Raw genomic sequence first — 56,423 nt, 5'->3', positions numbered from 1 at the left:
AGCTGCCCCAGTGATGCAGCCGCTTCGTTAAGGCCCGCTGAGCCACTCGCCTGTTCGCTGATGCCAGTCAGATTAGTCTGGATTTCTGACAGACCGTCCTGCACATCAGTCAGTCCGGTCCGCGCTTCAGTCAGTCCTTCGGCGACTCTGCCGGCTTGAGTTGTCACATAGAGGTCTTCCAGCGGTTCGCCGGTCGGCCGGGTGATAGTCCGGACTGAATCGACGCCTTCCAAAGCGTTGATTTCCTCAGCCACAGATTCAACATAAGGGATCAGTTCCTCTGTCGCGATCAGATCTTCCGAATTGATGATTACTTGGACCGGAAGCGAATCGCCTTTCCCGAATGCCTCCTCGATTGCCCGGAGCCCTTGGACCGACTCATAATCGGGTCCAATTTCATCCACTGTGTTGAAAGACAGTTCATTGCCGTAGGTGAATAAAAGCGGAACGGTGATGATTGCCACTGTCAGCATGGAAACGAGCGGCCGGTTCACAGAGAGTTTGCTCAGCCAGATCCACAGCTTGCTGTCATGGTGGGCAGCTGATTTTTTCGATGGCCAGAATAGCCGCTCTTTGAGCAGTGCCATGAAAAAGGGGACGATAGTATACAGCACAAGCAGCAGCAGCGCGATGCCCACTGCGACAGCGACTGCGGATTTAAAGATCGGGAAATCCGCGAAACCGATGGCTGAAAACCCGATGAATACGGCGAGTCCGCTGATCAGCAAGGTCCGGCCGGCAGTTCTGTACGTGTTCACGATGGATTCTTCCACTGCATGCCCGGCGGACAGTTCCTCCTTGTAGCGGCTTAGCAGCAAAATGCAGTAATCGGTTCCGATGCCGAATAAAATCGCTACGAGAAAAATTTGCGTGTAGTTCGAAACCGGGAAGCCAAACCAGTCGATAAAGAATGCGACAACCGACTGGCTAAGCAAGTATGTGATTCCCACTGCGAGCAGCGGGATGAACGGTGTCACGATCGAGCGGAACACCGCCAGGAGCAAAGCGAAAATCAGGACGACCGTAATGATTTCCGTCCGCTTGAGCCCTTCCTGGGCGCTTGCATTTACGTCACTTCTGATGATGGCCTGCCCAGTGATGTACGCTGTCAGCTCCTGCGGCACAAGCGTCCGGATTTCATCCGCCAGGGCATTCACTTCTTCATCGGTTCCATCGGCTGTTATAGGAATGAGAACCGTCCGACCGTCTTCCGACACCAGCTGGCCTTCAAGTTCTTCACTGGCTGCAGGATTGAGCACGTCTGCCGGCGGACCGCCGAGCGACTCGATGTCGGACACAAGCTGATCGACTGTTTTCCTCGTCTCTTCACTGAACGGTTCTTCGAGTTCAAGTACGAGGGAAATCGTCTGCCCGTCGGCGCCCGCTGCCTCGAGTATTTCAGCAGCCCGCTGCGAATCCGCACTTTCAGCCAGCTGAAACGTGCCAGCTTCTTCCGCCTGCTCGGTCAGGTTCGGCGCCAGCATGAACAGGACAGCTGTCAGCACCACGATGGCGGCAGCTGTGATCCACTTGTATTTCAACAACGTTTTCATTCATCCACTTCCTCTGTCTTAATGATCGCTTTCAGTTTCCGGAATATCCGCAAAAACTGGTCGATCTCTTCATCATTTACGTGGTCCACCAGCTGTTCCTGGACGTATCGGTGTGTCAGTTCCCTCGCCTTTCCGATGACACGTTCCCCTTCCGCGGTAAGCTCATAGAGTTTCGAGCGCCGGTCGGGTGTTTCGACGACACGGATGAGCTCCTTTGCCAGGAGCTTTTTCGTCCGTCCGGAAATCGCGCTTTTGTGGACGCCCTGCAATGCGGCGAGCCGTCCGGCCGTCAGTCGCTCCTCTTTCTTCAATAGCTTCAGCAAGTGCAGCTGCTCAGGCGAATATTGGTTCCAGAACTGCTCGTCCATGCTGCGGAGTACCTGCTCTGTCCCGTAGATCATGACGTCCTCGAACAGGGAAATCGCTTCTTTAATTCGTGTATCCAAAAAAGTTCACCCCCTAAACCAATAAAAATAGTTTAGGGGATGAACTTTATGCTGTCAACTTATTATGTGGAAACATAAAAAAACCTGTGAACATTCATTCACAGGTCCAATAGCCTTTACGGTTCCCCGTCCACATCCCGGGCCGCTGTTTCGGAAATCTCCTGGCGCCTTGAATAGATGTTGCGGACGATGTCTTTGAGCACGCCATACGCGGGCACCGCGACAATGATGCCCAAGAACCCGAAAAGGCTTCCCGCCGCCAGAATGATGGCGATGACGGTCAGCGGATGGATATCAAGCGCATTCCCCATGACGTTCGGAGTGATCACCGCGCCCTCGATCTGCTGGGCGACGAACATGATGATGGCCACCCAGACGACCATGATCGGATCCTGGATGGCAGCGATCGCGATGGCCGGCGCCACTGCCAAATATGGACCGAGAAACGGGATGACATTGAACAGCATGCCGATCAGCGCAAGCAGCAGGGAATAATTGAGACCGATGATCAAATAACCGATCAACAGCAGCAGACCCACCAGGAAACTGACCAGCAGCTGCCCTTGAATATACGCCTTCAGTGTCTCATCGATATCGTGGAGCGTCTTCCGGATCCAGATGCGCCGCTCGCCCGAGAAAAAACTGGCGACGAATGGAGCGAACTTCTCGTGGTCCTTCAGCATGTAGACGAGGAAGAACGGGGCAAGCACGACATAGAAGATCCCCTGCACCAGATTAACTGTGAAACTCCATAGCCAAGAGCCGATATCCCCGCCCCAGGAACTGATGTTGTTCACGAAATCATTCAAGTACCGTTCGACCTGCCCAGGAAGCCGCTCCCGCTGCGCCAGCAAATAGTCGATGAAGCTCTGGACCCGGTCTACGATCATCGGCATGGCATTCGCCAGATTGGTGATCTGGTCCGCCACAATCGGACCCACCACGGTAACCAGAATAACGAGAGCTGCGATAATGAGGATGATCACAGACAAAATCGATGCCCATCTCGGAAAACGCCAGCGGTTTTCCAATAGCCGCTGGACAGGGTGCGTCAGGTAAAAAAGGACGCCTCCAAGCAGCAGAGGGATGAAAATGGCCTGTATGATGACAATGATCGGCTCAAAGATCATTTTTACTTGAATCGCTAAAAAAACGACCAGAAAGGCGAGAACGAGGCCTACACCTGTCTGGAACCAAAGTCTGCTCGTCAAGAACTTCACTTCCTTTTCTGTCAGCATGTTCAGCATAACTGTTATTTCTTCGTATTATACCCTATTTCCTTCCCGGCACCTGTTAAACCATCAGAAAAATAATAAGACGGACCCGCCCTCAGCGAATCCGTCTCTGCGCTTCAATCATCAAAGAAATTTGCGGTAAAGAAAGGCTGTTTTTCCTTATTGAATGCCACCCCTACACCAAGGTGCCTGAACGCCGGCTTTAAAATATTCTCCCGGTGGCCCTTTGAATTCATCAGCCCTTCGTGGGCGAACACACTGCTGTATTGACCGTATGCCAGATTCTCACCGGCCACGTAGAAAGAGATTCCGCCGGCTTCCATGCGGTCGAACGGTGATCGCCCCGCCATATTCGTGTGGCTGAAGTAACTGTTTTCAGCCATTTCCTCACTGTGGAGCCTCGCAACTGCCTGGGCATCCGGATTCCACTCAAGAAGCGGCAGCCCGAACTCTGCGCGGGTGGAATTGGTGAGTTCGAACAGCAGCAGCTCATAGCCTTCCTTGAGCGCATCTCCGGGTTCGGCATAAATGGACGGCCGTTCATTCTCCAAGTCATCAGCGATCACTTGGACAGCTGTGACATTATTGTTTTCATGGAGATCATAAAAAACCGTGATGTAGGCGCTGTCCAGACGGAACACATCATACTGCTCCTTTGAATCGAACAGGTACTGGATGTTCCCTTTCTGCAAATATGAAAGCGGGGCGCCCAGTATGGAACGCACTTCCTCGCGGGTTGAATCGCCAGTGATCCCTTTTCCGGATGTAAAGATATCCTGATTCGTGAACATGCCATTCACCCGGCCGCCGCTATCGAAGGACAGCAGCATGTAGCCGCTGTAATCGTCGTGATAGCTGTGCCACTGTGTGCCGTACTCATTCTCCATCAGCCGGAGAGGGAGACCGATATCCTGCTGGACTTCGTCTTTTTCCATGCCGAGGGTCACATTCCGGATTGCGAACAGCGCTTCTGTCGGCTCGAGTGCAGGAGCGGGAGCCGGCAGCACTTCCGCTTCTCCGGCGACACGTTCTGTCAGTTCCTTCGCACTTTCCGCCGCATCAAAGAATGGAGCGAGGACTTCGAGTGAAGCCAGCTGTTCCGCTTCGTCCTCCCATACCGGCTTCGTCAGTACCGCTGCCGTCAGAAGCAGCACCGCCAGAAACAGTTTTCTCATGCGCACGCCTTCTCTCTTTATGGATTGGACTTCAGCCTTGCAGCGAACCGGTCATCCGAGCACTTTCTTCGCTTCTTCGATGAGGCGGCGCACAATGGCGGCTGCCTCCGCTTCTTCCGTCATCATTCCTGCGGACTGGCCTGCCCAGAGGGACATCAGCTCCGGTTCCCCCTGCTTACCGGCAGCTGCCCTCAGCTCCTTCGTCACCGTGTTCTGGGAAGGAAAAGGGAGCGGAGCGGTCCCTGACTTTTCAAATTCATTGATGAATCGGTTCCGGATGCCGCGGGCCGGCCGGCCGGAGAAACTTTTCGTGACGACAGTATCCGTCCCGTCCGCTTCGAATACCGCTTTTTTGTAAAGAGGGTGGATGCCTGCTTCCTTAGCCGTCAAAAACAAGGTGCCGATCTGAACTCCGGCGGCGCCAAGCGCCAAAGATGCAGCGATCCCCCTGCCATCCGCAATCCCTCCTGCCGCAATGACCGGAACCCGAAGAGTATCCGCCATCTGCGGCACAAGCGACATAAGTCCGATCAGCGCACCGTCCGGGTGCCGGTCGAGCGAGAACGTCCCCCGGTGTCCGCCGGCTTCGGCGCCTTGGGCTGTCACTGCATCCGCCCCCGCCTCTTGCGCTTCCAGCCCTTCCTCCACGGTCGTCGCCATCGCGATGAGCTTGATCCCTTTTTCTTTTATTTTCCGGGTCTGCTGCCGGTCCAGACAGCCGAATGCCGTGCTGATCACCGGAACAGACTGTTCCAGGCAAACTTCAAGGAGCGCTTCACGCCTGTCGGGGGATTCATATGTATCAGGCGGGGCTGGCAGATTCAACTCTTCCCTGAACGGCTTCAGAGCTCGCTGCACTTCTTCGAGCCGGCTGAAATCATCAGGCGGTTGTACGGCAAACACGTTGACAGCGAACGGTTCGTGCGTGAGTATTCGGATTTTGCGGACCGCTTCGCGCAATGCTTCGGGTTCCATGTAGGCGGCACCGATCGTCCCGAGTCCGCCGGCCTGGCTGACGGCCGCCGCCAATTCAGGCGTAGTCGCCCCGCCGGCCATTCCAGCCTGGACGATCGGATAACGGATACCCAGCAAGCTGCAAAGTTCCGTATCGGTCTTAAGCATTCCCCATTCCCCTTTCGGGCTGGAACCTTCAAAAGAATTCCAGCGTCATTATGGTCGTACGATCACATCAACCGATTTTCAAGCAAAGGCGGAATTTGTATGAAAGCACTGGCTGTACTTGCATCCGCGATTTTGGCTGCAGTTCTCCTGTCCGCTGCACTGCCGGCAATCGCTGCCCTTTCGCCGGAAAACATGCAGGATGAGAGACGGCTGGAGTCGTTTATGTCCATTAAGGAAAGCCTCCTCCACCCGCCTTCCTCCAATACCGGCAGCGCCCTTTTATCCTGCCGCCGGCAATGAGCGGTCAGTTTTCCTGAATCTGCATGATCCGCTCCAGTCCTGCCTGTACCGTGGCGAACGTTTTCGCATCCACACCCGAGGAGGCGAACGAGACAGCCAGCTCGGCACTGATTCCCGTCAAGTAACAGTGAGCACCGATCAGCCGAAGTGCATCAGCCAGTTTTTGGATACAGTGGCGGAGCGTTTCATCGGAGTGCCGCATCCCGCTCAGATCGACCAGCACGTATTCATGGCGCTGGCTGACACATTCGGTCAGTACTGTCGTGACAAGGCCGTCAAAACGGTTTGCGTCGAATTCACCGATCAGTGGCAGCGCGATGGTCCGGTTCCATACGTTGACGATCGGTGTTGAAAGTTCCCGGATCAGCTCTTCTTTCCTGACTTCCTCTTCCGCTTGTACCGTCACGTCGAGCAGCATCACAATATACCCGTCGGCCTCTTCCCGTTCCCTGTTCCGGATCGGCGTGATGACAATATCGGTGACGAATTTGTTTTTTATGACGATCCTGTTCCTGTGGGGTTTCTTCAGCGTTTCCATCAGTCTTCGCTGATGTCTTTCATTCTCATGAAAAAATCCATCGCGGCCGATCATGTCTTCGCACCCTGAGAGGCCGTACAGCGGCGCTATCTCTTCAAGCAGCCGGCAAGCTTCCGTATTGATCCAGCGGATGATGTAATCATTGTCCGCTACAATAATGGTTTCCCCAATGCTGTCGAGCGCATCCAGCAGGGAAATATGTTCCGGGACAGTTCCTATCGCCTTCATGTCATCACCTTACTATTTATCAGAATATAACCGCATTATACACCGATACCCGTTTTGAAGACGAATCAGTCCTTCACTCCTGTTTTTTCCCTGCCGGCACTCCGTTTTCGGCGCGCTTCCGTGTAAGATCCCTCAAACCGCTCAAGCGTTTCGTCTTCCAGCCAGTACGTCACATTGAACAGCTTGTCCAGGAAATATCGGTCATGCGACACCGCGACGATCGTTCCCGGATACTCCGCCAAGGCTTCTTCCATCACTTCTTTCGCTTCGAGGTCCAAGTGATTGGTCGGCTCATCCAGTATGAGGAGATTATGGTTCTGATGCATCAGCTGAGCCAGCCGAAGACGCATCCGCTCTCCTCCGCTGAGTGTCCGGACAGGCTGAAAGACCATGCTGCCGAAAAAAAGGAACTTGGCCAGCAGGTGCCGGGCATCGGATTCGGCCACCGGCACGGCTTCACGGAATTCTTCAATGATCGAACGGCCGCTGTCCATTTCGAAGGCATGCTGTGACAAATACCCGATCGACAGCCGGCTGCCCAGCCGGATCTCCCCTTCATCAGCCATTTCCCTGCCGAGCAGCAGGCCGAGCAGCGTCGATTTTCCGGCTCCGTTCGGACCGACGACGGCCACCCGTTCCCCCCACCGGACCTGCATGGAAACTTCGGAAAATAAAACCTTGTCTCCGAACAGTTTCCAGACGCCCTGCAGCCGGATCACATCCGTCCCGCTTCTGTCCCCCGCCTCAAAACCGAGCACCATCTGTTTTTTCTTCAACACGGGCCGCTCCATCACTTCTATTCTGGAAAGCGCTTTTTCCATGCTTTTAGCGCGGCGGTGCATGCCGGCATTCGGCGGATTTGCCCGGTTCGCCCACTCTTTCAGCCGGCTGATCGTTTCCCGCATTTTCCTGATTTTCTTCTGCTGGTCCTGATACTGCTGAAACTCATTGAGGAGCCGCTTCTCCCGCTCTTTGACGAAAGCGGAGTAGTTCCCTTTATAAGTGACGAGCTCTCCCTGGTCCAACTCCCAAACCTCTTTTACTGTCTCATCCAGGAAGTACCGGTCATGGGAAACAATCAATACCGCCCCTTTGTAATGATTGATGAATCCGGCGAGCCACTCGATCGATGCCAGATCCAAATGGTTCGTCGGTTCGTCGAGCAGCAGCAGATCCGGTTCCTGGAGAAGCAGTTTGGCCAGCCCGACTTTTGTCCGTTCTCCTCCGCTGAGCATCCCCCACTCCTTCTGTTTCAGACTGCTTATTTTCAAGCCGTTCAGTACTTGGTCGATGCGTGCTTCGATTTCATAACCGCCCTCCCGCATGAATTCTTCCTGGAGCGAACCGTATTTACCGAGCAGACTCTCCAAATCATCCGGGGAAGCTGCTGCCATCCGCGCTTCCAGTTTCTCCAGCGCTTCCTGCTTATCCGCCAGTTTCTTGAATACGCTGCGCAGCAATTCATGCGTCACGGCATGCGCCGGTTCTTCCGGCGATTGGGCCAGCCGTCCCACTGTGCTCCCCCTCTTCCAAGTGACTGCGCCTTCCGTCGGCTTGAGCTCGCCTGACAAGACAGCCAGGAGCGTCGTTTTCCCTTCGCCGTTCCGGCCGACGAGTCCGAGCCGCTGGCCTTCCGCCACTTCCCCTTTAATGCTATTGAATAATTTCTGTGCCGCGAAATGACAGGTGATCTGCTGAAATTGTGTGATGATCATGGTTCTCTCCCTTTCCTTCCGAAGAGACGCCGACCGCAACGTAAAACACAAAAAAGGCATGCGCAGACGCATGCCTTTTGCTGAAATCCGTTTGCAGGCAAGATGTCTCTCACTGGGTTTGTTCACAGTGTTCAATTGAGTAAAAAAGGACAGACGGGTCCCGTTGCTCAATTTTTGTGAACGTCACGGCATGCAGAACATACAGAAATTGCTGGCATTCCGACATGCGCGTCCCAGTGTGATTCATCTTCCCCACCTCCATTCATCCATTTCCTTTACTATAGCGGAGGACCGCCCATCCGTCAATCGATTCAGAAAATTTAAGCGGACAGGCGAGGCGTAACAGCAGAAAATCCGGGTATAATACACCAATCCCCTTAACAGGAAATGGAGAGATCCTGATGAGAATCATGGCGGCATCTTTTATCATACTGCTCCTCACCGGATGTTCAGCCGGAGAGAATGCTGTAATCGAACAGGAGACCGAAGCTGAACAAACCAATACCGATTTGACCGGCCTTCCGGAATATGCAGCTTTATCCGAAGAAATCGACCTCAACCTTTACTCGGCCGAAATCGAGAGCGATGATGATAAAAACCGCATCATCTTTTTTTCTGATGAAACAGGCGACCGTGTGTATAAAAGCAATTACACAAAAAGCAGTCAGCAGCTGGATATCACCGAACTGGCTGACGGCGATCGGATCTTCAGTAAAGTTCTGGACCCCTGATATCCTCCCTTTCCGTCATTAGCAGAGCTTTGGATTCCAATGCAGCTACAAATTTTTCTTTGCCTGAAATGTAGCTGCCGATATCATAAGGGAATTTTGACGCCAGATCTGTCTTCAGCCGGCCATAAGCTTCTGCTTCATCGGGGTGCGTCCGCAAATAATCCCGGAAAACGAGATGCCGGCGGATTTCAGGACTGCCGGCTTCATATATATGCACATGATGGGTCCGGTCGTCTCCCCCTTTTTGAAAATACCGGCGGCCCGGGAGACCATTCTCTCCTTTCGCTTTGTAACCGATCGATTCGAACGCTCCGATCAGCCGATCGACTTCCTCCAAGTCCCGGACTACAGGCAGGAGATCGATGATCGGCTTTGCTGCAAGGTCCGGAACGGCTGTGCTCCCTATGTGGTGAATGGCGATGCAATTTTCACCCAGAAGACGTCTGAGGACAGCCGCTTCACTCTCAAAGCGGTGTATCCAGACGGGATCAAAAGGCAGGACTTCCACTTTTCTCATACGATTTCCACACTCCCCCGTCCTCTTCAGTTTACTTTTTCCTTCAAAAAAGAAAACCTGTACGGATGACAGGCTTTCCTTCATTTCACATATATTTGCTGACAATCGGCTTCAGCCTGTAACCGAATATCCCTGCCGCTACGGTAAGGATCAAATCTTTCGGAAACGGCACAGCCATCCACGCCCAAGCCATTTCATAGGTGAAGCCTTCCGGTGCTGCAAACCAGAACCGGTAAGCGGCATACATCCAGTTAGTGCCAAAACCGTAGTTGATGATAAGACCGACGAGCGCCGCGGCCACAAAGCCGATGACAGTCGGAAACCGTTCTGCGATTTTACCGGTCGCATAAGCAAGGATGATGAACGACACGATAAAGCCGAATGTCGGACTGATCAGCGTATCAAGACCGCCCGAAAACTGAGCAAATACGGGAAGACCCGCCAGTCCGATGAACGCATAGAAGGCCATCGCTGCCGCTCCCGTCCGGCTTCCCAGCAGCAGCCCGGCCAGTATGGCGAAGAACGTCTGCAGGGTGATCGGCACGCCTCCGATGACGAGGTATGAAGAAATGTTCGCTCCGATCATCATAAGCGCTGAAAACATAGCGATATGTACAAGTTTTAATGTCTGACTATGTCTTTCCGTTTTTACTGTGGTCGTCATGGTCTTCCTCCTGTTCATGATCCGTTCTTTCTACAGGATAGCTGAATAGGATTTTTAAGTCAACTTAATATTTATTTTAGTTAACTTTTAGTTTCTTTCCGGGCCGCAGTAATTAAAAAACATCCAGCGGGTTCCGCTGGATGTTTTTCGTTCACTTATTTGATTAGTCGAGAATCTTGATCGTCACATTCTTGCGGCCCCAAGCAAGTGCATCATTGTAGTTCGGGATGAATACATCGATCCGGTTCCCGTCGATTGCACCGCCGGTGTCGCCAGCAATCGCTGTTCCGTAACCTTCAACCCATACAGTCGAACCGAGCGGGATGACGTCCGGATCCACAGCGATCACTTTCTGGTTCGGATTCGAGCGGAGGTCGATTCCTGTCGCTGTGATACCCGAGCAGCCTGGGCAGTATGCTGTGTAAGCAGTCGCTTCCACGACCATTTCACGCGCTGACGAAGTGACTGGAGCCGCTTCTTTTACAGGCGCTGTCCGTGTAGTCGTCTGTGGTGCAGTCGAAGATACGCCTTTAACCGCAGTGCCTGAGACAGACAGCACATCCCCTGGATAGATCCAGTGGCTCGTCAGGCCGTTCCAGCTCATCAGGCTGTCGAGCGAAATTCCGTGATTCAGCGCGATGCGGTACAGTGTATCCCCGGATTTCACTGTATATGTGGATGCAGCTGATGCCTCTTTCGCTGCTGGCTGTGCCGCTGTTGCCGTCTGACCATCCACTTCGAGCTTCTGGTTCGGGAAGATCAGATCGGATGACAGGTTGTTCCATTCCATCAGCTGGCCGACCGTCACATCATTCGCCCGGGAAATGCCCCAGAGTGTGTCTCCCCGTTCGACTGTGTACGTGGCTGCTGAAGCCTGGCTTGCAACTCCGGCACTGATTGCGGCAGCAGCAGTTAAGGCGATCAATTGCTTTTTCATAAATTAAATTCCTCCCCTTTGTGTAAGTACAGGTTCTTCTCACTAAGGGAAATGATAGCACGCTAACATTTCAGGAAAATGACAGGACATCGGATGAGAGATAACAATTCCGTTACGCTGAAAGGGCTTTTGTTACAGTTTGTAACAAAACCGGCTTTCCGTGTAATAAAACATGAATATTTTTCCCTATACCGTCCATTTTTTTCCTTGAAATAAAAAAGCTCCCGCGAAAAAAGCGGGAGTATCTATCCATTATTTGAATACATTCGTGCTGTGGAGCGGCTGGACACGGGATTTCGGATCCAAGTATTTCTTGGCGTTGTTGACTGCAATCGGCGCTTCCCCGAGACCGACAGCGATCAATTTTACTTTTCCATCATAAGAACAAATATCACCAGCGGCATAAATGCCCTCAATGTTCGTTTCCATCTGTGTATTGACGAGGATGGAATTCTTCTCCATCTCCAGTCCCCATTCTTTGATCGGTCCAAGGGAAGTCACATTGCCATAGTTCACAATCACATGATCCGCTTCAATGCGTTCCTCGTTCCCTTCCTTATCGATCAGGATGACGGCTTCCACTTTTCCGTTCCCGCCGACCAATTCCTTCACGCCATATGGTACTTTCATTTCCACGCTCGATTCACGCATCTGCTGTACGTTCGCCTCATGAGCGGTGAATTTTTCACGGCGGTGGCTCAATGTAACATGGGAGGCGACCCCTTCCAGCATCATCGCCCAGTCCACTGCCGAATCTCCGCCGCCGAGTACCACCACTTTTTTGTCGTGGAACACCGTCAGGTCTTTCACGCCGTAATGGAGGGTTTTCCCTTCGAACGCCGCTGCATTCTCTGCCTGCAGTTTGCGGGGCTGGAATGAGCCGACACCTCCGGTAATCAGAATGGATCGGGAATAATGCTCGCCTTTATTGGTCGTCAGCGTAAAGTGATCGCCGGTGCGTTCCACAGCAGTCACCGTCTCTTCCAGTCCGATCGCCGGTTCGCTGTACTCCGCCTGCGAAACGAGGTTATCGACAAGGTCTTTCGCGAGGATTTTCGGAAATCCGCCGACATCGTAAATGTATTTATCGGGATACAGCTCGACCAGCTGACCGCCGAGCTGCGGCAGGCTGTCAAGAATCTTCACCGACATCTTCCGCATGCCGCCATAGAAAGAAGCGAACAGGCCGGTCGGTCCGCCGCCGATAATCGTTATATCGAAAATTTCCCTTTCTTCCACTTTCAACACTCCCTGTATTTTTTGCTCCCGTTTAATCCTACCATAAATCACGCCTGACGCCCCATGATTTGACCGGTTGCCATCCGCCTTTTGACAAACTACACTTAACTTTAAAGCGGAAAACAGACTGAAAGGGGAATAAACGATGGAATTGAACTTGAAAGGGAAAACCGCTGTGGTAATGGCTTCCAGCAAAGGGCTCGGCAAAGCGGTGGCGGAAGAACTGGCCCATGAAGGCGCGACGGTCGTCATCTCGAGCCGGACACGCGGTCATGCGGAGCAGGCGGGTGAAGAGATCCGGAAAACGAGCGGAAATCCGAATGTCCATGCGTACGAATGCAATATGGCCGATGCGGATGATATCCGGAAACTGTTCAAGGAAGTGGGCAGCCGCTTCGGCGGTGTCGACATCCTAATCAACAACACCGGCGGACCGAAAGCAGGGGGCTTCCATGCGACAGCGGACGGCGACTGGCAAATGGCTTTCGAAACCAACCTGCTCAGCTACATCCGGACTTCCCGGGAAGCCCTTTTCTTTATGGAGAAACAGCAGTATGGGCGCATCGTCAATATCACTTCTTCTTCTGTCAAAGAAGTAATCGACAACTTGATCCTCTCCAACACGTTCCGGGCCGGCCTCGTCGGCTTCACAAAAACTCTGGCACGGGAAGCGGCTTCCCATGGCGTTCTTGTGAATGCAGTGGGACCTGGAAAAATCGCAACTGACCGGGTGGCCGAGCTGGACGGGAAAGCGGCTGAACGGGAAAATCTGTCTGTCAGCGAAATCACCAGCCGCAGCCAGCGGGCGATACCGATCGGCCGCTACGGACAGCCGGCGGAATTCGCCAAAGTCGTCGTTTTCCTCGCTTCCGGCGCAAACAACTACTTGACCGGCCAGTCGCTCGTCGTCGACGGCGGTATGCTGAAAGCGCTCTGACCCTGTTCGGAGGGCGGCTCCGGATTCTTTGGCATAGCTGTTCAAAAACATTAAAGCCCGGTTCCTCTTTCGGAACCGGGCTTTTCAGCTCTATAGGATTTTACTCAGGAATGCCTGCGTCCGCTCTTCCTTCGGATGGTCGAACAGCTCTTTCGGAACATTCTCTTCGACAATGTACCCGCCGTCCATGAAAATCACGCGATCGCCCATTTCGCGGGCGAATCCCATTTCATGGGTGACGACGACCATCGTCATCCCTTCCTTCGCAAGCTGCTTCATGACTTCCAGCACGTCTCCGACCATCTCGGGGTCCAGTGCGGATGTCGGTTCATCGAACAGCATGATTTTCGGATCCATCGCCAGTGCCCGCGCGATGGCCACCCGCTGTTTCTGGCCGCCTGACAGTTCTCCCGGATACGCGCCAGCTTTTTCGCCCAATCCGACTTTATCCAGCAGCTGCCGCGCTTTTTCATCCGCTGCCGCCTTGTCGCCCTTCTTCAGTTTCAAAGGCGCCAGTGTGACGTTCTGGAGGACCGTCATGTGAGGGAATAAGTTGAACTGCTGGAATACCATTCCCACTTCCTGACGGATTTTATTGATATTCAGTTTCGGATCCGTGATATCCTGCCCTTCAATGTAAACGTGCCCGCCTGTGATGCTTTCCAGCCGGTTCAGGCAGCGGAGGAATGTGCTTTTACCGGAACCCGAAGGTCCGATGACGCACACCACTTCCTGTTCTTCGATCACAGCGTTAATGTCTTTCAGGACTTCCAGGTCGCCGAACGATTTCTTGAGGTTTTCCACTCGGATCATGGTCATCGCAGCACAAACTTCCTTTCTGTAAAGTCCGCCAAGAGCGAGAGCAGGTAAATCACGATAAAGTAAATGACGCCCACGGCGAACCAGATGCTGAAGTAGTCGAATGTCGTACTGGAGGCGATTTGACCCTGCTGCGTCAGTTCGGCGATTCCGATGACCGACAGCAGCGACGTATCTTTCAAGGAAATGATCGCCTGGTTCGTGAATGCCGGCAGCATCCGGCGGAATGCCTGTGGCAAGATGATATAGCGCATGTTCTGAGTCGCATTCAGACCGAGTGAACGCGCGGCTTCCGTCTGCCCTTTATCGATCGACTGGATTCCGGCCCGGATGATTTCCGCGTAATAAGCGCCCGCGTTGATCGCCACGGTCAAAATCCCGGCCGCTATCCGATCCAGGGAGATGAACTCCAGCATATTCAGTCCGAAGTAAATGAAAAATAATTGCACAATGAACGGTGTGCCGCGGATCGCATCCACGTATACCTTCGCGATCCAGTTCAGAATTTTCGAAGGCGCCAGCCGCAGCAGTGCCACAATCAGGCCGATTGCAAACCCGAAGATGATGGCGACTACGAATATGTAAAGCGTCAGCTGGAGTCCTTCCCAAAAATAAGGCAACGCATTGATAATGTTCTCCATAGCAGCCCTTCCTTTCTAAAAAATGCAGCGCGCTTTCGCGCGCTGCCGGTTATTCTATTCTGCTAAATAGGTGTTGAGGATTTCGTCGTACTCCCCGCTTTCACGGAGTTCCGCGAGACCTTCATTGATCGCTTCCAGCAGTTCCTGATTTTCGCCTTTCAATACCGCGATGCCGTACTGGTCGCCGTTCAGGCGTTCACCGACCGTTTTTAGCGGAAGATCGCTTTGAGAAATTGCGTAAGAAATGACCGGATAATCCTCGATCAGCACATCCGCGCCGCCATTGGCCACTTCCTGGAACATGGACGGGCTGTCTTCGAAACGCACGACTTCAAAGCCGTATTCGTCAGCGTTCTCCATCGCGAATGTGGCACCCGTTGTCCCGTTCTTGACCGCCACCGTCTTGCCTTCGAGATCTTCAAGCGATGTAATCTCTTCATTATCTTCATGGACGACAAGCGTCAGGCCAGCGTCAAAGTACGGTTCCGAAAAATCAACGATCTCTTTTCTTTCGTCCGTAATACTCATACCGGCGATCGCCACATCAAGCTGACCAGCCTGCAGGGCAGGGATGATGCCGCCGAAATCCATCGGTTCGAGCTCGATTTCGAATCCTTGATTCTCCGCGATTGCACGGATCAGATCGACGTCGATTCCTTCGTATTCACCGTCCACTTCGTATTCGAATGGCGGATAAGTCGTATCGATTCCGACTTTATAGACTTCTCCTTCGATACCCGCTTCGCCGGCCGCTTCTTCGCCTTCACCACAGGCGGCAAGCACGAGCAGGACGCTCAGAAGCAGGGCCAGTAAGGTCCACTTTTTCATGATGATAAATCCCCCTTTTTTTCACAATTGTTTGAGCAATTATTAATATACCACAACAACCGGGTTCTTTTCTATATATTCTGTAACAGAAAAGGCTCCCCCACAGGGGAGCCTTTCTCTGATTCGGTCAGTCCATCACACGTTCTGTCAGCACATGTCTGTCAATATACAAATGATAGAACCATTCACCCGCCGCCAGGACAAGTGAGGCGACAAGCGCTGCCAGAATAAGTTCAATGTCGGGATCAACCATGACGATACCCAGCCACCAGATCAGGACGAACACCAGAAAGAAATCCGAGACTGTTGCAATCAGGTTCCGCTTTTTGCGTTCCGATGCCGCTGCCGAATGACCGAAAATCATCAGGTCGCCGACGATATAAGCCATCAGGGTCACGATGGCGCTCAGCCAAAGAGTGTCTCCCCATTCGACATCAAAGAGCCAAGTCAGAATGACCGAGAAAACGACTGCGACAAGAATGAACTTTAAAAGAATGGCTTTTACATGTTCCACGATTTCCCCTCCTTCCTAATCTACAGACCCCATACCCTATTTCATTCCAGTCAATCCGTCATTCCGGATATGAGCGGCTGTTCCGGACTTCCAGCTTTTCCAGCGCCTTCTCCTCCGCGGGGATCCGGACGAACAGAAGCAGGAAGGCATTCAGGACTGTAAAGAGGACCGCCGTCCGCCAAGCGCCGAAAATCAGCGGAAGGGATAGGATTTCAAGTGCGACCACTGCATAATTCGGATGGGGAATCCATCGGTAGGGTCCCCGCTGCACCCGTTCCGCACCCGGCAGGACGAGAATTTTCGTGTTCCAGAAACGGCCGAGTGAAACGAGCGACCAGACGCGGAGCACTTGGGCCGCTATGAAGACAAGGAAAAACAGCTGCCATCCTGTGTAGCCCCCGGTTCCATACCAGACCGCCTCGGCGATCAGTGACATGAAAAACAGCACGTGCAGCAGGACAATCCACTTGTAATGCCCTGCCCCTGATTCCACCGCCCCTTGTTTCCGCATCCATTTTTCATTCCGGCGGGCCACCAGAATTTCGAGCAGGCGCTGCAGGACGACGACAGCAATCAGTGTGAAAAAAAATGTCATTCCATCAGCCCTTCCCACTCCAGCCAGACGAGTTCCGAACTGAATCCCGGACCGAGAGCGGTCAGCAGTCCGTTTGTGCCATCCGCCGGCTCCTGTTCCATGAATTCCTTCAGTACGTACAAGACGGTCGGCGACGACATGTTTCCGAATCGGGTGAGGACTTCACGCGAAACCGCCGTTTTCTCCCGGCTGATATCCAGCGCTTTTTCGTAGGCGGCCAGCACTTTCTTTCCGCCCGGATGTGCGATGAAATGATCAATGTCAGCGCCTGTTTTGCCGATCGAATCCAGGAAGCCGTCAACGTTCGGCTTTAGCCAGTTCTCGATAATAGAAGGGATATCCCGCGAGAACACTACATGGAGACCGCCGTCTTTCACGTCCCATCCCATTACTTCCTCGGATTCAGGCATGAGTGTCGATTGCGTATCGCGGATAAAGAAGCCGTCCGCCCCTGCTGTCCGGTCTCCTGAAACGAGCGCGCAGGCTGCGCCGTCCGCGAAAAGGGACGTACCGATCAGATTGCTCTTCGACAGATCCTGACGCTGGAACGTGAGGCTGCACAGCTCGATGCAAAGGACAAGTACGGTCGCCTCGGGATAGGCGAGGCAAAAGTCATGTGCCCGGCTGATTCCAGCCGCTCCGCCGGCGCATCCCAAGCCCCAGAGCGGAATCCGTTTCACGTGCGGAGGAAAAGCCAGCTTGTTCATGATCCGGGCGTCAATGGTCGGCGTGGCCATGCCCGAACTCGAGACAAAAATGAAAGCGTCGATGTCATCGGGTGAGAGCCGGGCTTTCGCCAGGCTCCGCATCACCGCATCGCTGCCCATTTCGACAGCCTGGTCAACATAGCGCCCATTCTTCTCCTCCAGTCCGCGTTCTTGTTCGAACCAATCCAGCGGCGCCGCAAAATAGCGGGACTCGATCTCCCCGTTATCAAACACTTTCAGCAGCCGCTCGATATCAGCGAACTGGCTGCCGAAAAGGTTCCGGACAACTTCGACCGTCTGCTGCTGATCCACTTTATAAGGTGCATTCGCTGTTGCTACATTACGGATATACGGCATGCTTATCCCCTTTCCCGGCTGAAGCCGTTTCAAAAAGCCGCCCCTTCTCCAAGGGACGGCGCTTTGATTGCAATTAAGATTTCCGGTCTTTCCGGTCTTCCCGGTCGGGATCCAATTCGATGTTATGGCCGTCATCGATCCGCCCGCGCCCCAAATCGCGCGCAGCTCTCGTCCGGCGGTCATCGTCGCCGATCGTGTCGTTACCGAGGATATTGCGTTCCCGGAAAACTCCGTCGGACTCGTGCTCCATGCGGTCGTCTTTCAGCCCTGGCCCCGGCTTCAGGAATGCCCGGTCCGCCGGTGCGTGATCCGCCCGCCGGATGCTGTCCCCTCCGTCATTCCGGTCAGTCTCCGCATTTCTGTCCGGATGGCTTTCCGTGAGGGGATCCCGGCCGAAACCGACTGTCCGCTCGTCATCCGTCCGGTCAGGCGCCAAATCTTCACCTGTCACGGGGTGACGCTGGTCACCGCCGACCATGTCGCTTGCGATGAAGTTCCGGTCGCCAAGTTCGGAATCCCGGTCCCTGGCATTCGCTCCATTGCCCGGCGTTCTGTTATCCGAAGGGCCGGTGTACGTTTCCTGACCCGGGAGATCGTCGCCTTCCCGGTACACGACTCCTGCATTCCGGGAATCATCAAGAGGCTCCGCCGGATTCCGATTATCCCGATCGAACGTCTCCCGGCGTTCAATGGTGATTCCTCTTGTATCCGCTTCGTCCCGCACCGGAATTCCGTCCCCTTCTTCAACGAGCACCAGTATTTTCCCTTCATTGAAATGAGACTCATACTCGTGCGCCTCTTCTTCCGGGACACCCATGCCGATCAGTGCGCCTGCGAGTCCGCCGACGCCTGCACCGGCTGCCGCGCCCGTCAGGCCGGCTGCGATCGGTCCGGCTGCGAGAACCGGTCCGACGCCTGGTATCGCCAAAGCTCCGAGACCGGCCAATACACCGCCGATACCGCCGATGGCGCCTCCGGCCAGCGCGCCGGCCGCCGCGCCTTCCCCTGCCTGAGTATCCGTTTCATCCGCCACGTATTCCGATTCACCTTCATCCTTACTGATCACAGAAATCTGTTCCGGATGATACCCTTGATCTTTCAGATCTTCAATCGCCCGGATCGCTTCCTGTTCCGTTTCGTAATAGCCTACCACTTCATGGTTTTTCATCTTACGTCCCTCCTATTCAGCAAATCCGTCCTAAAATAGTGTATATATTCAACATTTACCCTCCGCTTTTTTGCAATAAACCCGGCGTGACCGTCTCCAGTTCCGATGCTGTGCGCCTTGCCACCCCTTTGACTGAAGCGGGATTCTGCCCGGTGATCACTCGGCCGGACGCAGCGACGCATTTGCCGAATGGGAGGTTGGATTGCTTAAAGATCGTCCCTTCCGCCTTTAATCTCTGTTCAAGGGAAAATGGGAGATGGTTATACATCCTGATCAGTTTTTCTTCAATATCCGCGAATCCGGATACCACATGTCCATTCAGCAATCCTGAACCATCGGACAATTTCACGTCCAGCAGCGCAGCCGGGCCATGACAGACAGCCGATACCACCCCTCCGTTCTCATAAACGGTCCGGATGATTTCTTTCAGCCGCTCGTTTGCCGGAAAATCTTCCATGGCCCCATGGCCGCCGGCAAAATAAACAGCGGCATAGTCTTCGGCGGCAATCTCTTCGACGGTCCGCGGCTCCCAAAGCTGCTTCATGAAACGGTCGTCCAGGTAATAAGATCTGGCCTCCTTATCGGGCACCATCGCCGCAAGGCTTTTGGGATCGATCGGCACCCGCTGTCGCGACGTGGAAACGACATCGACCGGATACCGCCGGCTGATCACGTCATAGAAACCGGTCAATTCACTGAACCAGAGGCCGGTTTTTTTCCGTTCTTCCCCCAGTCCTGCCGCATTCGTGACAACAGCTAATACTCTCTTCATCCAGCATCCCTCTCTCTTCAGATTTCCTTTTCCCTGTATTCCCTGTCCCGGCGAAACTACTCGCCGTACACTAAAAAATAATTTCTGAAAATACAGTTTACTTTTATCTGTTGAATCGCCGGATGTGGTAAACTGAAGGCAAACGAGGAGGGGTGTACATGAAAAAGCTTCTGTCTTCCGCAGCCGCTGCCTGCCTGGTCCTGTTCGCATTCATTGCTTCTCCTGCCAGTGCTGTCGTAAGCTTTGATGACGTGCCGCCTTCTTACCGTTTTTATGAAGAAATCGTTTATCTGCATGCCGAAGGAGTCATTGATGGTTTTGAGGATGGGACGTTCCGGCCGAATTCCACAGTCACCCGGGGACAGGCAGCCAAGTTTATCGGTGATGCATTAGGTCTTGATGGAACTCAGCGCGGAACGGATTTCAGTGATGTCGCCGCCGGCAATACGTTTTCAGGTTATATTCAATCCGCAGCTGAAGCGGGAATCATCAGCGGATATCCGGATGGCACATTCCGGCCGCATGAACCCGTAGAACGCCAGCACGTCGCCTTGATGCTCGCAAAAGCCTTTGATTTCCCTCAAGTGCTCGACGAGGATTTCACGGACGTCGGCCCTAATATGGAAGCGTACGAAGCCATCGCCATTCTGGCGAACTTCGGGGTTGCTCAAGGCTATCCGGATGGCACATTCCGGCCGGAGCAGGATGTGACACGCGGACAGTTCGCCGCATTCCTTGCCCGCGCCTACGAGCCATACTTCATTCCCGAAAAAGCAGCGCTTCTTGAAACTTCGAACGACATCCTGCAGCACCTGAAGGATCAGGATTTCGAGGCTGTAGCAGAGTATGTGGGCAGTGAAGGGCTCTCATTCTGTCCGTTTGCAGGCGGTTGTGCAGATGGTGACGGAGTGACGATGGCCAAGGGACAGGTCAGAAATTTCATGGAAATCACCACTGAGTATTTGTGGGGCTACGAAGCAGGAAGCGGATTCGAGATCAACCTGACACCGGCTGAGTATTACGATAAGTACTTGCTCGATGCGCCTTACGAGGAAAAAACGATGTATGGCAATTCCGGGGATTCCATGAGCCGGGAGCTGATCCGGGAGCGCTATCCTGAAGCAGTGATCATCGAGTATTACTATCCTGGTACCGAAGCCAACAGCTATATGGACTGGCAAAGCTTGAGCATGGTATTCGAAGAACAAGCGAATGGCGACTGGACACTTCTCGCCCTGGTCAACGACCGCTGGACGCCTTAAACAAACGGAACGGCCGGGCTGCTCATGCCGGCCGTTCCGTTTTTAGCGCCTTAGTCCGAGCAGCGGCCGCAGCGCCTCTGTAAACCGCCTGTCATCTTCGGCCCGCCTCTTTTTCGGACCTTTCGTCCGGCCGCCTGCCTGCCGGAATTTTTTTGCTTCATGCCTTGAAAATAGCAGAAGATCAATGTTGTTTTCGGTATAGACGCGTCCATTCTGATCGATCGGCACACCTCTTTTGGCCAGCGCCATTGCCGCAAGCCCGTAATCCTGTGTGACCACGACATCTCCTGCCTCCACCCGATTCACCAGCACGAAGTCCGCCGCATCTGCACCTTTGGGGACCGTAATGGTTTCAGCACCCTCCCGCTGCATGATATGGGCGGTATCACAGAACAATAAAACCGGGATTCCGGCTTCCCGTGCAGCGTCAATGGCTTCCGCTGTGACTGGACAGCCATCCGCATCAATAAGTATTTTCATGTCGCATCACCTTCTCAGCCTTCATCTCGTTTATTCCAATTATCAGCCAGCTTTACTTCATTTTCAGTGAACAGACGAGCGATACCGTGCCGCAGGAGGCTCTCCACTTTTTCCTTCGTTTCCACATCCACCACCCGGACTTCCACCTGAAAATCCAATGCGGAATTCCGGAAATCGATGAATTGGACGTCCGGCTGCTCAACAGGCACGCCGACCGTCCTGTCGATTTCCTGTTCAGCCGCCTCCAGCAGGAGACGTTCCACTTCACGAGTATCACTGCCGTAAGCTACACTGACGATCACCCGGGCAAAAAGCTGTGCGGAAGACCGGTTTTTCACGATCTGTTCGATGAAATACTGGTTCGGCACGACCAGTGTCCCGTCTTTCAGCGTCTCCACCACCGTCGATCTCAGCTTGATTTTCGAAATCCGTCCGATTTTTTTATCGATTTCGACCAGTTCGCCGACTTCCATCGGGCGTTCAAAAAGAATGATGATGCCGGACACAAAATTTGCGGCAATGTTCCGCATACCGAAACCGATCCCGATTCCAAGGACGCTGAAAATAACGCCGACCGCTGTAAGGTCAAGGCCTGCAGTCGTAAAGCTGACGATCAGGGCCAAAAACATCACGGAATAGTAGATGATCCGGTTCAGCGTATACCGCATTCCCATTTCCAGGCCGAACTGTTCGTAGACGAAAGGCATAATGTACCGGTTCACCGCTTTGACGGCACGGTTGGCGAGAGTCACGATCATGATTGCGATGACGATCAGCAGGAGTGAGATTTCCACCCCTTCCGTTTCATAAAACGGATCCGTCAGCCAGCTTTCTGTCCAGAAGTAATTCAGGAAGAACAGGATGACTCCATAAAAAACAAGGGAATTGACCACATCTTCAATCAGCGGAAAGGTGCGGATCTGGAAGTTCTCCTGTCGGAATTTCGTCTTCAGCACCCGAAGGAAAACGGATTTCAATATGAAAATCCCCGCAATGCACACTAAAAACCATACGATTTCACTGATAAAGATTTCCTTCAGAACCCCTGTATTCTCAAACAGCCGGATTTCCCCCATCCTGTTCCTCCTCTCTCTTCGTATGCATACAATTGCATCCGTTATTCCTTTACCCAGTTTCAGCTTTTGCTAGCACTTCCTTCGGCAAAAAGCCATTCCCATTCAGCCGCGGTCACCGGAAAAACGGGGCGCGGCTTTAAGTTTTCCGGAAACGTGTGGTACCATTCTTACTATACGGCTGTCTAAATTTACATAGAGAGGTTCGTGCCTGATTTGAAACAACATATTCGGGAACCGTTCAATGCCTTATCCCATCTGTTCGGCGCCGTCCTGTCCCTTCTTGGCGGAGCGGCGATGATTTTTAGGGCTGTCTCGCAGGAAGCCCCTGCACTCCATGTGGCTGCTGTCGCCCTTTTCGGCATCACACTCATTCTTTTATACGGGAGTTCCACGGCTTACCATTGGGTGAAGGACGACACATCGGAAATCAGGTTCCTGCGCCGAGTCGACCACTCGATGATCTATGTGCTGATCACCGGATCCTATGCCCCTTTCTGCCTGATCACCTTGGAAGGTGTAACCGGCTGGACGATATTTCTGCTCGTCGCCGGACTGGCGGCCGCCGGTATTCTGCTGGCCATGACCGCCTTCAATAAATACCGGAAAACTACGACGGTTATTTATATCCTGATGGGCTGGATCATCATCTTTGCGCTGAAACCGCTGTCAGCGCAGTTGTCGATGCAGGGGCTGATCCTGCTCGTGTCCGGCGGTGTCTTCTATACGATCGGCGGCGTTCTGTACGGCATTGAAAAAGCACTGGATAACCGGAATTATCACAAGGTGTTCCATGTATTCACGCTCATCGGCAGTTTCGCCCATTTTTCCGTTGTCTATTTTTATATTCTATAGTAAACAGCCCGGTCTCTATTCCAGAGTCCGGGCTGTTTGTCATTTTTTTTGCAGTTTGAGCGCTTCAAGAGCGCGCATCAAGTTGGCATGCACTTCGATTCCGCCGAAATCCAGCCCGAGTGAAATGGCCGTCTGTGCAATCTCCGGACGGATACCGGATAAAATCGATTTGACGCCGACCACGCTCAGCGCCTCCATCAGCTGGAAAAGCTGATGGGCAACCATTGTGTCAATGATCGGCACTGCCGACAGGTCGATATACAGCGTATGCAGCCCTTTTGCCGTGCTCTGGTTCAGCGTCGTCTCCAAGATCACTTTCGCTCTGTATGTATCGATGTCGCCGACCAGCGGCAAAATCCCGATTCCCCGTTTGATCGGGATGACCGGACTGCTAAGCTCATTGATGACTTCCTGCTGCGCCGCCAGGATTTTTTCGTGCGCTTCCTGGTAGTGGCGCACGAAGCTCTCGATCACATAATCGAACGCGCTGTTCATCCAGCCGCTCCAGCGAAGCGCGTCGACCGCGGTGGCTTCAGACGAGGGCTCCTCGAAAAACTCCCGCACGAATCCCCAGTAGATTTGACGGAAGACACGGATCTGCCCTACCACGTCTTCAAGCGGGACAGCAGTCTTCACCCGCTTTTCCGCGATTTCCGATGTCCACTGCTCCACGTATTTGCGGTAAATTTCTTTGTCTTCAATAAAAACACGGGAAATGGCATCGATGAACGCCCCATTCTCCGCTTTTAGCTGCGCTTCGGTCTGTGAACCGGCATCAGCCGCATACACGGTACCCGCGCCATTTTTCCGGGTACTGAGCCACGCTTCCGTGATCTCCTTCTTCCGGCCGATCAAATAATCATGTAGTTCTCTGCTGATTTTCCCCATGACAGGTTCCGCTCCTTCCATCGGCTCTGCTACAATTTTAATGAAATTCCGATATTTTATCTACTCTCAGTGAAAGAAGACCGTTTTCCTGATGCACGGATATACACAAATATAATCAGCAGGACAGCCGCCGCCAATGAGGCATACAGGTCCGCATAACCGAGAAAACCGGCAGCCACTCCCAGCAGGATGGAACCCAGCGCGATGCCGCCGTCATAAAACATGAAGAAGGTAGCGGTGGCATATGCGCTCCGGTGATCCGCCGCCGCCTGAATCGCCAATGTCTGGAAGCTCGGCAGGATCGTACCGTATCCCACCCCGATCAGCGCTCCGGAAAGAAGGAGCATCCAGGAGGAATCCGTGAAACTCAAAAGGAACAGCCCTGCTGCAAACAGGACAAGCGAGGGAATGATGATTACATCAGGCCCATACGCATCGAAAATCCGGCCAGTGACCGGACGGACTAAAAGCATCGCGGCTGCATAAACGGCGAAAAAGAAGCCGGCCGCCTGAATGAGGCCGAGGGATTCCGCGTAAACCGATATGAATGCAATGATGCTGGAATACGCAATCGCCACGAAAAAGCCGGTGAAAGCGATCGGCAGCGACTTCCGTTCAAGAAGATCGTCGAACGATACCTTCCGGGCAGTATGCTCCGCCGGTCTGCCGGCAGCCGGCGCCTCCACAAACAAGCTGCAGGAAAGCCCGGCAATCATCAGCAGGCCGAACAGCAGGAAAATCATTTCATAGCTGATCAGGGGCTGCAGGGTCAACGCGATGAACGGCCCGGCGACCACCGCCAGATTCATCGACATCCCGTAATAACCGATCCCTTCTCCGCGCCGGGCGGGCGGAATCATGTCAGCGGCGATCGCTCCGGCCGCGGTTGTGGCGATACTGAAAGAAAACCCGTGAAGGAACCGGATGATGAACAGCATCGCCATTCCGTCCGCAGTCGCGTAGAGGAACGTTATGCCGCCGAATACAAATACACTGACGAGCAGCATGGACTTCTTCCCGAAACGGTCGAGCATCATGCCTGCGAAGGGCCGGAGGAGGATGACGGAGGCCAGGAAGATTGAAACGACAAGCCCCGCTTGAGCCGAATTGCCGCCCAGCTCGTCCAGCACATAAATCGGAAGAAGTGTCAGCAGCGCATAAAATACGGTGAAAACAAAAAAAGTGCCGACAAAGTTATTCACAAAGCTCTTCGTCCAGATCGGCTGCTTCTCAGCCATCCAACCCCTCCTTTCCAGTGCTGTCCGCGTTTATTTTCCGGAGGAGCGTAAGGAGCAGCTCCTGTTCTTCATCCGTCAGGCCGGACAGCAGAAATTCTTCCTGGGCACGGATCTGCTCCGCGATATCAGCCAGTGATCCCTCTGATTTCTCCGTTAGCTGAACAATCCGCTCCCGCTTGTCCCGCCCTTCTTTCCGGACGACCCAGCCCTGCTCTTCCAGCCGGATGACCGTACGTGTCACTGTCGGCGCTTCGACGTTCAAGTACTGCCAAATATCCGTCTGTGACATGGGGCCCCGGCGTTTCAGGAGAGCCAGTATCGACCACTGCGAACTGTAGAGGCCATAACGTTTCAGCAGCACGTTCGCTTCTTTGACTGAAAGACGGGCTTTTTGGTGAATTTCGTGAAAAAGGTCATTTTTCATAACTAAACTCCCCGCAATACTTACTTAAGTAAATAAATCAACTTTTCAAGTATAGTATCCAAAAGAGCGGAAGTAAAGTCCTGCGCAGCCGCAAACAGAAAAAGACCTCCGCCATGGATAACGGAAGCCTTTCTTCGAAGCCGGCCTTAGGCGGGCTTCTCCTGGTTTTTGTTGAAGTACTGCACGCTCGTAAGTGCGCCTTCATCCACCATCCGGCCGTCTTCATCGTACTCGGGCTGGCCCCAGATTTCCATGTAGACAGCGCTCAAGATCCTGCGGACCGTTTCCGCCTGCTCGATTGCATTCTCCACGAACTGTTCCGGGTCTTTGACTGCTTCCGTGAAGTTGTGTGCCACTTCTTCACGGCTCCGCTTATTCGTTAATATCAATCCTGCCAATACAGTGCCTGTCACGAGAATCAGTTTGGACGAAGTTTTCAATTTCCGTCTCCTCCTTTTCAATTTATGTTCCGTTCAGGAAAATTGAGCAGTCTCGTGATGGTTTAATTATCTCATTTTTCTGTTTTATTTTTCAAACAAAAGACTCTTTTCCGTTCAAGGAAAAGAGCCGTTAACTGCATCATATAAAAAGTCCTTGTTTTTTGGCGTCAAACCGCAATTCATCCCGGAATTTCGGGTGCGCCACGGCGATGAGCCGCTTGGCGCGCTCCGCCAATGACACGCCGTGCAGCCGGGCAATGCCGTACTCGGTCACGATGTTGTCAACGTCATTTTTCCCGGTCGTCACAACCGATCCCGGTGTGAGGTTCAGCCTGATGCGGGAAATAGTGTCGTCTTTCGCCGTTGAATACGTACAGATATATCCCTTACCGTTCTCTGCGAACCGCACGCCTCTCGCGAAATCGATCTGGCCGCCGCTCGAAGAAAAGTACTTGCCGCCGACCGTTTCGGACGCGCACTGCCCGTACAGGTCGACTTCTGTCGTCGCATTGACCGAGACGATATTCTTTTCTTTCGCGATTTCCCGGGGGTCATTCACCACGCTGACCGGCAGAAATTCAAGCGATGGGTTGTTATGGATGAAGTCATACAGCTTCTGCGACCCGTAAGCGAACGTCGCGATGATTTTGCCGGGGTTCGTGAATTTTTTCGTGCCATCGACCGCGCCGGCTTCGACGAGATCCGCGATGGCCGACGGCAGCATCTCCGTGTGGATGCCGAGATGGCGATGATCCTTCAGCATCGAAATGACGGCGTTCGGCACGGAGCCGATGCCGATCTGCAGTGTATCACCGTCCTGGATATCCGCCACCACTTTCTCGGCGATGTCGCGGTCCTTGTCGCTGACCGGCACTGCTTTCTCTTCCGTCAGCGGCGCGTCATGCTCAATGAAACCGGCAATCTGGCTGATGTGGATCTGGTTCTGGCCGAACGTGCGCGGCATGTGTTTGTTCACTTCGAGCACGAAGGGCACTTTCCCGATGAAGTCCGCGATATAATCCGCCTGTGTGCCGAGCGAGAAATAGCCGTGTTCGTCCATCGGCGCGGCGACCGTAAGGATCATGGACAGTTTTGTCGTTTTCTGAAGAAGGCGCGGCATCTCATGGAAGTTGTTCGGCACAAGCTCCATCTTCGCCTGCTGGTACACCTTGCGTGTCGCCCCGCTCAGGAAATAAGAAACGTGCTTCAGGTTCTCCAGTTCCCCGTTAATATAAGCCCGCGGTTCCAGCGCAAGCATCTGATGGATCTTCACACCGGACAGTCCGGCTGCCCGTTCTTCCAGAATATCGAGCAGCCGGTGGGGTTCCCCGTTTGCGATCGGGATGATGAGATCCGCTTCCCGCTCGATGAGCCCGATAAATTGTTCTGCTGTCAGCTGTTTCATCATTGAGGTCACTCCTGCATGTTTTCTAAAGCTCCACTTTAGCACAGTTTGCAGGAGAAATCCCACCTACCACTCGGCGATGCGCGCTTTCTGGTACAGCGTCAGTTTCGTATACACGGTCTCAAGCACCGGCACATCGACCCCGTGCTCGTGCGCCAGTTTCAGCAAGTACCCCTGCAAGTGGTCCGCTTCTGTCGGCGCGCCGCGCTCCACATCTCGCTGCATGGACGATTTCATACCGTGACCGAGACCGTTTATTTTTCCGTATAAGTCTTCGGCAATAGTTTCGCTGATCGGCGCCCCGGCCGCCTCCATCACCGCTGTTATTTCATTCAGCAGCGCCTTGACCGCCCGCTGCCCGCTGTCCAGTTCCCGGATCGGCCCGATCGGCGCTTCAAAAAGCGAAGTGATGCCGGACATCGCCGTGATGAATAAATACTTGTGCCACATTTCCTGTTCGATATGGTCACTCAGCTGGAAATCGGCATTTGCGCCTTCGAACGCCTGCTCGAGCCGGCGGATCCTGTCCGTCGTTTCACCGCTGCGTTCGCCATAGATGAGCTGATGCATCGGGCTTTTCTGCACGATCGTTCCGTCGTCGTCGAGCGTCGATTCGATAAAGCACAGTCCGCCGGCCACCCGCTCTTCACCGAATGCCCGCGTCAGTTCCTCCATGTGTGAAATGCCGTTCAGCAGCGGCAGGACGACGCCGTCTTCCGCCAAATGCGGCCGCAAGTCCTCGATGGCCCGAATCAGCTGATACGATTTGACCGACAGCAGCGCGACATCGAACTTTTCATCATTTTCGCCGCTGACGAGCAGCCTCGGTTTCGCACTGAAATCGCCGTGCACGCTGTTGATGTTAAATCCGTTTTCTTCAAGTTTCCGTTTCCGGCTTTCCCGGACGAGAAACGTCACGTCTTCCCCTTTTTCCAGCAGCCGTCCGCCGAAATAACCGCCGACCGCGCCGGCACCTACAACCAAAATTTTCATGGCCCGCACCTCCTGTGTCAGTAAACGCCGCCGCAGACCTATGCAGGCGGCTGTTTCGGGAATAAATACCCGAATTTCGAGAATAAACACTCTGAATCCGAGAATAAACACTCTGCATTCGAGAATAAACACCCTGGATTCGAGAAAAACGATCCGCAAAGGCAGCCGGCCTTTCCGTCACTTGATCACAAATTTCGTCCGGCTGTGCCCGTCCCTCGATTTCGTCACTTCGAGGATGGCGGGGATGGCCGTCTTCAGTTCCTGAACGTGTGAAATGATGCCGATCATGCGGCCGGACTTCTGCAGGTCGACGAGGGTGTCGATCGATTTCTGCAGCGCTTCTTCGTCCAGCGATCCGAATCCTTCATCGATGAACATCGTGTCGATGGCGACGTTGCCCTGGAAACTTTGGATGACGTCCGCCATTCCGAGCGCGAGGCAGAGGGAGGCGTTGAATTTTTCGCCGCCGGACAGCGTCTTCACATCCCGCGTCTGACCGGTGTAAGCGTCATATACATCGAGGCCGAGCCCGCTCTGCTTGCCGCGTGTTTCCTGCCGTTCGCTCCGCACGAGCGTGAACTGCCCGTGGGAAAGCCGTCGCAGCTGTTCATTGGCGGATTCCAGGATCTGTTCCAGATACTCGATTTGCAGATAACGCTCGAAGGACACTTTCAGCCCATTCTGTCCGCGCACCACGTCATACAAGTCCGTGACCCTCGACAGTTCCGCTTCCCGCTCGTCGCGCCGTTCACCGGCGGAGCGGATGTTTTCGGCAAGCTGCTGCGCTTTGTCTCCGAGTTCTTTCACCCGGTTCAGCTTTTCAAGCGTCTCGTCACAAGCTTGCTGAAGTGCCGCCAATTCCGCTTCCGCGGCTTCGAGATCCGTCTCCGTAAAACCTGCCAGCCCAACGGTCAGCTCGCGGATCCCTTCCCGGAGCGTATGGACTGCCTGGCGGTGAACAGAGATGGTTTTGCTCAGACGGTCCATTTCCGTTTCCGGCCGTTTCGCTTCCTGATACGCTTCTTCCGACGCAAAGGCGGATTTGCCGAGCGCTTCCTGGAACTGCGCGATCGCTTTTCCTTCTTTTTCATGCGCTTCAGCTGCCGCCGTCTCCAGATGCGCAGCCGTCACCGTGGCGTTGCTGTACCGTTCTTTCGCCTGCTGGTAGCCATCCTGTGCCTGCCGCCACGCGCCCTCTAGCCGTTCCTTCCCATCAGCCGCTTTTCGGATTGCTTCCGCGAGTTCACGATCCGTACGCAGCTGTTCAGGCACTGATTGGATCAGGCTGTCATAAACAGCCGCCGCCCTTACTGCCGCTGTCCGCTGTTCGTTCACCGCTGCCTCTGACTGCTGCACTTCATGTCTCAAGATCTCCAGCTGTTCCGTCTGCTTGCCGGCAGCGGTCCGCAGTTTTTTCAGCTGTTCCCGGCCGGAACGGAGTTTTTCCAAAACGGCTGTCAGTTCGCTGGCTTCCTGCTCTTTCTGTTCAAGGACCGAAACAGCATCTCCAGTCGCCAAACCGGCACTCCTTGCTTCCTGCCGCTTGTCTTCGAGTTGTTCCTGCAGCGCATGCAATGCCGCTTCCCCGTTACGGAATGCGCGGTCCGCCGCTTCGAGCCGCTCTTTCTTCCGTTCCAGCTCGTCTTCGGAAAATCCATGGGACTCTCCCATTTCCGCTTTCGCAGGATGTTCCGTGCTGCCGCACACCGGGCAGGGCTCGCCATCATGCAAACGTGCCGCGAGAAGCGCCGCCTGACTGTGCGTCCGCTCCGCCTCCAGTTCCCGGTAAACACGCTCCGCTTCCCTGAGGGCTCCCTGCTCTTTTTCAGCCGCACGCGCCAGTTTCTCTTTCTTCGCTTCAAGCGCCGTCAGTTCCTTTAGAATCCGCCGCTCGTTCTGCAGGACGGCGTGCTGTTCCGCTTTTTCATCAAGCGGCGCTGTCTGTTCGTCCAGCTGGTCGATTTGGAGCTGCTGTGCGCGCAGGTTTTCCTCGAGCTTCTGCAGTTCTTCCGATTTCATTGTAAACTGCTGTTCCGCCCGTTCCGCTCCGGAAGCGGTCTGTTCCATTTCCATCCGCTTCCCGGCGAGGTTCTCCACCGCCGGCTTCAGCTGTTCCAGCTTCACGAGCTCAGCCGCCGCCTGCGCCCGTTCTCCCTGGCGGCCCTCTTCCGCTGTGTAAATCGCTTCCGCCTCTTTCAGCGCCGCCTCCGCTTTTCCGACAGCGTCCGCGGATTCCCGGCGCTGCGTCTCTTTGCGCCGTTTTTCATCTTTCTGCTCGCGGACGTATGCTTCAAGGCTGACGATCGCCTGCGCCCGTTCCGCCTGCTTCAGTTCCGCTTCCTGTGCCTGTACGATTGCTTCGTTGCGTTCGAGTTCCTGCAGCCGCTCTTGTTTCTGCCGCAGGTCCCGGAACCGGCTGTTCACTTGCTGGGCTTCGTGATAAGCCTGCAGCCGGTCATCCGCCTGCTTCTTCTGCGCTGCATACAATCCGTCCGTCTGCTTGGCGGTTTCCCGGTAATGGGCTTCTTCCGCCGCCAGGCCGCTGAGCACTTGCCGGATATTCGCGTGCTCTGTCTGCAGCGCGGCAAACAGTTCCGTCTCCCGCTCCGGCAGCGCCGAACGGATTCCCGCGATTTCATGCTCCACGATCTTCTGTTCAGCTTCAAACGCGTTTTTCAGGTCATCCCGCCGGACCTTCAGTTTCTCCGCAAACCACTTGTAAGGTTCCGTCTTGAAGATTTTCCGCAGAATCACTTCTTTGTCGTCCGTCTCGGAAACCAGCAGTTTGCGGAATTCCCCTTGCGGCAGCATGACGATCTGGCTGAACTGGCTTTGCGTCAGGCCGATGATTTCTTCGACACGCCGGTTGATTTCCGACACCATCTGCCGCTCGACGCACGGTTTTTCGCCATCTTCCGCCAGTTCGAAAAACTCACAGCGGTCGCCTGTCGCGGTTTTATTGCCCTTTTTCACATGTCCCATCTGACGCAAGATCCGGTACGTCTTGTTATGTACAATAAACTCCATTTCCACGGCCGTATGCGTCGCGTCGTCTGCGAAGTCGCTCCGGAGCCCTTTCGACTCTTCGCGGTCGGAACCGCTCGCCGAACCGTACAGCGCAAAGCAGATGCCATCGAAAATCGTCGTCTTCCCGGAGCCTGTGTTGCCGGAAATCGCGAACAGCCGGTTGTGCGCGAGCTCCGTGAAATCGATCAGTTCCGTCTTCTTGTACGGTCCGAATGCCGTCAGTCTGAGTTTGAGCGGTCTCATGCTTTTTCTTCCTCCCCGCCATGGATTTCCTGCAGCACGTCCGCAAACAGCGCTTCCGTCTCTTTTGCAGGCGCGGCACCTTTCACTTCTTCATAGAACGCGCGGAATAAAGAAAGTTCGTCCATCTGCTGCCGGGAGCGTCCTGACGTCCGGTTCCCGGAAGCGGACGGAATGGACCGTTCGACATGCATCGCGTTCGGGTAAACAGTGCGGATCTTCTCCATCGGATAGAGCACCGGCGTTTCATCCAGCAGTTTCACAAACACATAATCGTCGCTCCGTTCGTGTTCGAGGATGTCATGGATTTTCCCTGTGACCGTCCGCATGTCGCGGCGCGGTTCGAACAGCCGCTTTTCAGCCGTCACGCTGCCGTCCGCTTCAAGTGTCACAGCATAATAGCCTTTTTGATGCCGTTCTTCCGAGATGGAATACTTGAGCGGTGAGCCGGCGTAGCGGATGTGTCCGGATCCGGTATGGTGCGCTTGGTGAAGATGGCCGAGCGCCGCGTAATGGAAATTATGGAAATGCTCCGCGCTGACATGCTCGGCCCCGCCGACCGACAGTGTCCGCTCCGATTCGCTAGTGTTGTCTTCCGGTTCCCCGTGCGGTGTGGCGAATAAGTGGCCGACGAATACATGACGGGCGGCCGGATCGGCTGAGGCATGGATCGTTTCCGTGATTTTCCGCATCGCGTCATTGTGCGTCGAAATCCCGTCTTCGCCGAATGCGTGGCGCACCTGCGAGGGATCGGCATATGGGACGAGATGGAAATGCACATCGCCCGCTTCATCCTGCAGCACGACTTTTTCGATTTCCGGCCGGAAACGTCCGGCCATGTGGAAGCCATTCACTTTCATGAGGCGGCTGCCGAAATCGAGCCGGCCGGGGCTGTCATGGTTGCCTGCGACCGCAAGAACCGGCGTCTTCAGACGGATCGTGATATCGGCCAGCACTTCATCCAGCAGATTCACCGCATCCGTCGGCGGCACCGCCCTGTCATACAAGTCACCCGCAATGATGACCGCGTCCGGTTTTTCGTTTTCGATCGCCTGCACGAACTGCTCCAGCACATGCCGCTGGTCATCGGTCATGTATACACCCTGCACGAGCTTGCCGAGGTGCCAGTCGGCGGTATGGAAAAACCGCATATTATCCCTTCTTTCCGATTGTTTAACAAAGAATATATGTTCGTTCAATTATAGGAAAAATCCGGTATCAGGTAAAGGTGCGTTTCGTTGCATTTATTCGCTGTTCGGGTTAAAATAGGAACAAGCGTTCCCTATTTATCCGAGAGGTGAAAACCATGCAGACGCAGGTTCTAAAATATTTCAAGACAGGTGAACCGATCACCATGATGTACATGGCCGCGGACGGATCCATCACAAAACGGCGCATCAAAGTGCTGAAAGTGGCCGGCGACTCCTTTCAGGCCTACTGTTTCCTGAGACGTGAAAAACGGACATTCAAATTCGAGAACGTCCTGTCGCTGCTGCCTGTCACTGTCCGGGAGAGACGGGCGCCGGCGGTCGGATGAACAGACCGGCGGACATTGTGGTAAACTGGAGGAAATCGCGTACGAAGGGATGATGGTGATGAGACTGACAGTTTACCTCGCCGGCGAGATCCACAGCGACTGGCGCAAAGAAATCCGGGATAAAGCGGAAGCGCTCGGACTTCCGGTCGATTTCACCGGGCCGATGGAAGATCATGAGCGCTCGGACGGGATTGGCGAAGAGATTCTCGGCGAACAGCCGAACGCCGTGTTCCGCGACCAAGCGGCTTCGAGCTTCAACAATTTGCGGACGGAAGTGCTGCTCAATAAAGCGGACCTTGTCATTGCGCTGTTCGGCGAACAGTACAAGCAGTGGAACACGGCGATGGATGCGAGCGCGGCGGTGGCGACCGGCAAGCCGCTCATCCTGATCCGTCCGGAGAAGCTGCACCATGCACTGAAAGAACTGTCCCGCAAAGCGCATGTGACGGCCGAGACACCGGACCAGGCGCTGAAGGCGCTTGCTTACATCTTTAATTGAAATGCCAAAAGGCTCCCCGATGGATGGGGAGCCTTTTCAGATTGTCGAGAAAAAAGCCATAACCATTTTACATCTTCAGTCCTGCCCTGTTTTCAAGAGAACCTGCCGGTCCAGAAAAGGGGGAACCCGGCCCTTTCCGCAGACGGACGGCCGAGCCTCCTCACGCGCTGACGCGCGCTCCGGGGTCTCTTCCCTCCGTTATTCTGCCGGAGTGGCCGGGATTCCTCCCCTTTTCTTTCCGCCTTTTTCTGAAGGGAATGGGCATTGACTGGATGATGTCTTCTGTTTCATGCTTGCTGGAAGCCCCTGAGCATCAGAAGCAGGCACCAAACCAGGACAGTTTCCGTGAGACACCCAGGCTTGTATCGCCGCTCCGGCAGGATTGATGCAAAACCGCCGGCCAATGTGAAGGGACGGATCCTGCGAGACGCCTGCGAACAGCCGCGGCAAATTTCTTGTCTCGGCTGTTTGCGACGAGCTTGCGCAGGAGCAGAAGGTTTTTCGCATTTCCGCCGGCTGCCGCCGGTCCGTTTCCCTGAAAAGAAGGCCTGCCAATCACAAAGGCGGGAAGAGGAGCCTATTTCCTCTTCCCGCCTTTTTCATCTCCACTTTCCCGTTCCTGCTGGCTGGTCCGGAGGCATCCGGTCCCGTTCAAGGACTGTCACACGCTGACCCAGCAGCAGGCGGATGAATCGCGTATTGGCCTTTTTCGACTTATGTCTCAGATAAGGGCGGTCAGCGACTCGCCTGTCTGTCCGGTCAGGGGATGGACTGGAAACCGGCGACTCCAGCGGAAGAACGGATGACCGAGACCCCGCCGCGAAGCATGAGCGGCGGTGGCTCGGCCGTCCGTCCGGGCATCCAGCACCGCGACGTCCTGTCGCGCTGGCTGCATTTCCCACATCATGTGGGTCAAAAAGCGTCCGGTGTCCCCATCCCGGACCGAACGGAAAGGAAAACAGGTATTCTGACCTTTTCGGACATCCCCTTTCTTGATGTGCATCAGCGGTAGAAGCTGCCGACGATCGGATAGTTGAACTGCTGGCCGTTGACCGCCCGGACGATGCCGAAAATCGGCACGATGAGCGTCATCAGTCCGAAAATGACAAGCAGCGGAATGCCGATCAGCAAAAATGACAGCAAGACCGCGAGGAAAATCAGGACAGCCATCACAATCTGGAACAGCACCGCCTGGACGGCCAGCTTTTTCACTTCATAGTCCTCTGAAATCAAATAAACGATGAACGGCACCAAAAACGGCATAAAGAACGCGCTCGCATGGACAAGAACTTTCAGCCCGGTATTCTCCATCTCTTTCATCCTCTCCGTCTTCTATACCAGTTATACGGATGAATGGAGCGATGGTTTCATGGTGCATCAAAATTTGAAAGCGATTTTGCCGAACTGTTTCCCTTCCTCTAAGTAACTGAACGCTTCGCCGACTTCCTCCACAGCGAACGTCCTGTCCACGACCGGCCGCAGTTCGTTCTCCGCCAAAATCCGCAGCGCTTCCCGCAGTTCTTCCCGGCTGCCCATCGTCGAACCGAACAGCTGATACTGGCCGTAAAAGAACCGGCGCAGATCGAATTCGATCGTATCCTCTGTCGTTGCGCCGAACACGACGATCCGGCCGCCTTTTTTCAAAACATCGAGTGAGCGGTTGAAGGTTGCGCGTCCGACGCTTTCGATGACGAGGTCGATCTGTTCACCCTTCAGCTCCTCCTCCCAGTCAGCTGCTGTATCGATGGCCCGGTCTGCACCGAGCTTAAGCGCATGTTCACGCTTTTCTTCACTTCTTGACGTCACGATGACGCGGGCGCCCGCCTGTTTCGCGAATTGGATGAGGAATGTGGCGACGCCGCTTCCAGCTCCGGGAATGAAGACCGTATCCCCTTTTTGGACGCCTCCTTTTGTGACGAGCGCACGGTAGCCGGTCAGCAGCGCAAGTCCGGTGACGCCGGCTTCCTCCCATGACAGGTGCTCCGGTTTCCTCTCCAGCTGCTCAGCTGAAACGGCGATTTTCTCAGCGAACGTCCCGTGGTCCGGCATGCCGAGAATATCGAATTCCTTCGGCGGTGCCGGACTGTTCTCGAACCAGCGGAGGCCCGGGTTGATGATCACTTCATCGCCGACGGCCACATTCGCCACGCCTTCCCCGACCGCAGTGACGACACCGGCGCCATCCGAGCCGAGGATGAGCGCTTCCTTATCTTTGCCCCATCTGTTCGGAATGTTCAAATCGCGGTGATTAAGGCCGGACGCTTTCAGCGCGACGACCGCTTCCCCTTTTCCCGCTTCAGGCTCCGGCATTTCTTTCACTTTCAACTCTCCGAATTCAAGTACAACTGCCTTCATAACCGACTTCCTTTCATAAAGTAACTGCTGTATTCCTCCAGCTGTCCGAGCTCCGAAATGTCTCCGGTGAACAGCGGGATGTAGATGAGTTCCTGTTCGCGGAACCGCTTATTTATTTCTTCCAGGTGCGGTTTTTCATACTTTTTCCGTTCCGTGAAAAAGGCGCCATCCGCTTCGTCCGGCAATACTTTATTCACAATCAGGGTACTGACCTTCAAGTCGTATTTCGCCAGCAGTTCCAGCGCTTTTTCCGTTTCAAGGATCGGCAGCCGCTCCGGATTCAATACGAAGATGAAACCGGTCTGTTCCTTATCCAGAAGGACCCGCCGCGCTTTCGCGAAGCGCTGCTGGCGCTCCCGCAGCACTTCATAAATAGGATCTTCGCGGGGTTCCCCGTCATTCAAAAGACGGCTGTAGTTGTCATTGGTCTTCTTCCGTTTCGCGAGAAGCCCTTCGATCCAGACACCCATCAGCTCCGGCAGCGACAGCAGCCGGATAGTGTGGCCGGTCGGCGCGGTATCGAACACGATCTTATCGAACCGCTCCCGCTCTTCCAGAATGATGCGGATCAGTTTATCGAACAGAGCCGCTTCATCCGCTCCGGGCGATGCTTTCGCCGTATCGAGTTGCCGGTGCACTTCCTCCATCATGCCGGAGTGGACGGTCCCTTTAATGTTCTCTTTGACGCTCTGGATGTAACTTGCTGTCTCCAATTCCGGGTCGATTTCCAGAGCGGACAGGCTGCGGGCGATTTTCGTGATCTCCCCGCCGATCTTCCGGCGGAAAATGTCACCGGTATTGTGCGCGGGATCCGTCGAAACGAGGAGCGTCTCATGCCCTTGCCTTGCTGACATCAGCGCAATGGCGGCGGCTGAAGTCGACTTTCCGACCCCTCCTTTTCCGCCGACGAATAAAATCTGTTTTTCCAGTATGTCCATGCCTCTCTCCCTTTCAGCAGCACCGGATGCCATCGAGCGGCGATTTGTCCATGCCCATCCGCAAATGCCAGTCATGGAACTGTTCGATCATGTACGGATACAGTTCCAGTGTGTAGTAGTACGCCGGGTTCGGAATGCCGATCATTTCCGAATACAGCATCAGGAAAAACAGGTCATCTTCATCACGGAGTGCCAGCGCAATTTCGCGCCTGTGCGGCATGCTGATGACTTCTTCATAATAGTCGATCAGCCTCTTCAGCTGTTCAAACATGGCGCTTTCCTCCTTTATTAACGGCAAGAAGAGGGAGCCGGAACGGTCCCTCTTGAATACTTGCCTCTTAATTGCGTGATTACTATTGTTCCGTCTCCGGCAATTCTTTTGTATCTCCCCGCAGTGCGGACCAGGCCGTCACGAAGATCCAGAGTGAGAACACGAGGATGATGGACCCGAAAATGAACAGCAGCCAGTTCCCTCCCTCATTCCAGAACGCCCACTGCAGGAACACTTGCTGGACCATGGCGTATAGCGTCATGAACAGCAGGAACACCATCGGAACGACTGTAATGGCATAATTCCGGCCGAGGCGTTTCAGCCAGATGGTGATCAGCAGCAAACTGATGCCTGCCAGCAGCTGATTCGATGTGCCGAACAGCGGCCAGAGCAGGAAGCCACCCGAACCGAAACCATTCGGCCCTTTTGGCAGCAGGACAAGCGCTGCGCTGGATACGACGGCGACAGAAGTCGCGACATGCGTTTTTGTCAGCGTTGGAATGTTATATTCCTGGCCGAGCTCCGAAATGATATAACGCATCAGACGGACGGACGTATCCAGCGTCGTCGCTGCGAAGCTGACGACGATGACCGCCACGATTGCAGCCGCGACATTCGCCGGGATGAACAGGCCTGTCGCCAGCTGGCTCGCACCAAGGATGAAGTTGCCGAGACCCCCGCCGCTTGCCGCCGCGAAACTACTGTAGGCTTCCCGGAATGCGCCGGTCGTCGGGAACAGTGTGACAACAGCAAGGATCGAAACGAGCGCCAGGACCCCTTCCCCGATCGCACCGAGATACCCGACAAAGCGAGCATCGGTTTCCTTATTAAGCTGCTTCGACGATGTACCGGACGATACGAGACCGTGGAAACCGGAAATGGCACCGCAGGCGATCGTGATGAACAGAAGCGGCATCCACGAGACGTCCGCTGTCGCATTCACTGCAGGCGCTGTGATTTCAGGCGCTGTGAACAGGAGACCTAAGTACAGGATTGCAAGACCGACGACGAGCTGGTGGGAATTGATGAAATCCCGCGGCTGCAGGAGCTTCCATACCGGCAGCGTCGAAGCGATATACACGTACACCATCAGGATGATGATCCAGATGAAGAACGCTGTTGAAATGGTGCTGAGGCCGAACAGTCCGGTGCCGTCCTCTCCTCCCATGTATGACACGAGGTCGATTTGGAGGACCGGGAAAATGGCTGCCAGCACAGCGGTCAAATACATGACGGCGAGTGCAAGAAGCGACGGAACCAGCATGCTCTTCGTCTTTTTATAGGCGATGTAGCCGATCCAGACAGCAAGCGGAATCTGGATGAATACAGGAAGTACGCTTGCCGGGAATGAGATGAACAGGTTGGCGATGACCCATGCGAACACCGCATTGACCATCAGCACGAGAATCAGGATGATGAATAAGAACAGGATTTTACCGCGCTGGCCGATCAGACGGTGTGCGAGTGTGCCCACAGACTGGCCTTTGTTCCGGACAGAAAGTGCGAGCGTGCCGAAGTCGTGGACCCCGGCGCCGAAAATCGTACCGAAGACTACCCAGATAAAAGCTGGCAGCCATCCCCAATACACGGCGATTGCCGGTCCGAGAATCGGTGCGGCCCCCGCCACCGATGTAAAGTGATGTCCCCAAAGCACGAACTTATTCGTCGGCACGAAATCGACGCCGTCCTCCAGCTTATGGGCCGGTGTGACATAATCAGGATCCAGCTTGAAGATTTTTTCTGCTACGAACTTCGAATAAAACCGGTAACCCAGGAAAAAAAGAACAAGTCCTGCCAATGCCACTATAATGGAACTCAAATCGTTTCCCCTCCTTTAATAAAATGAAAATGCAGGGCGCATCTCCAACTTCAGTTTAGATCAAACCTTCATTTGTGTAAATATTATAATAATTAATTTCAAAGCTTTTTATGCAGAAGGCGTCTTAAGACCCTCTCCCGACAGCCAAACCGCCCGTTTCCCGCCCCTTCCGGAGGCGCAGATACGGGCGGTTCCATTTTCGGGATATCCGTAACGTCCTGTTTACGGCTTCAAAATGATTTTGCCGGTTGTTTTCCTTCCCTGCAGCTGCCGGTGCGCTTCCGCCGCTTCGGCCAGCGGAAAAGTGCCGCCGATCGTCAGCTGCAGTTTGCCGCTGCCGGTCCACTCCAGCAGCTCCTGGAGACTTTGCTGGAACAGCTTCGGTTTCCGCATGATCTGCGGCAGGAAAAATCCGATGACCGACTGGTTTTTACGCATGAGCTGCCCCGGGTAGAATTTTGCCTGTTCACCGCTCGCTGCTCCGAAAATAACGAGGCGCCCGAACGGTGCCAGGCACTTCAGCGTCTGATGGAATATGTCGCCGCCGACCATTTCGAGCGCGACATCCACGCCTTTGCCGCCGGTCAGTTCCTTCACCTGTTCCGCCCAATTGTCCTTTGTATAATTGACGAGATGATCCGCACCGAGAGATCGGGCAAGTTCCAGCTTTTCTTCCGTGCTCGCCGTCGCAATGACGGTTCCGGCACCGAAAATCTTCGCCAGCTGCACGGCCAGCGTTCCGACACCGCCTGCTGCCGCGTGCACGAGCACGGTTTCCCCCGCTTCCAGCCTGCCCATCGTCTTCAGGATGTGGTATGCGCTCAGTCCCTGCAGCGGCAATGCCACCGCCTGTTCGAACGGCACGCTGTCGGGCACCGGGATGAGCGCCTGTTCCGGCACCGCCACGAATTCCGAATAGCCGCCTGCTTCAATCAGCGCTACAATCCGGTCGCCCGGTTTGAACCGGGTCACGCCATCTCCGATTGCCGATACAGCACCTGCGATTTCCGCTCCAGGAGTGAACGGCAGCGGTGTCGGCACGACATACTGGCCTTCCCGCCGCGCTGTATCCGCATAATTGACACCGATCGCTTTGACTTCGATAATGACTTCGTCCTCATTCGGCTCCGGCTTCTGCACTTCTGTCAGCTCCAGCACTTCCGGTCCGCCGTATTGCTCCAACTTCACAACTTTCATCGTTTTCCCTCCATCAGCTTACATACCGCCCCGCTTCGAGCTGTGCCAAGGCGATTTTCCGTTTTGTATCGGCTGTGCCGCCCCGCTGCAGCCGGCTCAATTCCGCCGTCACCGCTGCAGTCGCTGATCCAAGCTGCGGATTATCTACTGCGGACTGAATCAGCTGGCGGGCATCCATTTCCACAGACAGCAGCAGCTCATCAATGAGTGCCTGCGTGAGGTGCCGCTTCAGTTTTTCGCGTTCTTCGCCATTCTCTGCGACCGCTTTTTCCGTGCGCAGCACCGCTGATTCTGCCGCGTACAGCGCGATGGCCATATCGGCGAGCTTTATAAGCACCGCCTGCTCTTCCCCTAGTTTATCGCCATACGTCTCGTAAGCGAGCCCTACGCTCATAAGGAATACCCGGCGCACAGCTTTGACAGCTTCCGCCTCCCGCGATACCGGCCCGATCTCCTCCACTTGCGGCGCATTCATTTCAGTCGCCGCCTGTTCGACGAGGTCAGGCAGCGGAACCTGTCCTTTCATCGCCGCTTTCAGCAGATTCATCGGAATGAGGAGTCGGTTGATTTCATTCGTCCCTTCAAAAATCCGGTTGATCCGGGAATCCCGGTACATCTGCTCCACGCCGTATTCTTTAATATAACCATAGCCTCCGTGCAGCTGAAGCGCTTCATCCGCGACTGCGTCCAGCGTTTCCGAACCGTAGACTTTGCACACCGCGCATTCCGCCGCGTATTCCATCATACGTTTGGCGATCAATCCCTGGTCTTCTGCATCGTACAGGCCGCCAAGCGCTTCTTCCAAATAGCCTGCCGTCCGGTACTGCAGCGACTCTGCCGCATAAATGCGCATCGCCATGCTGGCGATTTTCTCCTGTGTCGCACCGAAATCGGCGATCGTCCGCCCGAACTGCCGCCGTTCCTTTACGTAACCGAGCGTGAGCCCCAGCCCGTATTTCGACGCACCCATACAGGCGGACCCGAGATTGAAGCGGCCAAGGTTCAGCACGTTCAGTGCGATGACGTGGCCTTTTCCGACTTCCCCGAGCAGGTTCTCCGCCGGTACTTCGCAGTCTTCGAAAATGACCGGCCGCGTCGAAGAGCTTTTGATGCCCATTTTCTGTTCTTCCGGTCCGAGCGACAGCCCCGGAAAATCTTTCTCCACAATGAATGCGGTGAACGCCTTGCCGTCGACTTTGGCATACGTGATGAATGTATCCGCGAACTCGGCGTTTGTGATGAACATTTTCGTGCCGTTCAGGATATAATGGGTGCCCGTTTCATTCAGCCGGGCGGTTGTCTGCGCTGCGAGCGCATCCGATCCCGCATTCGGCTCCGTCAGGCAATAAGCACCGAGAAATTCCCCGGAAGCGAGTTTCGGCAAGTACTTTCCTTTCTGTTCTTCCGTCCCGAAATAGGTGATCGGAAGCGTGGCGATGCATGTATGGTTGGAATGGGCAACGCTGTACCCGCCTCCGGAACCGAGCATCTCGCCGACGAGTCCTTTGCTGATCTTGTCCAGACCCAGTCCGCCGTATGCTTCCGGGACGCTATGGCCGAGCAGGCCGAGATCCCCTGCCTTCTGCAGCAATTCTTTCACTTTCCCGAAATCCTGATTCTCCAGCACTTCGTTTTGCGGTCGCACATCCTGTTCGAGGAACCGTTTCGCCGTCTGTGCGATCATGCGGTGTTCTTCCGTGAAATCTTCCGGTGTAAATACTGTATCCGCCTCTGCCGGTCCGTAAAGAAAAGATCCGCCCCGGTAGAGCAGTGTGTCAGCTTCCATTCATTCCTTCCCCTTCCGCAACCATTTTATCTCCGCCGGGACCAGCCGCCATCGGAATGCGCCGCGGCACCGATCAGCCAGCAGCATCGCATCACATCTCTTTCGCCGTCGCCAGCGCATGACGGATCAGGCTGTCCGCGAAGCGGTTAAAGTGCGCGAACCGCTCATCCCGGGTCTGTCCCATCTTGTAGCGGTAGTAGATCTGCTGAATGATCACCGCCAGTTTGAAATAAGCGAACGACAAGTAAAACGTCATATTCGTTACATCCCGGCCGCTCGTTTCAGCATACCGTTCAATAAATTCCTGCCGGCTGTAAAATCCGTCCATCACCGTCACCGGCGGTTTTCCCATTCCGAATTTCAGCAGTTCTGGGTCATCCGCCTGGATCCAATAACTCATGGCGACGCCGAGATCCGCCAAGGGATCCCCGACGGTCGCCATTTCCCAGTCAAAAAGTCCGGTCAGACGGGAAAAATCAGGTGAGAACATGGCGTTGTTCAGCTTAAAATCATAATGGATCACCGTCGGATCAGGCGATGCCGGAATCCGGGATGCCAGCCATTTTTTCAGTTCTTCCACTCCCGGGACTTCGTCCGTCTCAGCCCGTTCGTAACGGCCGATCCAGCCATGGACCTGCCGCTCCAGGAACCCTTCCGGCTTCACAAGGCCGGCAAGCGGTGTTTTTGTATAATCAAGCGCGTGAAGTTCAGCAAGCGTATCGGCCATCTTTTCCGAGATTTGCCGGCAGCGCTCCGGTGTCGGCTGGATGCCTTCCGGAAACGCGGTATCAAGGACGATTCCGTGCCGCCTTTCCATCACGAAAAAAGGACTTCCGACAATGTCCGTGTCGTCGGAAAATACGTACGGTTCGGGGGCAGCCGGAAAAACTGGATGCAGTGCCGCTAAAATCCGCTGCTCCCTTTCCATGTCATGGGCTTTCGGGGCCACGGGGCCAAGCGCGGCCGCCGGAGCACCGCTTCCCATCCGCCGATCCGCAAATCATACGTCAAATTCGAGTGGCCGGAACCGAACTGCCGGATGTCCAAATCACCTTCCGGCAATCCGTGGATGTTCTCCCGGAGGAACCGCTCCAATTTTTCCGGCTCCAGTTCTTCTCCGGGTCTGACCGGAATGGTATCCTTCCGTTTCTCTTTCTCTGCCAATCGCTTCACCCCGCTTCTGACGTTTCCGCCATATGGTCTGCCAGCCGTTCGCGGAACCAGTCCGGGAGGCGCTCACTCCGCTGGTTTTCAAAGTCGAAGAACACAATGCTCGCCTCGCCTGTCGCAATCAGTTTTCCGCCGCCGTCCACGATCCGATGGATGATCGTGAAACTGGAATTGCCGATCCGGCCGATTTCCGAAATGACTTTCAGCTTTTGATTAAAGTACCCCTGACTGACGAAATCACATGCCGCCGAGGCCAGGATGAATTTCCAGTCGCCGATCCCCATTTCGAAGCCCATCTCGCCAAAAAAGTCCGTCCGCGCTTCTTCCAGGTAAATAAAGTAACTGATGTTGCTGATGTGCCCGAGTGCATCCGTTTCACAAAAGCGGACTTTCACGTCTGTTTCATGCGCCAAAGCGCTCACTCCTTTTATGCAATTCCATGCAGGATCAGCTCCGTATAAATTTCCGCAAGCCGCTCCGGCGGCACATCACCTGCCGGATTGAACCACTGATAACTCCAATTCGTCACACCGAGCACGGCGAACGCCGTGATGGACGGCACGATCTCCGGCTTGAATTCCCCGCTGTCCCGGCCCTGCCGCAGCACTTCTTCGATGGCAAGCCGGAAACGGTCGCGCTGCTGTCTGACTTCCTCCGCATTGTTCTCGGCCAGATGCCGGATTTCGCGGAAAAATACGCGGGCGCTCGGACCATAGTCTTGAATGTCTGAAATGAGGAGACCGATGATGCGGGCGATTTTTTCCTTCGCTGAACCGCTGTTTTTGATAATGGCTTCTTGCCGCGCCAGCAGCCGGCCGATGTAATTCAGGTGAATTTCCATCAGCAGCTGTTCTTTACTCGTGAAATAGTAGTAAAACGTCCCTTTCGTCACACCGAGCGCTTCCACAATATCCTGTACGGATGTTTCACTGAATCCCTTCTGTTCGAAAAGCACGATGCTCTGTTCTGTTATTCTTTCCTTCATGCTGTCATGTCACCGTCACTTCCCCTGTCAGCTGCCGTCCCGCTGCCGTTCCTCTTCCCGGAGCGCCCGGCGAAGGATCTTCCCGACATTCGTCTTCGGCAGCTCCTTCCGGAATTCCACTGCCCGCGGCACTTTATAAGCCGCCATCCTGCCGCGCGCCCACTCGATCAATTCCTCTTCCGTCAAGTCCTGCCCCGCTTTTTTGACGATGATCGCTTTCACGCTTTCGCCCCGGTATGCATCAGCGACACCGATGACGACCGCTTCCTGGACAGCCGGATGCTCATACAGCACTTCTTCGATATCCCGCGGATAAACGTTGTAGCCGCTTGAAATAATCAAATCTTTTTTCCGGTCCACGATAAAGACGTATCCGTCTTCGTCCATAGTCGCGATATCGCCGGTGAACAGCCAGCCGTCGCGCAGCGTGTGGTCTGTCTCTTCAGGCATATTCCAATAGCCTTTCATCACTTGCGGCCCTCTTACGATGAGCTCACCTTTCTCCCCCGCCGGGACTTCCTGTCTGCCTTCTCCCAAGTCGACTACTTTGTATTCCGTTGACGGAATACCGATGCCGATGCTTCCCGGTTTCCGTTCCGCAAATGCCGGATTGCAGTGCGTGACCGGCGACGCCTCGGATAACCCGTAGCCTTCGAGAATCTTCGCCCCGGTTTTATGCTCGAACTCCTTCATCGTTTCGACCGGCATCGGCGCGCTTCCGCTGTTGCACAAATGAATGCTGTCGATTCCATAATTCTCCGCCTCCGGGTGGTTCGTGATGGCGATGTACATGGTCGGCACGCCCGGGAACGTCGTCGGCTGTTCGGTTTTGATCGTCTCCAGCACTTCCTGCAATTCGAAACGCGGCAGCAGAATATTTGCGGACCCGGTCAGGATGGACAAATTCATGGCCGACGACATCGCAAATACATGGAACAGCGGAATGACGGTCAGGCACCGTTCTTTTCCGAATTCAAATTCCCGCCTAAAAAATTCATGGGACTGAAAAGCGTTCGCCAAAATGTTCCGGTGGGTCAGCATCGCGCCTTTCGAAAGACCGGTTGTCCCGCCGGTATACTGCAGGACCGCGATATCCGACTCGGCATTGATCTGGACAGGTTCAAGTTTTCCATCGCCCCGCCCGACAAACTGCTGGAATGAAGCATCCTCGCCTTGGAGATCCGGTTGCTGTTCTTCAAAACTGACGACGATGATGTTCTTGAGCGACGTTTCCTCCAGGATAGCCCTGATCCGCGGATAAAGCGGTTCATAGACGACAATCGTTTCAGCCCCCGAGTCCTTCAGCAAATAAATCAGTTCCTGCTCCATCAGCATCGGGTTCACTTGAGTGACAATGGCGCCCGCCTTCAGAATCCCGTAATACGAAACGACATACTGCGGGCAGTTCGGCAGCATGATCGCCGCCCGGTCCCCTTTCCTGACGCCCGCTTTCTGCAATGACGAAGCGAAGACAGTCGAAAACGTCAGCAGTTCCTTATATGTCATTTCCCGACCATAGAATTTCAGTGCCACATGTTCCGGTATTTTCGCAGCTGTTTCCGTCAGGATGTCCGGCATGGTCTTGTCCGGGAATTCCATTTCCGCGGATATGTCTTTCGGATAATGGCGGTGCCAAACTTTTTCAGTCATTTTTCCATCTCCTGTCTTTTCAAAATAAAATCCCTGTCCGTTCCCGCTTAAATGGCATGCATGCCGCCGTCCACGACCAGCACATCTCCAGTCACATAGTCAGAAGCTTTTGAAGCCAAGAACAGGGCCGCCCCTTTCAAGTCTTCATCTGTCCCGAACCGGCGGAGCGGTGTCAGATTAAGGATTTGATCGCCGCCGCGCTCGATCAGCACTTTCGACATTTTAGTCGGGAAAAAGCCCGGCGCGATGGCGTTGACATTGATGTTATGCTGGCCCCATTTGGCGGCCAAGTCTTTCGTCATCGTGATGACAGCCCCTTTGGATGTGTTATAGCCGATGGTATCCATGAATCGCGGATCCGTGCCCCCCAAACCGGCGATGGAAGAGATGTTGATGATTTTGCCGCACCCCTGGGCGATCATCACTTTTCCGGCCGCCTGACTCATCAGGAACGTCCCATTCACATTGACATTCATCACCTTCTCCCAAGCATCGAACGGCATATCAACAGCCGGCGCTCCCCATGTCGCTCCCGAGTTGTTGACGAGGATATCAATCGCTCCGAACGTTTCCATCGTTCGTTCAATCACGTTCCGGACATCATCGGGATCCGTCACATCGCAGGCAAGCGCCAGCGCCTTTACGCCGAGTTCCTCGAGCTGATCCGCTGTCTGTTCACACGCCTCCACCTTGCGTGAACAAAGGACAATGTTCGCCCCTGCTTCCGCGAAACCCCGGGCAATCTGCGCCCCGAGTCCCCGTCCGCCTCCAGTAATGATGGCCGTCTTGCCTTTCAGATTAAACAGTTCCATGACATGCATGTTTCCATCCTCCTTAGTACTGACCAGTTGGTATGTTCAGAATATTTATATTAATGTTAGCGGTTTCATTTGCAAAAAACAAGTCCATTCTGATTCAGGCTTTGCATCGTTTGACTCTGCTTTTTGATTTCAGTATGCTTTTATACTGTACGATTTATTAACAATAGAGCGTTGCTGGCAAATTTTGCTGATTTATTAGCGATGAACACAAGCAATGAACACAAAAAACGGGCTTAGAAAGCACTACCGATGTAGAGCTGTCCGATCAGAGAGCTGCGAGTTCCATGCTTTTCCGTCAAAACAATCAATCTGCAAAATATGTCAGTACCAATAAGTCCAAGGAAGGGAGACTACATGAAAAACGTTACCAATGTCTTTTACATCACGATTGTACTTGTCGCTGCCACCGTCATTTACGGCGTAATCGATCCTGAGGGATTCGCTGCCGTAACACTGGATGTCACCGCTGATATCAGCACGGCATTCGGCTGGTATTACATGCTGCTTATGACCTTTTTGCTTCTTATCGCCATCTTCCTCATCGTCAGTCCATTCGGAAAAATCCGGCTCGGTAAGGACCAGGAGCAGCCGGAGTTCTCAACAGCCACTTGGCTTGCCATGCTATTTTCCGCAGGAATGGGAATCGGTCTCGTTTTCTATGGTGCATACGAACCGCTGTCCCATTTCATCATCGATCCGGCCACAGAAGAGCCCGGAACAGACGCGGCATTCAAGGAAGCCATGCGGCGGACATTCGTCCATTACGGTTTCCATCCATGGGCCATGTATGGCATGGTTGCCCTGTCACTCGCGTTTTTCCAGTTCCGTAAAGGAGACCGCGGGCTGGTGTCTTCCACGCTGAAACCGATATTCGGCGAGAAAATGAATGGCCCTTGGGGTACGTTCATCGATATTATCGCCGTTTTTGCCACAGTATTCGGCGTAGCGAGTTCTCTCGGATTCGGCGCCGCACAGATCAACGGAGGCCTGACATACCTGTTCGGCTTCGGGAATGATACATGGTCACAGCTTTTGATCATTGCAGTGGTCACCGTCCTTTTTATCATTTCCGCATGGTCGGGACTGTCCAGAGGTATCAAGTACTTGTCTAACGCCAATATGGTTCTGGGTCTCTCGCTGCTCGTACTCGTCCTGATTTTAGGACCGACACTGTTCATTCTGAATGCGTTCACTCAGTCTCTCGGCGGGTATTTGCAGAATTTTATCCGGCTGAGCTTTGAAACGGCGGCCATAAACCCGGAAAATCGGGCGTGGCTCGATGCGTGGACCATTTTCTATTGGGCTTGGTGGATCGCCTGGTCTCCATTCGTCGGCATGTTCATCGCCCGCGTATCCAAGGGCCGGACAATCCGTGAATTTGTGACAGGGGTCGTCATCGCACCGACACTGCTCAGCGCCTTCTGGTTCACAGTTTTCGGCACTACAGCGATCGATATCCAGATGAGCGGTGTCGCGGATCTGACAGAAGGCGCTGTTGAGACCATTTTGTTCATGGTATTCAACGAAATACCGTTCGGATTCGTTCTTTCGGTAATCGCCGTCATTCTGGTCAGCACATTCTTCATCACATCCGCGGATTCCGCGACTTTCGTGCTCGGCATGCAGTCGACGAACGGATCTCTTTCCCCATCCAACAAAGTGAAAATCACGTGGGGGATCATCCAGTCTTCCATCGCCGCGATCCTGCTGTCGGTCGGCGGACTGGCAGCTATCCAGAATACGATCATTATTGCGGCCTTGCCGTTCTCGTTCGTCATATTGCTGATGACATGGGCATTGCTCAAAGCGCTGAATTCGGAATTGAAGACGATTGAACGGAAGCGCATGTAAACAGCAGCGCCGGAAAATTCTTCTCTCACTTTTCCCGGAAGCGCTGCAGCTAATTCAGTCCCAAGCCACCGGAATTCCGGTGGCTTTTTTCAACTATTGGCTGCTATCAAAAAAGGCGGGCTCAGGACATATTTTTGACGCCCTGCCGCTATACCGATATAATTGTGATTTGTGTCTATCAATTTTTTCACAGGAGGTTTATTTATTGAGGAAACAAGTATCGAATGTCTTCTACATCACCTTGGCGCTCGTCGTGATCGCGGTAGCGGTCGGCGTAATCATGCCGGAACGGTTTGAAACGTTCACTTCGGATATCCGGGCGGACATCAGCACCGGTTTTGGCTGGTTTTACATGCTCATCATGGCGCTCGTACTCTTGTTCAGTGTCATCATTATGGTCAGTCCGTACGGAAAGATCCGACTCGGCCGGGACAGCGATCAGCCTGAGTTTTCGACTCCCACTTGGATCGCCATGCTGTTCTCAGCAGGAATGGGAATCGGCCTAGTGTTTTACGGAGCGGCTGAACCGCTCGCACATTACGCCGTCCAGCCGGCGACCGAAGACGCCGGAACAGTGGCGGCTTTCAAAGAAGCCATGCGGCGGACCTTCTTCCATTGGGGCTTCAACGTTTGGGCAATGTACGGAATCATCGCCCTGTCGCTCGCTTTCTTCCAATTCCGGAAAGGGGAACCCGGACTGATTTCAGCAACATTGAAGCCGATCTTCGGTAAAAAAGTCGAAGGTCCTTTAGGAACCTTTATCGATGTGCTTGCGGTATTCGCGACCGTATTCGGTGTAGCGACATCCCTCGGCTTCGGTGCTGCTCAAATCAATGGCGGCCTGGACTACTTGTTCGGCTTTGAAACCACGTACTGGAACCAGATGATCATTATCGCGGTGGTGACCGGACTCTTCATCATTTCCGCGTGGACCGGGCTCAGCAAAGGGATCAAGTACTTGTCCAATACGAATATGGTGCTGGCGATTTTGCTGCTGACCCTGGTGGTGATTATCGGGCCGACACTGCTTATTCTCAATGTCTTCACGGAATCGATCGGCGGCTATATTCAGAACATCGTCCGCCTCAGCTTCCAGACAGTGCCGTTCAATGAAGAAGACCGCGGTTGGCTGGATGGCTGGACCATCTTCTATTGGGCGTGGTGGATCTCTTGGGCGCCGTTCGTCAGCATGTTCATCGCGAGGGTATCAAAAGGCCGGACTATCCGGGAATTCCTGCTCGGCGTCCTGATCGCCCCGACATTATTCGGCGCTTTCTGGTTTTCTGCGTTCGGCACAATGGCCGCGGAAATCCAGAATAGCGGAGCCGTCGACCTGACAGCAGTGGCGACGGAAGTCGTCCTGTTCACCGCCTTCAATGAACTGCCGCTCGGATTTCTCCTGTCGATCGTCGCCATCTTGCTCGTTTCGACGTTTTTCATTACATCCGCCGATTCAGCGACATTTGTTCTTGGCATGCAGTCGACACACGGATCACTGAACCCTTCGAACAAAGTGAAGATCACGTGGGGCATCGCCCAGTCCGCTGTGGCAGCGATCCTGTTGTCCGTCGGCGGCCTTGCCGCAATCCAGAATACAATTATCATCGCCGCGCTGCCGTTTTCGTTTGTCATGATCCTCATGGTTTGGGCGTTATTCAAAGCGCTCAACGACGAACTCCGGCTCTTAGATAAACGCCGGCGGACGTAGACAGCAAAACCGGCCAGGAGATTCAGGTCTCCTGGCCGGTTTTTTGTTATTTTTCGTTTTTTTCCTTATCTTCTTTCTGTTTTTGGCGTTCGGCTTCATCTGCCTTTTTGAAATCATCCGGGTACAAAACTTCCTGCGTATCGCTCAGTCCGTTGTTCTTGTCCGTCATTTTTTCATGCGGCTGCTTTTTATCTGCCATGCTGCATTCTCCTTTCAGGTAAAAATCGGTTGTACCCCGTATTTTCCCGCAGGAGGACACACTGAAACATGGAGCTGTCAGAATACGTTATGGGTGTTTTTTCCGAGCGCGCCAAGCTCGTACAGAATAGCCGCGTCGCTGTTTTCGCACCACATTTCTTTCACTTTTCCGTCTTCAAAACGGAAAATGATAATGCCGGTCTCACGGATCCGCTGATTTTCAGCCGGAACATCAAACCATCCGCCTTTGTAGGTCATCCAGCCTGTATAGCGCACGACAAGCCGGTCGCCCTGTTCGATCACGTCGTCAAGCACCCATTCATCGTCACTAAACACGGACCGGAACCAGTCGATGAACTCCTTCAGTTTTTCCAGACCGCGATCCCCATTGCGGGCGTGATAGACAAACCCGGGTGCCGTCAATCTCTCGAGCACTTCTTTATTCCCTTTCGTAAAGTATTCGGAAAACCATTTCTCTGCTGTAAGCTGTTTGTCCATACTCATCGACAGTTTCTCCTCCAGTCATTCAGACGGCAGGCAGTCCGTAATCCCCCGGAGATCGAGGTTTCCTCCGGACAGCACTGCGGTGATATTGTGATAAGGAGCGTTCAGCTTTCCCGACAGGATGGCGGCTATTGAAACGGCGCCGGACGGTTCGACAAGCTGTTTGGACCGCTCCATCAGGAATTTGAACGCTTCTTTTATTTCTTCTTCCGACACAAGCACGAGGTCGTCGAGGTGTTCGAGCAGCACCGGGAAAGTCATATCGCCCGGCTGTGAAGTCCGCAGACCGTCTGCAATCGTCCGTGTTCCGGCGATCGGTGTGATGGCGCGGTTCTGAAGGGACAAATATGTATCATTCGCACTTTCCGGCTCCACACCGATTACGCGGATATGAGGCTTCAGCCCTTTGACCGCTGTCAGGATCCCGCTGATCAGCCCCCCTCCGCCGACAGGCACGACAATCACTTCCACATCCGGCACCTGTTCCATGATTTCCAGTCCGATCGTCCCCTGACCTGCCATAATCAGAGGGTCGTCGTAGGGCGGAATGTACGTGCCGCCATTCAGCTCGGCCAGTTCTCTCGCCCGAGGAATCCGCTCAGCGGAAGTCGTCCCGCAATATTCCACATCAGCGCCATACGCCCGGATTGCCCCGACTTTCGCCGGACTTGCGTCTTCCGGCACCACGATTATAGCCGCCACTCCCGTTTCACGCGCCATATAAGCGACCGCCTGCCCATGGTTGCCGGATGAAGCGGCAGTGATGAGTGTGGTGCCGTCTTTTACCGCCTGCCGGATTTTATTCGCGGCTCCGCGGATTTTAAAGGACCCTGTTTTCTGCAGATGCTCAGCCTTCAGGTACACTTGACTCCCGCACGCCTCGTTCAGCAGTGTGGAAGTGAGCACCGGTGTTTCATGGATCACTTTCCGGATTTCTTCCTGCGCTTTTCGTACATCTTCGAGTGAAATCAATCTGACTCCCCCTGTCTTTCCTTCATTATACCTCAGAACAAGTTTTCTGACTTCAGCGTTTTTTTCATGTAAGATGAATCAGAAACGAACTGTTAAAGGAGATTTCCCATGCTGACACGACTTATGATTTCAGGCTATAAGCAGCACGAACTCGGCATCTTCAGCGACAGTCATCCCGGTATCGCGGTCATAAAGAAAACGCTCCGGCGACGGCTGGAACCGCTCATCGAACAGGGGCTGGAATGGGTCATCCTCAGCGGCCAGCTCGGCGTCGAGACGTGGGCGGCTGAAGAAGTCCTAGATCTGCAAGAGACATATCCTGAGCTGAAATATGCCGTCATCACGCCGTTTCTCGGCCAGGAACAAAACTGGAATGAGGCAAAGCAGGAGAAATACGAAGAAATTATCGGAAATGCGGATTACCACGTCAGCCTGACAAACCGGCCATACGAAGCACCTTGGCAGTTCGTCGAAAAGAACCGCTTCCTTTTGCGCAACACGGACGGTCTCCTGCTCGTCTATGACGACGAAAAAGAAGGCTCTCCGAAGTTTCTGAAACAGGAAGCCGAACGGTACGCCGAGAAAACCGATTACGAGCTTTTATTCATTACCGCCGATGATTTGCGCGAGACGGAAGAAGAACGGCTGGGCGATTGGTAGCACCTAGCGCTCTTCCACCCGCCGCTTGTAGGAAACCGCGTATGCCGGGGAACGGTACTGAAGAATCGGGTCTTCAGAAGGCTCGATGCCGGCCGTCACTTCACTCGGATCGAACAGGATCGGATCCGGTTCACCGATCCGGCGCTTCACGATCAGCTGACCGATTTCGATCCGTTCACGGTCTTTCGGCCACATCTTTGTCGGATCATCCGTCGGGTCTCCCTGTCCGCCGATCGTGATGAACAGGCGGAAGCCGATCGGTCCCTGCGACAGCCGCCGATCCAGTTCCCGCTCGAAGTAGCCGAACTCGCCGCCGCCATGCGGCAGCATGTCTTTTCCGGCATTCGGCTCCCACTCGTATTTGACCGGCTGGCGGCGGCCGTGCCGATCGATGAAGTAAAACGCGTGGATGGCATAATACGGGCTGGTGGCGAAACTGGCCGGCGCTTTCATTTTTCTGAACACCTTCAGCCATGCCCGGCTGTCCGGATAGCGGAAGAATAGTTTCATCAATTGCCCGAAATGCGGCCGGCCATTGCGGAACGAACGGTAAATTTCGACCATTTCGTTGAATGTTCCGGGTGTCTTGGCGAAAAAGACCGGTGCCGTGACGCTGACGATTGAAGCGTGTGAACCATCCGGCAGTTCGAAACGGACCGCCATTCCCTTCACCGGTGAAGCATCGTCCGCCCAATACGGGTTCGGCGAAAAATGCGAAAAGCGGACGGCCGCGCGCACAGTGCCGCCAGTGAAATGAGGTGCCGTCGTCCAATCAGCTGCCTTGCCGGTCGGTGTGAATTCCGCTTCGTAAAGCTCTCCCCTTGAATGGGCGCGCCGGTAGCCCGGATGCACACCGAAACTTTTCTCGATCATATCAATGGTATCCTCGGCCATTGTCGGTCTGTCCATTTCATCATCTCCTTACTCCTTTCATACCCGGCGCCGCGTGCATAAAATCCCGGAAACCGGGAATAACAGGAAAACATCCTTTATTCAAAGCAAGGAGGGGAATATGTTGAAAATCATCAAAGGGGATAATAAGTTTTCCGCAATGGAAGGGGATCAGGAGATCGGCCAGATCACGTTCTCACCGAGCGGCGAAAATCATTTTGTGATTGATCATACGGAAGTGAAAAAAGAAGCGGAAGGCCAAGGGCTCGGCGAACAGCTTGTAGAAAAAGTCGTTGAACTGGCCCGCGAAGAGAATAAGACAGTCGATCCTCAATGCCCATTCGCCGCGCATATCATCCAGAAGAACGAAGAGTTCCAGGACGTACTGCCAAAGTGAAAAAATGACTGAAAGCCTCCTTGGACGGGGGCTTTCAGTCGTAGTAGAGTTCTTTTTTCAATTGGCGCGTATCGATCCGGAACGTCCCGGTCGAAGATAATTGAAGGATTCCGCGCGCTTTCAATCCCGAAATGCTCCGGTTCACCGTTTCACGGGCCGTCCCGATCATGTTGGCGAGTTCGGCGTTCGTGAACCGGGTCTGGAAGGTCACAAAACCGTCCGTTTCTTCCTTCCCATGCGAGCGGGCAAGCCGGACAAGCAGCAGCAGGACACGCTCGTTCGCGTTATTCATGACCATTTCACTCAGACGTTTTTGAAGATCCATCACTTTTTCTTCCATCATCCCATGCAGCTGATAAGAGATGACCGGATATAGCTCGATAAGCCGCTTAAACGCCTCCACGGACATGACGGCTGTCTCCGTCTCTGCAGCTGCGACTGCATTTGCCGGATATCCGCTCTCCCTGAATATGCCGATGTGCGGAAACATGTTCCCCTCCTGCTGGAACGAAACGACTTGCTCTTTCCCCGCTGCATCCGTCCGATACACCTTCACTTCGCCTTTCAGAATAAAGTACAAATGGGACAGCGGCTCTCCTTGCCTGAATATGACGCTTTGCGGCCCGAATTTTTTTCTCGACAGGCTTTCAGTCAGCAGCTGATCCGCTTCTTCCGGCAAGCCGGCGAACATCGGCAACTCCCTATGCATCCCTTCCACTCCCCATGGCTTTTCTTCTATCGTATCACGGAACAGCCCCTTCCACATCCGGCTATTTGTCTGCCTGCCGCTGTTTGCCGCAGGTTTGAACGGGTAAATCTTCATTAACACGATTTATCGGAGAAGGAGGCGAAGAAATTGACCATGCCATTGAATGAAGCCATACAGAAATTCTCCATGCCTTACCGGAAGACAGACGATCTTACACCGCTGCTGGACGCAATCGGAGAGGCCAAAATCGTCATGCTCGGCGAAGCCTCTCACGGAACGTCTGAATTTTATACAGTCCGGGCGGAACTGACGAAGCGGCTCATACAGGAACGGGGATTCTCATTGGTGGCTGTTGAAGGGGACTGGCCTTCCGCCCGTGAAGCAAGCCGATACGCCAAAGGGGAAGGAGGCGCGGAAACCGCCGAAGAAGCGCTGCAGGCGTTCGGACGCTGGCCGACCTGGATGTGGGCGAATGAAGAAGTCGCCGGTTTTCTTGAATGGCTGAAAATGCACAACACGCAAAGTGCCATTAAAACCGGATTTTACGGAATCGATGTATACAGCCTGTGGGAATCGATGGATGAAGTGGTGCAGTATTTGACTCAGACAGATCCGGCCGGCGGGGACTTGGAACTCGCCAAAAAAGCGTTCACTTGCTTTGAACCCTATAACCGCATCCCTGAGAATTATGCATTGTCGTCCGCGAACTTCACAGAAGCCTGCGTCGATGAAGTTTCCTCACTCCTTGCCTCGATCCGTTCGCACGAAGAGCGGTACAAAGATGAAGAGGAAAGCGACCTGAACCTTGAAATCAACGCGCTGGTCGCCAAAAATGCGGAAGATTATTACCGGGCGATGGTCCACAGCAACGCCGAATCTTGGAACATCCGCGACGAGCATATGGTTGAAACAATCAATGAAATCATGGATCACCACGGCGACGATGCGAAAATCGTTATTTGGGAACACAACACCCACATCGGTGACGCGCGTGCCACGGATATGGCCAAAGCAGGCATGATCAACGTCGGTCAGCGCCTCAGGGAGCAGAACCGGCCGGATGACGTCTATGCCGTCGGCTTCGGCACCCATCGCGGCACGGTCATCGCATCCGAGGAATGGGGTGTGCCATACAACGTCATCGATGTCCCGCCAGCACGCCAAAAATCATGGGAAGATGAACTGTACCGGGCGGGCGGCGGCAGCAAGTACCTGCTGTTCACTGACCGGAACCGGGAGCTGTTCGATGGCTGGATCGGCCACCGGGCCATCGGCGTCGTCTACAACCCGGCCTATGAAGCATACGGAAATTATGTTCCGACACGGATTTCGGAGCGCTACGACGCGTTCATCTACATCGAAGAAACAAAAGCGCTGTCGCCGCTGCCAAAAACACCGGCCCTTTGAAGGGCCGGTGTTTCCAGGCTGTCGAGAAAGTCTCG

Annotated in this window: 57 protein-coding genes and 1 pseudogene (1 of these 58 running past the window's edge); 12 read left to right on the top strand and 46 right to left on the bottom strand. The window is 54.2% G+C overall.

Annotation, left to right across the window (positions count from 1 at the left end):
- The 5 genes from CCE92_RS09960 to CCE92_RS09940 all read right to left on the bottom strand — a co-directional run.
- On the bottom strand, positions 1 to 1,553 hold the 5' portion of the coding sequence (locus CCE92_RS09960) for an MMPL family transporter (RefSeq protein WP_088007413.1). It extends 1,069 nt beyond the left edge of the window; the window shows 1,553 of its 2,622 coding nt (coding positions 1-1,553); it begins with the start codon at positions 1,551 to 1,553; its stop codon lies off the left edge, out of view.
- A complete protein-coding gene (locus CCE92_RS09955) occupies positions 1,550 to 1,999 on the bottom strand; it encodes a MarR family winged helix-turn-helix transcriptional regulator (protein ID WP_088007411.1) in 450 nt (149 codons plus the stop codon). The genes CCE92_RS09960 and CCE92_RS09955 overlap by 4 nt, the downstream gene beginning before the upstream one ends.
- A 116-nt stretch (positions 2,000 to 2,115) precedes the next feature.
- Positions 2,116 to 3,246, bottom strand: a complete 1,131-nt coding sequence (locus tag CCE92_RS09950; protein WP_241535965.1) for an AI-2E family transporter — start codon at positions 3,244 to 3,246, stop codon at positions 2,116 to 2,118.
- Between the two features lie 104 nt (positions 3,247 to 3,350).
- On the bottom strand, positions 3,351 to 4,409 hold the full coding sequence (locus CCE92_RS09945; protein WP_088007409.1) for a CAP domain-containing protein: 1,059 nt from the start codon (positions 4,407 to 4,409) through the stop codon (positions 3,351 to 3,353).
- Positions 4,410 to 4,460: 51 nt separating this feature from the next.
- Entirely contained in the window at positions 4,461 to 5,531 is a 1,071-nt protein-coding gene (locus CCE92_RS09940; protein WP_088007407.1) for an NAD(P)H-dependent flavin oxidoreductase, read from the bottom strand.
- Positions 5,532 to 5,630: 99 nt separating this feature from the next.
- Here CCE92_RS09940 and CCE92_RS09935 point away from each other — a divergent pair, with 99 nt between their 5' ends.
- A complete protein-coding gene (locus CCE92_RS09935) occupies positions 5,631 to 5,831 on the top strand; it encodes a hypothetical protein (protein ID WP_088007405.1) in 201 nt (66 codons plus the stop codon).
- A gap of 4 nt (positions 5,832 to 5,835) precedes the next feature.
- On the opposite strand, the gene CCE92_RS09930 is transcribed toward CCE92_RS09935, so the two are convergent.
- Entirely contained in the window at positions 5,836 to 6,597 is a 762-nt protein-coding gene (locus CCE92_RS09930) for an STAS domain-containing protein (protein WP_088007403.1), read from the bottom strand.
- A gap of 65 nt (positions 6,598 to 6,662) precedes the next feature.
- Positions 6,663 to 8,312: a ribosomal protection-like ABC-F family protein gene (gene abc-f, locus CCE92_RS09925; protein WP_088007401.1), complete on the bottom strand. Its 1,650-nt coding sequence runs from the start codon at positions 8,310 to 8,312 to the stop codon at positions 6,663 to 6,665.
- Positions 8,313 to 8,713: 401 nt separating this feature from the next.
- Here abc-f and CCE92_RS09920 point away from each other — a divergent pair, with 401 nt between their 5' ends.
- A complete protein-coding gene (locus CCE92_RS09920) occupies positions 8,714 to 9,043 on the top strand; it encodes a hypothetical protein (RefSeq protein ID WP_088007399.1) in 330 nt (109 codons plus the stop codon).
- Here CCE92_RS09920 and CCE92_RS09915 read toward each other — a convergent pair.
- From CCE92_RS09915 to CCE92_RS09900, 4 genes are all read right to left on the bottom strand, one after another.
- Entirely contained in the window at positions 9,021 to 9,560 is a 540-nt protein-coding gene (locus CCE92_RS09915) for a GrpB family protein (protein WP_088007397.1), read from the bottom strand. The two genes, CCE92_RS09920 and CCE92_RS09915, sit on opposite strands and share 23 nt — an antisense overlap.
- Positions 9,561 to 9,645: 85 nt before the next feature.
- Positions 9,646 to 10,224, bottom strand: a complete 579-nt coding sequence (locus CCE92_RS09910) for a biotin transporter BioY (protein ID WP_088007395.1) — start codon at positions 10,222 to 10,224, stop codon at positions 9,646 to 9,648.
- 163 nt (positions 10,225 to 10,387) lie between these two features.
- Entirely contained in the window at positions 10,388 to 11,161 is a 774-nt protein-coding gene (locus tag CCE92_RS09905; protein ID WP_088007393.1) for a LysM peptidoglycan-binding and 3D domain-containing protein, read from the bottom strand.
- Between the two features lie 252 nt (positions 11,162 to 11,413).
- Positions 11,414 to 12,400 (bottom strand): NAD(P)/FAD-dependent oxidoreductase, encoded by a 987-nt coding sequence (locus tag CCE92_RS09900; protein ID WP_088007391.1) that lies wholly within the window; start codon positions 12,398 to 12,400, stop codon positions 11,414 to 11,416.
- A gap of 145 nt (positions 12,401 to 12,545) precedes the next feature.
- On the opposite strand from CCE92_RS09900, the gene CCE92_RS09895 reads away from it, so the two are divergent.
- Entirely contained in the window at positions 12,546 to 13,337 is a 792-nt protein-coding gene (locus CCE92_RS09895; protein WP_088007389.1) for an SDR family oxidoreductase, read from the top strand.
- A gap of 90 nt (positions 13,338 to 13,427) precedes the next feature.
- On the opposite strand, the gene CCE92_RS09890 is transcribed toward CCE92_RS09895, so the two are convergent.
- The 8 genes from CCE92_RS09890 to CCE92_RS09855 form a co-directional block, all read right to left on the bottom strand.
- Positions 13,428 to 14,156, bottom strand: a complete 729-nt coding sequence (locus CCE92_RS09890) for an amino acid ABC transporter ATP-binding protein (protein ID WP_277621523.1) — start codon at positions 14,154 to 14,156, stop codon at positions 13,428 to 13,430.
- On the bottom strand, positions 14,153 to 14,797 hold the full coding sequence (locus CCE92_RS09885) for an amino acid ABC transporter permease (protein ID WP_088007387.1): 645 nt from the start codon (positions 14,795 to 14,797) through the stop codon (positions 14,153 to 14,155). Before CCE92_RS09885 ends, CCE92_RS09890 begins: the two co-directional genes overlap by 4 nt.
- Before the next feature lie 54 nt (positions 14,798 to 14,851).
- Positions 14,852 to 15,625 (bottom strand): transporter substrate-binding domain-containing protein, encoded by a 774-nt coding sequence (locus CCE92_RS09880; protein WP_088007385.1) that lies wholly within the window; start codon positions 15,623 to 15,625, stop codon positions 14,852 to 14,854.
- A gap of 127 nt (positions 15,626 to 15,752) precedes the next feature.
- Positions 15,753 to 16,139: a DUF2512 family protein gene (locus tag CCE92_RS09875; RefSeq protein WP_241535963.1), complete on the bottom strand. Its 387-nt coding sequence runs from the start codon at positions 16,137 to 16,139 to the stop codon at positions 15,753 to 15,755.
- Positions 16,140 to 16,197: 58 nt separating this feature from the next.
- Positions 16,198 to 16,734, bottom strand: coding sequence for an isoprenylcysteine carboxyl methyltransferase family protein (locus CCE92_RS09870; protein ID WP_088007381.1), 537 nt, complete (start codon positions 16,732 to 16,734; stop codon positions 16,198 to 16,200).
- On the bottom strand, positions 16,731 to 17,798 hold the full coding sequence (locus CCE92_RS09865; RefSeq protein WP_088007427.1) for a type III polyketide synthase: 1,068 nt from the start codon (positions 17,796 to 17,798) through the stop codon (positions 16,731 to 16,733). Before CCE92_RS09865 ends, CCE92_RS09870 begins: the two co-directional genes overlap by 4 nt.
- 73 nt (positions 17,799 to 17,871) lie before the next feature.
- Positions 17,872 to 18,966, bottom strand: coding sequence for a general stress protein (locus CCE92_RS16345; protein ID WP_088007379.1), 1,095 nt, complete (start codon positions 18,964 to 18,966; stop codon positions 17,872 to 17,874).
- A 55-nt stretch (positions 18,967 to 19,021) separates the two neighbouring features.
- A complete protein-coding gene (locus CCE92_RS09855; RefSeq protein ID WP_162287860.1) occupies positions 19,022 to 19,738 on the bottom strand; it encodes a type 1 glutamine amidotransferase domain-containing protein in 717 nt (238 codons plus the stop codon).
- 158 nt (positions 19,739 to 19,896) lie between these two features.
- Here CCE92_RS09855 and CCE92_RS09850 point away from each other — a divergent pair, with 158 nt between their 5' ends.
- Entirely contained in the window at positions 19,897 to 21,000 is a 1,104-nt protein-coding gene (locus CCE92_RS09850; RefSeq protein WP_088007375.1) for an S-layer homology domain-containing protein, read from the top strand.
- 42 nt (positions 21,001 to 21,042) lie between these two features.
- Here the strand turns inward: CCE92_RS09850 and CCE92_RS09845 are convergent, their stop codons facing one another.
- Together CCE92_RS09845 and CCE92_RS09840 are read right to left on the bottom strand one after the other, a co-directional pair.
- A complete protein-coding gene (locus CCE92_RS09845; protein ID WP_088007373.1) occupies positions 21,043 to 21,480 on the bottom strand; it encodes a YaiI/YqxD family protein in 438 nt (145 codons plus the stop codon).
- Positions 21,481 to 21,494: 14 nt separating this feature from the next.
- A complete protein-coding gene (locus tag CCE92_RS09840; RefSeq protein WP_088007372.1) occupies positions 21,495 to 22,556 on the bottom strand; it encodes a mechanosensitive ion channel family protein in 1,062 nt (353 codons plus the stop codon).
- 213 nt (positions 22,557 to 22,769) lie between these two features.
- On the opposite strand from CCE92_RS09840, the gene trhA reads away from it, so the two are divergent.
- The gene (gene trhA / locus CCE92_RS09835; protein WP_088007425.1) at positions 22,770 to 23,408 is read left to right on the top strand and encodes a PAQR family membrane homeostasis protein TrhA; all 639 of its coding nucleotides are present in this window, start codon (positions 22,770 to 22,772) and stop codon (positions 23,406 to 23,408) included.
- A 39-nt stretch (positions 23,409 to 23,447) separates the two neighbouring features.
- Here trhA and CCE92_RS09830 read toward each other — a convergent pair whose 3' ends face one another.
- The 8 genes from CCE92_RS09830 to CCE92_RS09795 all read right to left on the bottom strand — a co-directional run bounded on the left by CCE92_RS09830 (position 23,448) and on the right by CCE92_RS09795 (position 33,214).
- Positions 23,448 to 24,296, bottom strand: a complete 849-nt coding sequence (locus CCE92_RS09830; protein ID WP_162287859.1) for an STAS domain-containing protein — start codon at positions 24,294 to 24,296, stop codon at positions 23,448 to 23,450.
- 56 nt (positions 24,297 to 24,352) lie between these two features.
- Positions 24,353 to 25,534, bottom strand: a complete 1,182-nt coding sequence (locus CCE92_RS09825; protein WP_088007368.1) for an MFS transporter — start codon at positions 25,532 to 25,534, stop codon at positions 24,353 to 24,355.
- Positions 25,527 to 25,958 carry a MarR family winged helix-turn-helix transcriptional regulator gene (locus CCE92_RS09820; RefSeq protein ID WP_088007366.1) on the bottom strand — a complete coding sequence of 144 codons (432 nt, stop codon included), beginning with the start codon at positions 25,956 to 25,958 and terminating at the stop codon, positions 25,527 to 25,529. The genes CCE92_RS09825 and CCE92_RS09820 overlap by 8 nt, the downstream gene beginning before the upstream one ends.
- Positions 25,959 to 26,104: 146 nt before the next feature.
- Entirely contained in the window at positions 26,105 to 26,398 is a 294-nt protein-coding gene (locus CCE92_RS09815) for a YbyB family protein (protein ID WP_088007364.1), read from the bottom strand.
- A 139-nt stretch (positions 26,399 to 26,537) separates the two neighbouring features.
- Positions 26,538 to 27,806, bottom strand: coding sequence for an acetyl-CoA hydrolase/transferase family protein (locus CCE92_RS09810; RefSeq protein WP_088007362.1), 1,269 nt, complete (start codon positions 27,804 to 27,806; stop codon positions 26,538 to 26,540).
- A 63-nt stretch (positions 27,807 to 27,869) separates the two neighbouring features.
- A complete protein-coding gene (locus CCE92_RS09805) occupies positions 27,870 to 28,796 on the bottom strand; it encodes a ketopantoate reductase family protein (protein ID WP_088007360.1) in 927 nt (308 codons plus the stop codon).
- Positions 28,797 to 28,973: 177 nt separating this feature from the next.
- Positions 28,974 to 32,066 carry an SbcC/MukB-like Walker B domain-containing protein gene (locus CCE92_RS09800; protein WP_088007358.1) on the bottom strand — a complete coding sequence of 1,031 codons (3,093 nt, stop codon included), beginning with the start codon at positions 32,064 to 32,066 and terminating at the stop codon, positions 28,974 to 28,976.
- A complete protein-coding gene (locus CCE92_RS09795) occupies positions 32,063 to 33,214 on the bottom strand; it encodes an exonuclease SbcCD subunit D (protein WP_088007356.1) in 1,152 nt (383 codons plus the stop codon). Before CCE92_RS09795 ends, CCE92_RS09800 begins: the two co-directional genes overlap by 4 nt.
- A 155-nt stretch (positions 33,215 to 33,369) precedes the next feature.
- Here CCE92_RS09795 and CCE92_RS09790 point away from each other — a divergent pair, with 155 nt between their 5' ends.
- Positions 33,370 to 33,600, top strand: coding sequence for a transcriptional regulator (locus CCE92_RS09790; RefSeq protein ID WP_088007355.1), 231 nt, complete (start codon positions 33,370 to 33,372; stop codon positions 33,598 to 33,600).
- Between the two features lie 58 nt (positions 33,601 to 33,658).
- The gene (locus CCE92_RS09785) at positions 33,659 to 34,099 is read left to right on the top strand and encodes a YtoQ family protein (RefSeq protein ID WP_088007423.1); all 441 of its coding nucleotides are present in this window, start codon (positions 33,659 to 33,661) and stop codon (positions 34,097 to 34,099) included.
- A gap of 1,002 nt (positions 34,100 to 35,101) precedes the next feature.
- Here CCE92_RS09785 and CCE92_RS09775 read toward each other — a convergent pair.
- The 12 genes and pseudogenes from CCE92_RS09775 to CCE92_RS09720 all read right to left on the bottom strand — a co-directional run bounded on the left by CCE92_RS09775 (position 35,102) and on the right by CCE92_RS09720 (position 47,091).
- On the bottom strand, positions 35,102 to 35,410 hold the full coding sequence (locus CCE92_RS09775; protein ID WP_088007421.1) for a DUF4870 domain-containing protein: 309 nt from the start codon (positions 35,408 to 35,410) through the stop codon (positions 35,102 to 35,104).
- A 66-nt stretch (positions 35,411 to 35,476) separates the two neighbouring features.
- Positions 35,477 to 36,454 carry a zinc-binding dehydrogenase gene (locus tag CCE92_RS09770; protein WP_088007351.1) on the bottom strand — a complete coding sequence of 326 codons (978 nt, stop codon included), beginning with the start codon at positions 36,452 to 36,454 and terminating at the stop codon, positions 35,477 to 35,479.
- On the bottom strand, positions 36,451 to 37,392 hold the full coding sequence (locus CCE92_RS09765; protein WP_088007349.1) for an ArsA family ATPase: 942 nt from the start codon (positions 37,390 to 37,392) through the stop codon (positions 36,451 to 36,453). The genes CCE92_RS09770 and CCE92_RS09765 overlap by 4 nt, the downstream gene beginning before the upstream one ends.
- A 13-nt stretch (positions 37,393 to 37,405) precedes the next feature.
- Complete coding sequence (locus CCE92_RS09760; RefSeq protein ID WP_088007347.1) at positions 37,406 to 37,663, bottom strand: cory-CC-star protein; 258 nt, start codon at positions 37,661 to 37,663, stop codon at positions 37,406 to 37,408.
- Positions 37,664 to 37,745: 82 nt separating this feature from the next.
- Positions 37,746 to 39,482, bottom strand: coding sequence for a carbon starvation CstA family protein (locus tag CCE92_RS09755; RefSeq protein ID WP_088007346.1), 1,737 nt, complete (start codon positions 39,480 to 39,482; stop codon positions 37,746 to 37,748).
- Positions 39,483 to 39,704: 222 nt separating this feature from the next.
- A complete protein-coding gene (locus tag CCE92_RS09750; protein ID WP_088007344.1) occupies positions 39,705 to 40,679 on the bottom strand; it encodes a quinone oxidoreductase family protein in 975 nt (324 codons plus the stop codon).
- 13 nt (positions 40,680 to 40,692) lie between these two features.
- Positions 40,693 to 42,465: an acyl-CoA dehydrogenase FadE gene (locus tag CCE92_RS09745; protein WP_088007342.1), complete on the bottom strand. Its 1,773-nt coding sequence runs from the start codon at positions 42,463 to 42,465 to the stop codon at positions 40,693 to 40,695.
- A gap of 91 nt (positions 42,466 to 42,556) precedes the next feature.
- Positions 42,557 to 43,629: pseudogene (locus CCE92_RS09740) on the bottom strand (phosphotransferase family protein).
- A gap of 5 nt (positions 43,630 to 43,634) precedes the next feature.
- Positions 43,635 to 44,048: an acyl-CoA thioesterase gene (locus tag CCE92_RS09735; protein ID WP_088007340.1), complete on the bottom strand. Its 414-nt coding sequence runs from the start codon at positions 44,046 to 44,048 to the stop codon at positions 43,635 to 43,637.
- Between the two features lie 14 nt (positions 44,049 to 44,062).
- Entirely contained in the window at positions 44,063 to 44,620 is a 558-nt protein-coding gene (locus CCE92_RS09730; RefSeq protein ID WP_088007338.1) for a TetR/AcrR family transcriptional regulator, read from the bottom strand.
- A 27-nt stretch (positions 44,621 to 44,647) separates the two neighbouring features.
- Positions 44,648 to 46,270 (bottom strand): long-chain-fatty-acid--CoA ligase, encoded by a 1,623-nt coding sequence (locus CCE92_RS09725; RefSeq protein ID WP_088007336.1) that lies wholly within the window; start codon positions 46,268 to 46,270, stop codon positions 44,648 to 44,650.
- 47 nt (positions 46,271 to 46,317) lie between these two features.
- Entirely contained in the window at positions 46,318 to 47,091 is a 774-nt protein-coding gene (locus tag CCE92_RS09720) for an SDR family oxidoreductase (protein ID WP_088007335.1), read from the bottom strand.
- A 354-nt stretch (positions 47,092 to 47,445) separates the two neighbouring features.
- Between CCE92_RS09720 and CCE92_RS09715 the strand changes: the two genes are divergently transcribed.
- The gene (locus CCE92_RS09715) at positions 47,446 to 48,942 is read left to right on the top strand and encodes a glycine betaine uptake BCCT transporter (RefSeq protein ID WP_088007334.1); all 1,497 of its coding nucleotides are present in this window, start codon (positions 47,446 to 47,448) and stop codon (positions 48,940 to 48,942) included.
- A gap of 205 nt (positions 48,943 to 49,147) precedes the next feature.
- Entirely contained in the window at positions 49,148 to 50,650 is a 1,503-nt protein-coding gene (locus CCE92_RS09710; RefSeq protein ID WP_088007333.1) for a glycine betaine uptake BCCT transporter, read from the top strand.
- Between the two features lie 46 nt (positions 50,651 to 50,696).
- Here the strand turns inward: CCE92_RS09710 and CCE92_RS09705 are convergent, their stop codons facing one another.
- The 3 genes from CCE92_RS09705 to CCE92_RS09695 all read right to left on the bottom strand — a co-directional run bounded on the left by CCE92_RS09705 (position 50,697) and on the right by CCE92_RS09695 (position 52,324).
- The gene (locus tag CCE92_RS09705) at positions 50,697 to 50,849 is read right to left on the bottom strand and encodes a YfhE family protein (protein WP_088007332.1); all 153 of its coding nucleotides are present in this window, start codon (positions 50,847 to 50,849) and stop codon (positions 50,697 to 50,699) included.
- A 77-nt stretch (positions 50,850 to 50,926) separates the two neighbouring features.
- Positions 50,927 to 51,352, bottom strand: a complete 426-nt coding sequence (locus CCE92_RS09700; protein WP_088007331.1) for an ester cyclase — start codon at positions 51,350 to 51,352, stop codon at positions 50,927 to 50,929.
- Between the two features lie 18 nt (positions 51,353 to 51,370).
- A complete protein-coding gene (locus CCE92_RS09695; RefSeq protein WP_088007330.1) occupies positions 51,371 to 52,324 on the bottom strand; it encodes a threonine ammonia-lyase in 954 nt (317 codons plus the stop codon).
- A 108-nt stretch (positions 52,325 to 52,432) separates the two neighbouring features.
- On the opposite strand from CCE92_RS09695, the gene CCE92_RS09690 reads away from it, so the two are divergent.
- Positions 52,433 to 52,984, top strand: a complete 552-nt coding sequence (locus tag CCE92_RS09690; protein ID WP_088007329.1) for an SLOG family protein — start codon at positions 52,433 to 52,435, stop codon at positions 52,982 to 52,984.
- A 3-nt stretch (positions 52,985 to 52,987) separates the two neighbouring features.
- Here the strand turns inward: CCE92_RS09690 and CCE92_RS09685 are convergent, their stop codons facing one another.
- A complete protein-coding gene (locus CCE92_RS09685) occupies positions 52,988 to 53,893 on the bottom strand; it encodes a catalase family peroxidase (protein ID WP_088007328.1) in 906 nt (301 codons plus the stop codon).
- Positions 53,894 to 53,996: 103 nt separating this feature from the next.
- Here CCE92_RS09685 and CCE92_RS09680 point away from each other — a divergent pair, with 103 nt between their 5' ends.
- On the top strand, positions 53,997 to 54,272 hold the full coding sequence (locus tag CCE92_RS09680) for a GNAT family N-acetyltransferase (protein WP_088007327.1): 276 nt from the start codon (positions 53,997 to 53,999) through the stop codon (positions 54,270 to 54,272).
- A 34-nt stretch (positions 54,273 to 54,306) separates the two neighbouring features.
- Here CCE92_RS09680 and CCE92_RS09675 read toward each other — a convergent pair whose 3' ends face one another.
- The gene (locus CCE92_RS09675) at positions 54,307 to 54,981 is read right to left on the bottom strand and encodes a Crp/Fnr family transcriptional regulator (protein WP_162287858.1); all 675 of its coding nucleotides are present in this window, start codon (positions 54,979 to 54,981) and stop codon (positions 54,307 to 54,309) included.
- Between the two features lie 153 nt (positions 54,982 to 55,134).
- Between CCE92_RS09675 and CCE92_RS09670 the strand changes: the two genes are divergently transcribed.
- Entirely contained in the window at positions 55,135 to 56,388 is a 1,254-nt protein-coding gene (locus tag CCE92_RS09670; RefSeq protein WP_088007419.1) for an erythromycin esterase family protein, read from the top strand.
- Positions 56,389 to 56,423 lie beyond the last annotated feature (35 nt).

The sequence above is a fragment of the Indiicoccus explosivorum genome (assembly GCF_002167005.1).
In the GTDB taxonomy this organism is placed as follows: Bacteria; Bacillota; Bacilli; order Bacillales_A; family Planococcaceae; genus Indiicoccus; species Indiicoccus explosivorum.
This window is presented reverse-complemented; position numbering and strand designations above follow the sequence as displayed.

Excerpts from the sequence above, each read along its gene's own strand:
- CCE92_RS09950 (WP_241535965.1), bottom strand. The coding sequence starts at position 3,246 with ATGCTGAACATGCTGACAGAAAAGGAAGTGAAGTTCTTGACGAGCAGA.
- CCE92_RS09945 (WP_088007409.1), bottom strand. The coding sequence starts at position 4,409 with ATGAGAAAACTGTTTCTGGCGGTGCTGCTTCTGACGGCAGCGGTACTG.
- CCE92_RS09940 (WP_088007407.1), bottom strand. The coding sequence starts at position 5,531 with ATGCTTAAGACCGATACGGAACTTTGCAGCTTGCTGGGTATCCGTTAT.
- CCE92_RS09935 (WP_088007405.1), top strand. The coding sequence starts at position 5,631 with ATGAAAGCACTGGCTGTACTTGCATCCGCGATTTTGGCTGCAGTTCTC.
- CCE92_RS09930 (WP_088007403.1), bottom strand. The coding sequence starts at position 6,597 with ATGAAGGCGATAGGAACTGTCCCGGAACATATTTCCCTGCTGGATGCG.
- abc-f (WP_088007401.1), bottom strand. The coding sequence starts at position 8,312 with ATGATCATCACACAATTTCAGCAGATCACCTGTCATTTCGCGGCACAG.
- CCE92_RS09920 (WP_088007399.1), top strand. The coding sequence starts at position 8,714 with ATGAGAATCATGGCGGCATCTTTTATCATACTGCTCCTCACCGGATGT.
- CCE92_RS09915 (WP_088007397.1), bottom strand. The coding sequence starts at position 9,560 with ATGAGAAAAGTGGAAGTCCTGCCTTTTGATCCCGTCTGGATACACCGC.
- CCE92_RS09910 (WP_088007395.1), bottom strand. The coding sequence starts at position 10,224 with ATGACGACCACAGTAAAAACGGAAAGACATAGTCAGACATTAAAACTT.
- CCE92_RS09905 (WP_088007393.1), bottom strand. The coding sequence starts at position 11,161 with ATGAAAAAGCAATTGATCGCCTTAACTGCTGCTGCCGCAATCAGTGCC.
- CCE92_RS09895 (WP_088007389.1), top strand. The coding sequence starts at position 12,546 with ATGGAATTGAACTTGAAAGGGAAAACCGCTGTGGTAATGGCTTCCAGC.
- CCE92_RS09890 (WP_277621523.1), bottom strand. The coding sequence starts at position 14,156 with ATGACCATGATCCGAGTGGAAAACCTCAAGAAATCGTTCGGCGACCTG.
- CCE92_RS09885 (WP_088007387.1), bottom strand. The coding sequence starts at position 14,797 with ATGGAGAACATTATCAATGCGTTGCCTTATTTTTGGGAAGGACTCCAG.
- CCE92_RS09880 (WP_088007385.1), bottom strand. The coding sequence starts at position 15,625 with ATGAAAAAGTGGACCTTACTGGCCCTGCTTCTGAGCGTCCTGCTCGTG.
- CCE92_RS09870 (WP_088007381.1), bottom strand. The coding sequence starts at position 16,734 with ATGACATTTTTTTTCACACTGATTGCTGTCGTCGTCCTGCAGCGCCTG.
- CCE92_RS09865 (WP_088007427.1), bottom strand. The coding sequence starts at position 17,798 with ATGCCGTATATCCGTAATGTAGCAACAGCGAATGCACCTTATAAAGTG.
- CCE92_RS16345 (WP_088007379.1), bottom strand. The coding sequence starts at position 18,966 with ATGAAAAACCATGAAGTGGTAGGCTATTACGAAACGGAACAGGAAGCG.
- CCE92_RS09855 (WP_162287860.1), bottom strand. The coding sequence starts at position 19,738 with ATGAAGAGAGTATTAGCTGTTGTCACGAATGCGGCAGGACTGGGGGAA.
- CCE92_RS09850 (WP_088007375.1), top strand. The coding sequence starts at position 19,897 with ATGAAAAAGCTTCTGTCTTCCGCAGCCGCTGCCTGCCTGGTCCTGTTC.
- CCE92_RS09845 (WP_088007373.1), bottom strand. The coding sequence starts at position 21,480 with ATGAAAATACTTATTGATGCGGATGGCTGTCCAGTCACAGCGGAAGCC.
- CCE92_RS09840 (WP_088007372.1), bottom strand. The coding sequence starts at position 22,556 with ATGGGGGAAATCCGGCTGTTTGAGAATACAGGGGTTCTGAAGGAAATC.
- CCE92_RS09830 (WP_162287859.1), bottom strand. The coding sequence starts at position 24,296 with ATGGGGAAAATCAGCAGAGAACTACATGATTATTTGATCGGCCGGAAG.
- CCE92_RS09825 (WP_088007368.1), bottom strand. The coding sequence starts at position 25,534 with ATGGCTGAGAAGCAGCCGATCTGGACGAAGAGCTTTGTGAATAACTTT.
- CCE92_RS09820 (WP_088007366.1), bottom strand. The coding sequence starts at position 25,958 with ATGAAAAATGACCTTTTTCACGAAATTCACCAAAAAGCCCGTCTTTCA.
- CCE92_RS09810 (WP_088007362.1), bottom strand. The coding sequence starts at position 27,806 with ATGATGAAACAGCTGACAGCAGAACAATTTATCGGGCTCATCGAGCGG.
- CCE92_RS09805 (WP_088007360.1), bottom strand. The coding sequence starts at position 28,796 with ATGAAAATTTTGGTTGTAGGTGCCGGCGCGGTCGGCGGTTATTTCGGC.
- CCE92_RS09800 (WP_088007358.1), bottom strand. The coding sequence starts at position 32,066 with ATGAGACCGCTCAAACTCAGACTGACGGCATTCGGACCGTACAAGAAG.
- CCE92_RS09795 (WP_088007356.1), bottom strand. The coding sequence starts at position 33,214 with ATGCGGTTTTTCCATACCGCCGACTGGCACCTCGGCAAGCTCGTGCAG.
- CCE92_RS09790 (WP_088007355.1), top strand. The coding sequence starts at position 33,370 with ATGCAGACGCAGGTTCTAAAATATTTCAAGACAGGTGAACCGATCACC.
- CCE92_RS09785 (WP_088007423.1), top strand. The coding sequence starts at position 33,659 with ATGAGACTGACAGTTTACCTCGCCGGCGAGATCCACAGCGACTGGCGC.
- CCE92_RS09775 (WP_088007421.1), bottom strand. The coding sequence starts at position 35,410 with ATGGAGAATACCGGGCTGAAAGTTCTTGTCCATGCGAGCGCGTTCTTT.
- CCE92_RS09770 (WP_088007351.1), bottom strand. The coding sequence starts at position 36,454 with ATGAAGGCAGTTGTACTTGAATTCGGAGAGTTGAAAGTGAAAGAAATG.
- CCE92_RS09765 (WP_088007349.1), bottom strand. The coding sequence starts at position 37,392 with ATGGACATACTGGAAAAACAGATTTTATTCGTCGGCGGAAAAGGAGGG.
- CCE92_RS09760 (WP_088007347.1), bottom strand. The coding sequence starts at position 37,663 with ATGTTTGAACAGCTGAAGAGGCTGATCGACTATTATGAAGAAGTCATC.
- CCE92_RS09750 (WP_088007344.1), bottom strand. The coding sequence starts at position 40,679 with ATGAAAGTTGTGAAGTTGGAGCAATACGGCGGACCGGAAGTGCTGGAG.
- CCE92_RS09745 (WP_088007342.1), bottom strand. The coding sequence starts at position 42,465 with ATGGAAGCTGACACACTGCTCTACCGGGGCGGATCTTTTCTTTACGGA.
- CCE92_RS09730 (WP_088007338.1), bottom strand. The coding sequence starts at position 44,620 with ATGAAGGAAAGAATAACAGAACAGAGCATCGTGCTTTTCGAACAGAAG.
- CCE92_RS09725 (WP_088007336.1), bottom strand. The coding sequence starts at position 46,270 with ATGACTGAAAAAGTTTGGCACCGCCATTATCCGAAAGACATATCCGCG.
- CCE92_RS09720 (WP_088007335.1), bottom strand. The coding sequence starts at position 47,091 with ATGCATGTCATGGAACTGTTTAATCTGAAAGGCAAGACGGCCATCATT.
- CCE92_RS09715 (WP_088007334.1), top strand. The coding sequence starts at position 47,446 with ATGAAAAACGTTACCAATGTCTTTTACATCACGATTGTACTTGTCGCT.
- CCE92_RS09705 (WP_088007332.1), bottom strand. The coding sequence starts at position 50,849 with ATGGCAGATAAAAAGCAGCCGCATGAAAAAATGACGGACAAGAACAAC.
- CCE92_RS09700 (WP_088007331.1), bottom strand. The coding sequence starts at position 51,352 with ATGAGTATGGACAAACAGCTTACAGCAGAGAAATGGTTTTCCGAATAC.
- CCE92_RS09690 (WP_088007329.1), top strand. The coding sequence starts at position 52,433 with ATGCTGACACGACTTATGATTTCAGGCTATAAGCAGCACGAACTCGGC.
- CCE92_RS09685 (WP_088007328.1), bottom strand. The coding sequence starts at position 53,893 with ATGGACAGACCGACAATGGCCGAGGATACCATTGATATGATCGAGAAA.
- CCE92_RS09680 (WP_088007327.1), top strand. The coding sequence starts at position 53,997 with ATGTTGAAAATCATCAAAGGGGATAATAAGTTTTCCGCAATGGAAGGG.
- CCE92_RS09675 (WP_162287858.1), bottom strand. The coding sequence starts at position 54,981 with ATGCATAGGGAGTTGCCGATGTTCGCCGGCTTGCCGGAAGAAGCGGAT.
- CCE92_RS09670 (WP_088007419.1), top strand. The coding sequence starts at position 55,135 with ATGCCATTGAATGAAGCCATACAGAAATTCTCCATGCCTTACCGGAAG.